This is a genomic window from Desemzia sp. AGC72 (assembly GCF_057334175.1).
On the sequence record NZ_JBHFIG010000020.1, the window covers coordinates 1 to 56,839 of the forward strand.

General features: G+C 36.9%; 58 protein-coding genes, 6 tRNA genes, 1 rRNA gene, 2 pseudogenes and 2 riboswitches (1 of these 69 cut by a window edge). Of the genes and pseudogenes, 43 read left to right on the forward strand and 24 right to left on the reverse strand.

Features of this window, described 5'->3' with window-relative positions; all coding sequences use genetic code 11:
- Positions 1-36: 36 nt before the first annotated feature.
- The 18 genes from ACE025_RS08365 to ACE025_RS08450 all read left to right on the forward strand — a co-directional run bounded on the left by ACE025_RS08365 (position 37) and on the right by ACE025_RS08450 (position 10,428).
- Positions 37-109, forward strand: a tRNA-Thr gene (locus ACE025_RS08365).
- A 239-nt stretch (positions 110-348) separates the two neighbouring features.
- Positions 349-900 (forward strand): YtxH domain-containing protein, encoded by a 552-nt coding sequence (locus ACE025_RS08370; RefSeq protein WP_485939246.1) that lies wholly within the window; start codon positions 349-351, stop codon positions 898-900.
- Positions 901-1,034: 134 nt separating this feature from the next.
- A riboswitch (TPP riboswitch) is annotated at positions 1,035-1,133 on the forward strand.
- Positions 1,134-1,187: 54 nt separating this feature from the next.
- Positions 1,188-1,286, forward strand: a riboswitch (TPP riboswitch).
- 140 nt (positions 1,287-1,426) lie between these two features.
- Positions 1,427-2,173, forward strand: a complete 747-nt coding sequence (thiM, locus tag ACE025_RS08375) for a hydroxyethylthiazole kinase (protein WP_485939247.1) — start codon at positions 1,427-1,429, stop codon at positions 2,171-2,173.
- A complete protein-coding gene (thiD, locus tag ACE025_RS08380; RefSeq protein WP_485939248.1) occupies positions 2,170-2,985 on the forward strand; it encodes a bifunctional hydroxymethylpyrimidine kinase/phosphomethylpyrimidine kinase in 816 nt (271 codons plus the stop codon). Before thiM ends, thiD begins: the two co-directional genes overlap by 4 nt.
- Positions 2,975-3,601, forward strand: a complete 627-nt coding sequence (gene thiE, locus ACE025_RS08385) for a thiamine phosphate synthase (RefSeq protein ID WP_485939249.1) — start codon at positions 2,975-2,977, stop codon at positions 3,599-3,601. The genes thiD and thiE overlap by 11 nt, the downstream gene beginning before the upstream one ends.
- A gap of 99 nt (positions 3,602-3,700) precedes the next feature.
- Entirely contained in the window at positions 3,701-3,979 is a 279-nt protein-coding gene (locus ACE025_RS08390; RefSeq protein ID WP_485939250.1) for a GNAT family N-acetyltransferase, read from the forward strand.
- A gap of 220 nt (positions 3,980-4,199) precedes the next feature.
- Positions 4,200-4,271 (forward strand) — tRNA-Glu (locus ACE025_RS08395).
- Between the two features lie 26 nt (positions 4,272-4,297).
- Positions 4,298-4,370, forward strand: a tRNA-Thr gene (locus tag ACE025_RS08400).
- A 234-nt stretch (positions 4,371-4,604) separates the two neighbouring features.
- The gene (locus tag ACE025_RS08405) at positions 4,605-5,051 is read left to right on the forward strand and encodes a DUF4385 domain-containing protein (RefSeq protein WP_485939251.1); all 447 of its coding nucleotides are present in this window, start codon (positions 4,605-4,607) and stop codon (positions 5,049-5,051) included.
- 36 nt (positions 5,052-5,087) lie between these two features.
- The gene (gene aac(6'), locus ACE025_RS08410) at positions 5,088-5,534 is read left to right on the forward strand and encodes an aminoglycoside 6'-N-acetyltransferase (RefSeq protein ID WP_485939252.1); all 447 of its coding nucleotides are present in this window, start codon (positions 5,088-5,090) and stop codon (positions 5,532-5,534) included.
- A 261-nt stretch (positions 5,535-5,795) separates the two neighbouring features.
- Positions 5,796-5,879: transfer RNA gene (locus tag ACE025_RS08415), tRNA-Tyr, on the forward strand.
- 4 nt (positions 5,880-5,883) lie between these two features.
- Positions 5,884-5,955 (forward strand) — tRNA-Gln (locus ACE025_RS08420).
- 15 nt (positions 5,956-5,970) lie between these two features.
- Positions 5,971-6,086: ribosomal RNA gene (gene rrf, locus ACE025_RS08425) — 5S ribosomal RNA — on the forward strand.
- Positions 6,087-6,099: 13 nt separating this feature from the next.
- Positions 6,100-6,172, forward strand: a tRNA-Lys gene (locus tag ACE025_RS08430).
- 181 nt (positions 6,173-6,353) lie between these two features.
- Positions 6,354-7,196 (forward strand): diadenylate cyclase CdaA, encoded by an 843-nt coding sequence (gene cdaA / locus ACE025_RS08435; protein ID WP_485939253.1) that lies wholly within the window; start codon positions 6,354-6,356, stop codon positions 7,194-7,196.
- Positions 7,193-8,362 (forward strand): CdaR family protein, encoded by a 1,170-nt coding sequence (locus tag ACE025_RS08440; RefSeq protein ID WP_485939254.1) that lies wholly within the window; start codon positions 7,193-7,195, stop codon positions 8,360-8,362. Before cdaA ends, ACE025_RS08440 begins: the two co-directional genes overlap by 4 nt.
- 89 nt (positions 8,363-8,451) lie before the next feature.
- Entirely contained in the window at positions 8,452-9,804 is a 1,353-nt protein-coding gene (gene glmM, locus ACE025_RS08445) for a phosphoglucosamine mutase (RefSeq protein WP_485939255.1), read from the forward strand.
- A gap of 78 nt (positions 9,805-9,882) precedes the next feature.
- A complete protein-coding gene (locus ACE025_RS08450; protein WP_485939256.1) occupies positions 9,883-10,428 on the forward strand; it encodes a dihydrofolate reductase family protein in 546 nt (181 codons plus the stop codon).
- A 54-nt stretch (positions 10,429-10,482) separates the two neighbouring features.
- Here the strand turns inward: ACE025_RS08450 and ACE025_RS08455 are convergent, their stop codons facing one another.
- Together ACE025_RS08455 and ACE025_RS08460 are read right to left on the reverse strand one after the other, a co-directional pair.
- Positions 10,483-11,613 (reverse strand): NADH-dependent flavin oxidoreductase, encoded by a 1,131-nt coding sequence (locus ACE025_RS08455; RefSeq protein ID WP_485939257.1) that lies wholly within the window; start codon positions 11,611-11,613, stop codon positions 10,483-10,485.
- Between the two features lie 149 nt (positions 11,614-11,762).
- Entirely contained in the window at positions 11,763-13,748 is a 1,986-nt protein-coding gene (locus tag ACE025_RS08460; protein WP_485939258.1) for a S9 family peptidase, read from the reverse strand.
- A gap of 250 nt (positions 13,749-13,998) precedes the next feature.
- Between ACE025_RS08460 and ACE025_RS08465 the strand changes: the two genes are divergently transcribed.
- The 3 genes from ACE025_RS08465 (at position 13,999) to ACE025_RS08475 (ending at position 17,585) form a co-directional block, all read left to right on the forward strand.
- Positions 13,999-14,955, forward strand: coding sequence for a 2-hydroxyacid dehydrogenase (locus ACE025_RS08465; RefSeq protein ID WP_485939259.1), 957 nt, complete (start codon positions 13,999-14,001; stop codon positions 14,953-14,955).
- Positions 14,956-15,060: 105 nt separating this feature from the next.
- Entirely contained in the window at positions 15,061-15,951 is an 891-nt protein-coding gene (locus tag ACE025_RS08470; RefSeq protein ID WP_485939337.1) for an ABC transporter ATP-binding protein, read from the forward strand.
- Between the two features lie 29 nt (positions 15,952-15,980).
- A complete protein-coding gene (locus ACE025_RS08475; protein WP_485939260.1) occupies positions 15,981-17,585 on the forward strand; it encodes an ABC transporter permease in 1,605 nt (534 codons plus the stop codon).
- 121 nt (positions 17,586-17,706) lie between these two features.
- Here ACE025_RS08475 and ACE025_RS08480 read toward each other — a convergent pair whose 3' ends face one another.
- The 3 genes from ACE025_RS08480 to ACE025_RS08490 form a co-directional block, all read right to left on the reverse strand.
- Positions 17,707-18,408 (reverse strand): zinc metallopeptidase, encoded by a 702-nt coding sequence (locus ACE025_RS08480; protein WP_485939261.1) that lies wholly within the window; start codon positions 18,406-18,408, stop codon positions 17,707-17,709.
- A gap of 290 nt (positions 18,409-18,698) precedes the next feature.
- Positions 18,699-19,346 (reverse strand): PAQR family membrane homeostasis protein TrhA, encoded by a 648-nt coding sequence (gene trhA, locus ACE025_RS08485; protein ID WP_485939262.1) that lies wholly within the window; start codon positions 19,344-19,346, stop codon positions 18,699-18,701.
- Positions 19,347-19,780: 434 nt separating this feature from the next.
- Positions 19,781-20,047: a hypothetical protein gene (locus ACE025_RS08490; RefSeq protein ID WP_485939263.1), complete on the reverse strand. Its 267-nt coding sequence runs from the start codon at positions 20,045-20,047 to the stop codon at positions 19,781-19,783.
- Between the two features lie 403 nt (positions 20,048-20,450).
- On the opposite strand from ACE025_RS08490, the gene ACE025_RS08495 reads away from it, so the two are divergent.
- Both ACE025_RS08495 and ACE025_RS08500 read left to right on the forward strand, forming a co-directional pair.
- Positions 20,451-21,347, forward strand: coding sequence for a helix-turn-helix domain-containing protein (locus tag ACE025_RS08495; protein WP_485939264.1), 897 nt, complete (start codon positions 20,451-20,453; stop codon positions 21,345-21,347).
- Positions 21,348-21,462: 115 nt separating this feature from the next.
- Entirely contained in the window at positions 21,463-21,663 is a 201-nt protein-coding gene (locus tag ACE025_RS08500; RefSeq protein WP_485939265.1) for a hypothetical protein, read from the forward strand.
- Between the two features lie 37 nt (positions 21,664-21,700).
- On the opposite strand, the gene ACE025_RS08505 is transcribed toward ACE025_RS08500, so the two are convergent.
- The 3 genes from ACE025_RS08505 to ACE025_RS08515 all read right to left on the reverse strand — a co-directional run bounded on the left by ACE025_RS08505 (position 21,701) and on the right by ACE025_RS08515 (position 23,959).
- Positions 21,701-22,573 (reverse strand): SDR family oxidoreductase, encoded by an 873-nt coding sequence (locus ACE025_RS08505; protein ID WP_485939266.1) that lies wholly within the window; start codon positions 22,571-22,573, stop codon positions 21,701-21,703.
- Positions 22,574-22,686: 113 nt separating this feature from the next.
- On the reverse strand, positions 22,687-23,007 hold the full coding sequence (locus ACE025_RS08510) for a putative heavy metal-binding protein (protein WP_485939267.1): 321 nt from the start codon (positions 23,005-23,007) through the stop codon (positions 22,687-22,689).
- Positions 23,008-23,086: 79 nt separating this feature from the next.
- Positions 23,087-23,959 carry a glucose 1-dehydrogenase gene (locus tag ACE025_RS08515; protein WP_485939268.1) on the reverse strand — a complete coding sequence of 291 codons (873 nt, stop codon included), beginning with the start codon at positions 23,957-23,959 and terminating at the stop codon, positions 23,087-23,089.
- 160 nt (positions 23,960-24,119) lie between these two features.
- On the opposite strand from ACE025_RS08515, the pseudogene ACE025_RS08520 reads away from it, so the two are divergent.
- The 5 genes and pseudogenes from ACE025_RS08520 to ACE025_RS08540 all read left to right on the forward strand — a co-directional run.
- Positions 24,120-24,437: pseudogene (locus ACE025_RS08520) on the forward strand (YrhK family protein); the annotation flags it as partial.
- Between the two features lie 176 nt (positions 24,438-24,613).
- Positions 24,614-26,401 carry a DUF4153 domain-containing protein gene (locus ACE025_RS08525; RefSeq protein ID WP_485939269.1) on the forward strand — a complete coding sequence of 596 codons (1,788 nt, stop codon included), beginning with the start codon at positions 24,614-24,616 and terminating at the stop codon, positions 26,399-26,401.
- Between the two features lie 15 nt (positions 26,402-26,416).
- Entirely contained in the window at positions 26,417-26,992 is a 576-nt protein-coding gene (locus ACE025_RS08530; RefSeq protein WP_485939270.1) for an SOS response-associated peptidase, read from the forward strand.
- Positions 26,993-27,182: 190 nt separating this feature from the next.
- Positions 27,183-28,607 (forward strand): MATE family efflux transporter, encoded by a 1,425-nt coding sequence (locus ACE025_RS08535; RefSeq protein ID WP_485939271.1) that lies wholly within the window; start codon positions 27,183-27,185, stop codon positions 28,605-28,607.
- Positions 28,608-28,790: 183 nt separating this feature from the next.
- Positions 28,791-29,273: an LURP-one-related/scramblase family protein gene (locus ACE025_RS08540; RefSeq protein WP_485939272.1), complete on the forward strand. Its 483-nt coding sequence runs from the start codon at positions 28,791-28,793 to the stop codon at positions 29,271-29,273.
- A gap of 885 nt (positions 29,274-30,158) precedes the next feature.
- Here ACE025_RS08540 and ACE025_RS08545 read toward each other — a convergent pair.
- Positions 30,159-30,305 carry a hypothetical protein gene (locus ACE025_RS08545; RefSeq protein ID WP_485939273.1) on the reverse strand — a complete coding sequence of 49 codons (147 nt, stop codon included), beginning with the start codon at positions 30,303-30,305 and terminating at the stop codon, positions 30,159-30,161.
- 206 nt (positions 30,306-30,511) lie between these two features.
- Positions 30,512-30,691 (reverse strand): hypothetical protein, encoded by a 180-nt coding sequence (locus tag ACE025_RS08550; protein WP_485939274.1) that lies wholly within the window; start codon positions 30,689-30,691, stop codon positions 30,512-30,514.
- A 370-nt stretch (positions 30,692-31,061) separates the two neighbouring features.
- Here ACE025_RS08550 and ACE025_RS08555 point away from each other — a divergent pair, with 370 nt between their 5' ends.
- Positions 31,062-31,349, forward strand: a complete 288-nt coding sequence (locus ACE025_RS08555; protein ID WP_485939275.1) for a hypothetical protein — start codon at positions 31,062-31,064, stop codon at positions 31,347-31,349.
- A 261-nt stretch (positions 31,350-31,610) separates the two neighbouring features.
- Here the strand turns inward: ACE025_RS08555 and ACE025_RS08560 are convergent, their stop codons facing one another.
- From ACE025_RS08560 to ACE025_RS08570, 3 genes are all read right to left on the reverse strand, one after another.
- Complete coding sequence (locus tag ACE025_RS08560) at positions 31,611-32,444, reverse strand: histidinol-phosphatase HisJ family protein (protein WP_485939276.1); 834 nt, start codon at positions 32,442-32,444, stop codon at positions 31,611-31,613.
- A 248-nt stretch (positions 32,445-32,692) separates the two neighbouring features.
- Positions 32,693-33,457 (reverse strand): hypothetical protein, encoded by a 765-nt coding sequence (locus tag ACE025_RS08565; RefSeq protein WP_485939277.1) that lies wholly within the window; start codon positions 33,455-33,457, stop codon positions 32,693-32,695.
- Between the two features lie 33 nt (positions 33,458-33,490).
- A complete protein-coding gene (locus ACE025_RS08570) occupies positions 33,491-33,847 on the reverse strand; it encodes a DUF6176 family protein (RefSeq protein WP_485939278.1) in 357 nt (118 codons plus the stop codon).
- A gap of 181 nt (positions 33,848-34,028) precedes the next feature.
- On the opposite strand from ACE025_RS08570, the gene ACE025_RS08575 reads away from it, so the two are divergent.
- The 4 genes from ACE025_RS08575 to ACE025_RS08590 are packed head-to-tail and all read left to right on the forward strand — an operon-like array spanning position 34,029 to position 38,812.
- On the forward strand, positions 34,029-35,198 hold the full coding sequence (locus tag ACE025_RS08575; protein ID WP_485939338.1) for a galactokinase: 1,170 nt from the start codon (positions 34,029-34,031) through the stop codon (positions 35,196-35,198).
- 26 nt (positions 35,199-35,224) lie between these two features.
- A complete protein-coding gene (gene galT / locus ACE025_RS08580; protein WP_485939279.1) occupies positions 35,225-36,703 on the forward strand; it encodes a UDP-glucose--hexose-1-phosphate uridylyltransferase in 1,479 nt (492 codons plus the stop codon).
- A 24-nt stretch (positions 36,704-36,727) separates the two neighbouring features.
- Positions 36,728-37,789 carry an aldose epimerase family protein gene (locus tag ACE025_RS08585; RefSeq protein WP_485939280.1) on the forward strand — a complete coding sequence of 354 codons (1,062 nt, stop codon included), beginning with the start codon at positions 36,728-36,730 and terminating at the stop codon, positions 37,787-37,789.
- A 21-nt stretch (positions 37,790-37,810) separates the two neighbouring features.
- Complete coding sequence (locus ACE025_RS08590) at positions 37,811-38,812, forward strand: LacI family DNA-binding transcriptional regulator (RefSeq protein ID WP_485939281.1); 1,002 nt, start codon at positions 37,811-37,813, stop codon at positions 38,810-38,812.
- Positions 38,813-39,025: 213 nt separating this feature from the next.
- Here the strand turns inward: ACE025_RS08590 and ACE025_RS08595 are convergent, their stop codons facing one another.
- Both ACE025_RS08595 and ACE025_RS08600 read right to left on the reverse strand, forming a co-directional pair.
- The gene (locus ACE025_RS08595) at positions 39,026-39,775 is read right to left on the reverse strand and encodes an NAD-dependent epimerase/dehydratase family protein (RefSeq protein ID WP_485939282.1); all 750 of its coding nucleotides are present in this window, start codon (positions 39,773-39,775) and stop codon (positions 39,026-39,028) included.
- Positions 39,776-39,882: 107 nt separating this feature from the next.
- The gene (locus tag ACE025_RS08600; protein WP_485939283.1) at positions 39,883-40,086 is read right to left on the reverse strand and encodes a CsbD family protein; all 204 of its coding nucleotides are present in this window, start codon (positions 40,084-40,086) and stop codon (positions 39,883-39,885) included.
- 225 nt (positions 40,087-40,311) lie between these two features.
- Between ACE025_RS08600 and tsaB the strand changes: the two genes are divergently transcribed.
- From tsaB to ACE025_RS08625, 5 genes are all read left to right on the forward strand, one after another.
- Positions 40,312-41,034, forward strand: a complete 723-nt coding sequence (tsaB, locus tag ACE025_RS08605; RefSeq protein ID WP_485939284.1) for a tRNA (adenosine(37)-N6)-threonylcarbamoyltransferase complex dimerization subunit type 1 TsaB — start codon at positions 40,312-40,314, stop codon at positions 41,032-41,034.
- Complete coding sequence (rimI, locus tag ACE025_RS08610) at positions 41,018-41,629, forward strand: ribosomal protein S18-alanine N-acetyltransferase (protein ID WP_485939285.1); 612 nt, start codon at positions 41,018-41,020, stop codon at positions 41,627-41,629. Before tsaB ends, rimI (ACE025_RS08610) begins: the two co-directional genes overlap by 17 nt.
- On the forward strand, positions 41,616-42,098 hold the full coding sequence (rimI, locus tag ACE025_RS08615) for a ribosomal protein S18-alanine N-acetyltransferase (RefSeq protein ID WP_485939286.1): 483 nt from the start codon (positions 41,616-41,618) through the stop codon (positions 42,096-42,098). The genes rimI (ACE025_RS08610) and rimI (ACE025_RS08615) overlap by 14 nt, the downstream gene beginning before the upstream one ends.
- A 38-nt stretch (positions 42,099-42,136) precedes the next feature.
- Positions 42,137-43,150: a tRNA (adenosine(37)-N6)-threonylcarbamoyltransferase complex transferase subunit TsaD gene (tsaD, locus tag ACE025_RS08620; RefSeq protein ID WP_485939287.1), complete on the forward strand. Its 1,014-nt coding sequence runs from the start codon at positions 42,137-42,139 to the stop codon at positions 43,148-43,150.
- A 235-nt stretch (positions 43,151-43,385) separates the two neighbouring features.
- Positions 43,386-44,459, forward strand: coding sequence for a BMP family lipoprotein (locus ACE025_RS08625; RefSeq protein ID WP_485939288.1), 1,074 nt, complete (start codon positions 43,386-43,388; stop codon positions 44,457-44,459).
- 81 nt (positions 44,460-44,540) lie between these two features.
- Here the strand turns inward: ACE025_RS08625 and ACE025_RS08630 are convergent, their stop codons facing one another.
- On the reverse strand, positions 44,541-46,496 hold the full coding sequence (locus ACE025_RS08630; protein WP_485939289.1) for an ABC-F family ATP-binding cassette domain-containing protein: 1,956 nt from the start codon (positions 46,494-46,496) through the stop codon (positions 44,541-44,543).
- A gap of 353 nt (positions 46,497-46,849) precedes the next feature.
- Here ACE025_RS08630 and ACE025_RS08635 point away from each other — a divergent pair, with 353 nt between their 5' ends.
- Positions 46,850-47,521, forward strand: coding sequence for a redox-sensing transcriptional repressor Rex (locus ACE025_RS08635; RefSeq protein WP_485939290.1), 672 nt, complete (start codon positions 46,850-46,852; stop codon positions 47,519-47,521).
- Positions 47,522-47,541: 20 nt separating this feature from the next.
- Here ACE025_RS08635 and ACE025_RS08640 read toward each other — a convergent pair whose 3' ends face one another.
- On the reverse strand, positions 47,542-47,745 hold the full coding sequence (locus ACE025_RS08640; protein WP_485939291.1) for a YdiK family protein: 204 nt from the start codon (positions 47,743-47,745) through the stop codon (positions 47,542-47,544).
- 30 nt (positions 47,746-47,775) lie between these two features.
- Positions 47,776-48,432, reverse strand: coding sequence for a CPBP family intramembrane glutamic endopeptidase (locus tag ACE025_RS08645; RefSeq protein WP_485939292.1), 657 nt, complete (start codon positions 48,430-48,432; stop codon positions 47,776-47,778).
- A gap of 325 nt (positions 48,433-48,757) precedes the next feature.
- On the opposite strand from ACE025_RS08645, the gene groES reads away from it, so the two are divergent.
- Entirely contained in the window at positions 48,758-49,042 is a 285-nt protein-coding gene (groES, locus tag ACE025_RS08650) for a co-chaperone GroES (RefSeq protein ID WP_284030165.1), read from the forward strand.
- 52 nt (positions 49,043-49,094) lie between these two features.
- Positions 49,095-50,714 carry a chaperonin GroEL gene (groL, locus tag ACE025_RS08655; protein WP_092480518.1) on the forward strand — a complete coding sequence of 540 codons (1,620 nt, stop codon included), beginning with the start codon at positions 49,095-49,097 and terminating at the stop codon, positions 50,712-50,714.
- A gap of 72 nt (positions 50,715-50,786) precedes the next feature.
- On the opposite strand, the gene ACE025_RS08660 is transcribed toward groL, so the two are convergent.
- Together ACE025_RS08660 and ACE025_RS08665 are read right to left on the reverse strand one after the other, a co-directional pair.
- The gene (locus ACE025_RS08660) at positions 50,787-50,999 is read right to left on the reverse strand and encodes a DUF378 domain-containing protein (RefSeq protein WP_092480519.1); all 213 of its coding nucleotides are present in this window, start codon (positions 50,997-50,999) and stop codon (positions 50,787-50,789) included.
- A gap of 424 nt (positions 51,000-51,423) precedes the next feature.
- Positions 51,424-52,605, reverse strand: a complete 1,182-nt coding sequence (locus ACE025_RS08665; RefSeq protein ID WP_485939293.1) for an acetyl-CoA C-acetyltransferase — start codon at positions 52,603-52,605, stop codon at positions 51,424-51,426.
- Between the two features lie 251 nt (positions 52,606-52,856).
- On the opposite strand from ACE025_RS08665, the gene ACE025_RS08670 reads away from it, so the two are divergent.
- A complete protein-coding gene (locus ACE025_RS08670; RefSeq protein WP_485939339.1) occupies positions 52,857-54,029 on the forward strand; it encodes a hydroxymethylglutaryl-CoA synthase in 1,173 nt (390 codons plus the stop codon).
- A 56-nt stretch (positions 54,030-54,085) separates the two neighbouring features.
- Here the strand turns inward: ACE025_RS08670 and ACE025_RS08675 are convergent, their stop codons facing one another.
- From ACE025_RS08675 to ACE025_RS08690, 4 genes are read right to left on the reverse strand one after another with little or no spacing between them, the layout of a single operon-like run.
- On the reverse strand, positions 54,086-54,304 hold the full coding sequence (locus ACE025_RS08675; protein WP_485939294.1) for a hypothetical protein: 219 nt from the start codon (positions 54,302-54,304) through the stop codon (positions 54,086-54,088).
- A gap of 21 nt (positions 54,305-54,325) precedes the next feature.
- Complete coding sequence (locus tag ACE025_RS08680) at positions 54,326-55,615, reverse strand: hydroxymethylglutaryl-CoA reductase, degradative (protein WP_485939295.1); 1,290 nt, start codon at positions 55,613-55,615, stop codon at positions 54,326-54,328.
- 35 nt (positions 55,616-55,650) lie between these two features.
- Entirely contained in the window at positions 55,651-56,301 is a 651-nt protein-coding gene (gene msrA / locus ACE025_RS08685; RefSeq protein WP_485939296.1) for a peptide-methionine (S)-S-oxide reductase MsrA, read from the reverse strand.
- Between the two features lie 36 nt (positions 56,302-56,337).
- Positions 56,338-56,541 (reverse strand): YwbE family protein, encoded by a 204-nt coding sequence (locus tag ACE025_RS08690; RefSeq protein ID WP_092480525.1) that lies wholly within the window; start codon positions 56,539-56,541, stop codon positions 56,338-56,340.
- Positions 56,542-56,693: 152 nt separating this feature from the next.
- On the opposite strand from ACE025_RS08690, the pseudogene ACE025_RS08695 reads away from it, so the two are divergent.
- Positions 56,694-56,839, forward strand: a pseudogene (locus ACE025_RS08695) (LacI family DNA-binding transcriptional regulator); its annotated part runs 862 nt beyond the window's last position; the annotation flags it as partial.

A 56,839-nucleotide genomic window follows, 5' to 3' on the forward strand; every position in this document is an offset into this window, starting at 1 on the left:
TTTTTTACATAAAATTACAGATCCACTTATAAAAGTGCCGCTTTAGCTCAGTCGGTAGAGCGCTTCCATGGTAAGGAAGAGGTCGCCGGTTCGAATCCGGCAAGTGGCTTTCTTAATACAAATGAGTCAAAAGCCATACAAATGCTGTATTACAGTTATTTGTATGGCTTTTTTTGTATGCAGTAAGACTTTTTAATAGTGGCTTTTTATAATAAGTAGATTTGTTTTTACTTCTTATAATGCGTATTGCTTTTGACATTCTCATTTATGTTATATGATGTTCTTATAGACGTTATCTCCTATAGAGGTTGAAAATCGGTATTATAATTCGAAAGGGGCACAAATAAAATGAAAGCATCAAAATTAATGAATACGGGTATGGATTACGCACAAGACGCATTTGAGATGGCCAAGGATCATATGCCATCCTCTCATCATTTAGCTAAGAAGAAAATGATGATGGATGCGAAATTAGCTAAAGGAGCTACAAAAGCAATGCCTGCTAAAGTTAAACATATGGAACTAGCTAAAATGATTGCTTTACCTTTAGCAGGTGCATTAGTGGCTTTATTATTTGCACCAAAATCGGGTAAAGAATTAAGAACAGATATAAAAAGCAAGTTTGTAGATGTAAAAGATACAGGAATGGAAAAAGGTAAAGAGTTAAGAGAAGCAGGAATGGAAAAAACTCAAGGATTAAAAGATAAATATAGTGCTGATGAAGAAACTTCATATGATCCTTCAGATAATTACGATGAATCTGTAGAAGCTCATGGAAATGTGAATGGAACAGCTGCAGAGCCAAAAGGTGATGAAACGATTCCAGCTGATAAGTTGGATGAAACATTAGATGACTTAGGGTATTCATCAGAAGACGAATTATTAAATGAAGATAAATAATTTTTTAGGATACTCCAGTTTGGTCAGCTGACTTGGCTAAACTGGAGTGTCTTTTTTATTTTATTCAAACAAGTATGGTATCCGTGCTGCTCATTGCATTTCACCTTTATGTGTAGTAGAGTTATAAGTAATTAAATGTTTTGCAGGGGGACACAGATGTGTTGAGAAGGTTAAAACCTGACCCTTTGAACCTGTTAGTTAACACTGACGTAGGGAGCACTGTTTACATATGAAATAAATATGTATTGAGCTCTCCATTTTTATGGGGGGCTTTTCTTTTGTAAAACGTTTGATTGCGGGGGGACACAAGTGTGTTGAGAAGGTTAAAACCTGACCCTTTGAACCTGTTAGTTAATACTGACGTAGGGAGCAATAGTGTTTTATACACTTTTTTTGGTCTCTACAACTATTGTAGAGACCCTTTTTTGCTTCTGTCAAAAAGGAGGATAAACAGTGATTATTTACCTGATTTGTAGAGAAGTACTTTAACAAAAAACGATATATTGAGAAAAAGGAGTAGTTGAGAATGTTATCTAAAATTAAACAAGCAGCGCCATTGATACATTGTATGACGAATTATGTGGTAGCTAATTTTTCAGCAAATGGATTACTTGCAGTAGGAGCATCCCCTATTATGGCTGATGAAATAAAGGAGGTTGCTGACGTAGTCTCTTCTGCTGAAGGATTACTGATTAATATTGGGACTGTAAATGATTGTACAATGAAATCTATGCTAGTTGCTGGTATAAAAGCAAATGAATTAGATATCCCAGTCGTACTTGATCCTGTAGGTGTGGGGGCTACAGATTATAGAAAGAAAGCGGTTCTTCGTTTATTAAAGGAAGTCAAATTCAGCTTGATCCGATGCAATGCTGGAGAGTTAGCAGCTATAGCGGGAGAAGAATGGCAAGTAAAAGGGGTTGATAGTGGTGAAGGTATTTTGAATCCCAGTACAATAGCACAAAAAGTCGCTTTAGAATATGAGTGTCTGATAGCAGTGACAGGAAAAACTGATTATGTAACAAATGGTGAGATTGAATACACCATTAATGGGGGAAATGAAACTGCAACACATACCACAGGAACGGGCTGCTTACTGAGTGCAATTTGTACGGCATCATTAGCCAGCAGTAATAAAGAAGAAGACTTGGAAGTCTTAGCTGCTACCCTAAAAGACTACAAATACGCAGCTGAACTCTGTACTGATAAAGCTGGTTCATTTGCAGTTGAGTTTATGAATAATTTACAAAAAATTGCAGAGGTGAGTATATGATTTCATTGACGATTGCAGGATCTGATTCAGGAGGAGGAGCTGGAATTCAAGCAGATATAAAAACTTTTCAAGAACTTGGCGTATTTGGAACGACAGTAATAACAGCTTTAACCGATCAAAACACATTAGGAGTTCATGGAGTTTTTAAAGTCGAATCAAGTTTTGTTCAACAACAGCTGTTAACAGTATTAGATGATTTTTCTGTCAAATCCATCAAAACGGGTATGCTGTTCTCTGCTGAAATTGTTGAGGCAACAGCTGCTGTTTTACAAGAACGAAATATTCCTTTGGTTCTTGATCCTGTGATGATTGCGAAAGGTGGGGAGAAACTTTTACAGAACTCAGCTATTAGAGCACTGGTTGAGCAGTTGCTGCCATTAACAACTGTTTGTACCCCTAATATACCTGAAGCGGAAGTTCTTACTGGGATATCAATTAAGAGTTCGAAAGATATGGAAAGAGCTGCTCGTATAATTTTACAAATGGGGGCACAGTGGGTAGTAATGAAAGGAGGACACACAGTGGAAAAAGATGCAGTCGACCGAGTGTATAGTCGCAAGAAAGATTTTAGGATGACGACTCCTAGAAAAAAGACCGTTCATACACATGGTACTGGTTGTACTTTTTCAGCAGCGATTGCCGCTAATTTAGCAAAAGGATATTCTATACCTGAGGCCATTATTGAAGCTAAAAAGTTTGTCCACTTGGCAATCAGCAACCCTCTTTTTATAGGGAAAGGTAAAGGACCGACAAATCATTTTGCTTTTAACCAACAAAAAGGAATTTGCGAGGTAGTAGTGAATGAAGAATGATTTTTTAGAAGTTTATTTTATTATGGGATCTAATGATTGTAAAAAGGAACCACTAAAAACACTACACGAAGCATTAGAAGCAGGGATAACCTGTTTTCAATTGCGTGAAAAAGGAGAAGGATCTTTAACAGGACAAGCGTATGAAAAGTTTGCTTCTGATTGTCAAAAGTTATGCGCAGCTTATCAAGTTCCTTTTATCATAAATGATGATGTCGATTTAGCACTGAAATTAAATACTGATGGCATTCATGTTGGTCAAAATGATTTAGCTATTTCTAGCTTTCGTGAACAAGCCAGAGGGAAAATTATAGGAGTTTCTGTTCATGATGCTGACGATATGAAAAAAGCTATAGGAGATGGTGCTGATTATGTAGGAATTGGTCCAATATACAAAACTCAGACTAAGAAAGATGCCCAGCCTCCAACAGGTTTGGCTGTTCTAGAAACCATACGAAAACAGTATAGAAAGTTCCCTATTGTGGCAATAGGAGGCATAACAGGAGATAATGCTGTTAGAGTTCGTTCAGCAGGTGCAAATGGAGTAGCTGTCATATCAACGATTTGCCATAGCAAAAATATAAAAACTACAGTAGAAAAATTGAGCAAAACTATTTGAAGTTAAAAACTGACCGATTGGAATAGAAACAAGAAAACTGGAAGGGCTCCTTGAGAAGTGCTAAAATAGATTCAAATGATAAAAGGAGTGGTAGATACCATGGACTTCGAAAAAGGGGAAAATCGTTTTTATAAAAATGATGAGGCTGGAAATTTAATTGCTGAAATCACTTATGTACCTTCTGGGGAAGATAAAGTATTGGTCGACCATACTTTTGTAGATCCTAGCCTAAGAGGCCAAGGAGTAGCAGAACAATTAGTAGATCGTACTGTTCAAGAAATGAAAAATGAAGGTAAAAAGATTGTTCCAGTTTGTCCCTATGTGGTAACTTTATTTGAACGCAAGCCAGAAAAATATCAAGATATTATAGCTGACTAAATTTTATTAGAAAACTAGAATTTATTCATTTTGTTGGGAATTCAATTCCAATAGAATGGACTAATTTCTAGTTTTTTTGTTGTTAAATATGCAAAAAAGCAAAATTAATGAATAATTATTAGAATAAAATTAAAAATAGCGGAAAAAGACAATCTTCTATTTACAATGGATACAATATTTTATATAATTCTTTTTGTGCTTAATAAGTACAAGTCTTTAAGGCCCGTTGGTCAAGCGGTTAAGACACCGCCCTTTCACGGCGGTAACACGGGTTCGAATCCCGTACGGGTCATTTTAGTTTCAGGAATAATCGCGTTCGCCGGCTTAGCTCAGTTGGTAGAGCATCGCACTCGTAACGCGGAGGTCACAGGTTCAAATCCTGCAGCCGGCATCATACGAAAAAAACAGGTTTACAAAGGTTTCTATAAACTTTTTGTAAACCTGTTTTTTCTTTTTAGATACTTTTACGAACTACCATTTGGATCCATATTCTAATAAAACATAAAAATTGATTGGTATGAACAAGTAGAGTAAGGTTGAATATGATGGTAAGTATTTATTGTAGTAGGAGAAAAAATAAAGAAATTAGAATTCTGTTCAATTAATCTTTTAAAGAGGTGATGAAATGTCGTTCGATTACGAACTTGATTTTGATGAGATTAATTTCCGCAAGCAACCTGAGTTATATAGAGTAGGAAGAGGAGAACAAGGCGTACTGTTGGTAGAGCCGTACAAAAGTGAGATACTTCCTCATTGGCGATTTAAAACTCCGGAAATCGCTGCAGAATCGTCTGAAAAAATTTACCAAATGTATTTGAAATATAAAGAAGACAAGGACTTTGTCGGGATGGATATGGCTAGAAAATTCCTTCAAATGGGCTATACCAGATCTAGACGCTACGCAAACTATAAAGGCGGAAGAAAATATAAGGAAAACGGCGAAATTAAGGAACGAACGATTGATGAAGAAAAAGCAAAGTCAGCTGCTATTTTTGAAAAGAAATGGAAGATCGTCAGAGAAGATGAAGATTACCTCAAGTTGAAAAAAGAGCATCAAAAAAAGCATGGTTAATCAAGTGAGATGACAAAATACTGAGGATGTTGAAGAATGACAACGATTCAAGAAATGAAACTTTCTGATATTTCTGATGTTGCTGAAATGGGGCAATTGTTGTTCAAAGAAAATGAGTCTGTTGTTTTAGTAAAAGAATTCGAACACATGTTGGAAAGTAAAAAAAACAGCATAATAGTGGCTAAAGAAAATAAAGAGATTGCAGGTTTCATCCATGTATCTTTAAGGTATGAATATGTTGAAGGAACCACTTCAGCACCTGTAGCTTATGTAGAAGGTATTTATGTGAAACCAGATTTTCGTCAGCGCCAATTAGCGCGCAAGCTGATCTTGTCAGGAGAAGAATGGGCTAAAGGTAAGGGCTGCACGCAAATAGCTTCAGATGTAGAATTCGACAATTCTCTTAGTCAAGAGGTTCATCAGAAAGTTGGTTTTAAAGAAGTAAATCGTCTGATTTGTTATGTGAAACCTTTAGTGTTGTAAGCGAATGGAAGGAGTAGAAGCTTCAGCCATTCAGTTGTTTCTTAGAGCAATAAGGGGTTAAATTAAAAATTCATCCAACCAACTAATAATGTCAAAAAGCAGCAATCAAATTGCATTTAGGTTGCCTTTTAGCCGAGTGAATTATTCAGGATTATGAATAATAAAACAAAAAAACATTTTCTCTCTTGACAGAATGGTGTGTTTAATTGTATTATATTCTTGTTGCTGATTTTTGAATATGTTTTCTGCAATGATTTTATTGGAGGGGTAGCGAAGTGGCTAAACGCGGCGGACTGTAAATCCGCTCCTTCGGGTTCGGCAGTTCGAATCTGCCCCCCTCCACCATTTATGGGCTATAGCCAAGCGGTAAGGCAAGGGACTTTGACTCCCTCATGCGTTGGTTCGAATCCAGCTAGCCCAGTTAAATTAAACCATGTGTGGTTTTGATGGCAAGAAGGTCACACCTGTTCCCATGCCGAACACAGTAGTTAAGCTTCTTAGCGCCAAAGGTAGTGAAGGGTTTCCCTTTGTGAGATTAGGACGAAGCCATGCTGGTTTAATTTATGAGTCATTAGCTCAGTTGGTAGAGCATCTGACTTTTAATCAGAGGGTCGCAGGTTCGAATCCTGCATGACTCATTAGAGCAGACTAGAAACAGTATTCTTGTTTCTAGTCTTTTTTTGTATTTTTTGACCTGAGGAAAGAAGAGTTAGAAAACGATAAAAAGAGCTCTTAACGTATCATCAAATAACGTCATTCAAACTAAACTGTGCTATAATATGGACTGAGTGACAATTTTACACTTTTGGAGGTGTCCACATGTCAATAGATTGGTCACTACTTTTTACATGGCGTTCGTTAATCAACATCATAGATGTTTTGATCGTTGCATTTTTTATCTACCAATTAATTATTGTTGTCAGAGGAACAAGAGCTGTTCAGTTATTGAAAGGGATTGCTATTATTGTTTTGATAAAGGTTGGGAGTTATTTCTTCCAGCTGCAAACAGTAGAATGGATTGTCGATTTAGTGATCCAATGGGCCGTATTAGCCTTGATCATTATTTTCCAACCAGAAATGCGCAGAGGATTAGAACATTTAGGTAGAGGTTCTTTATTTAATCGCAAGAAAAAGAAAAAGAACCCTGGAGAAGACCTTGTATCAAGTATACTAAAGTCTGTACAATATATGAGTAAACGACGCATAGGAGCATTAATTGCGATTGAAATGGAAACAAGTTTAGAAGAATATGTCAACACGGGTATTTCGATGGGTGCAGATATTTCTGGAGAATTACTGATCAATACATTTATACCAAATACTCCATTGCATGATGGAGCAGTAATCATCCAAGATTATAAAATCGCTTCAGCCGCTAGTTATTTGCCGCTTTCTGAGAGTTCATTGATTTCTAAAGAGTTAGGAACTCGTCATAGAGCTGCGATTGGTCTAAGCGAAGTATCGGATGCTTTAACCGTTGTTGTTTCCGAAGAAACTGGGGGAGTCAGTATTACCCAAAGTGGAAATCTATACCGAGATCTTTCTAGAGAAGATTTTGAGGTTTTCCTAACCAAAGCGCTGGTGTCGGAAGAAGAAGAACAAACGGTCAACCCTATTCAAACTTTCTTCAACGGTTTTAAAAAGGGGGCTTCTAAAAAATGATGGAAAAAATAATGAATTCTCCTTGGTTTTTACGGATTGTAGCGCTAGGATTTGCCGCATTATTATTTACTTATGTGAATAACGAAAATAGTAAACAGATCAATGCAAATAACCGTTCAGGCGGTGCAACAGTCAATAGTACGGAAATGATCACAGACTTGCCTGTTTTAGTCAATATTGACCAAGAAAAATATTTCGTGACGGGTATACCGGATTCAGTTTCTGTTTTGCTGGAGGGGTCGACAGCTATTTTGTTGAACACATTGACAACAGAGAGTTTTGATATTGTTACTCCTGATTTGAATGAGTTGGGTGAAGGAACGTACACCATAGAGTTGCTGCCTTCAGGCTTATCCGATGGTTTGAACTATAGGATCTACCCAGCTGAAGTGAAGATCACTATACAAGAACGAGTCAGCGAAAATTATGATGTATCTGTGTTGTTTAACGAAGATTCATTAGCCAGAGGATATGAAGCTGGTGAACCTATTGTAGACTCAGAAACTGTTCTGATAGAAGGAGCAGCAGATACATTGGAAAAAATTGCTAATGTACAAGTAAATGTTTCTGCGGAGGAAAATACAAATTCCGATATTACTCAAACTTTACCGGTCATTGTAACTGATGCAGCTGGGAACCAGCTCGATGTAGATGTAACGCCAAGTGAAGTGTCTGTTACCATTCCGGTGACATCAAACAGCAGAGACATTCCGATGTCATTGCAACAATCAGGCACTCCGGAATCTGGGTACAGCTATGAATTAGCATTTGCCGAGGGAGAAGACACTACAGCTAGCGTTGTAGCAGAAGAAGCGGTTCTGGATGCTTTGAAAGAAATTCAAGTGCCTGTTGATGTGACAGGTGTAACAGAAAGTTCCACTGTGGAAGTGACTGTTCCTGTTCCTGATGGAGTTGGTTCGATATTGCCCGAGACCATTGAAGTGGACATTACAGTTTCAGAGAAAGAAGAAACGGGCGGCTCTGAGCCGAACAGAACTGAAGAACCCCAAACTAATGAGTCCAGTTCTGCTCCTGAAAGCAGTGAAGAAACGAGCAGTCAAGAGTCTGAGGAGCAAGAATCTTCACAAAGCTCCAGCAGTAGCAGCAGTTCGGAATCTTCTGAGGAAAGTAGCAGTGAGAATTCAGAAGAAAACAATAATGAGTAATCATTAAAATGAAACAGAGAAATATCTAAATTTAAATAAAGATAAACGAATAAGCAATCTATTCAATTATTGAAAAGGAGCTTTTTGAAATGGGAAAATATTTTGGTACAGATGGAGTAAGAGGGGTAGCAAACTCAGAACTTACACCAGAACTAGCTTTTAAATTAGGAAGATTTGGGGGTTATGTATTATCACAACACACTGAAGGAGACGAACAACCACGTGTATTAGTTGGTAGAGATACACGTATGTCAGGTCAATTGCTGGAATATGCTTTGATCTCAGGTTTGTTATCTGTAGGAATCGAAGTTCTAAAATTAGGCGTTATCTCTACACCGGGGGTAGCTTACTTAACTCGAGTTCAAGGAGCTGCTGCTGGAGTTATGATCTCTGCTTCACACAATCCGGCACCAGATAACGGAATCAAATTCTTTGGATCGGATGGTTTTAAACTATCCGATGAGCAAGAAGAAGAAATTGAAGCATTATTGGATCAAGAAGACAATTTGCCTCGCCCTAGTGCAGCTGGTTTAGGAAGCGTAGAAGACTACAAAGAAGGTTCTCAAAAATACACTCAGTTCTTGCAACAAACGATCTCTGGCGATTTGAGCGGACTACAAGTTTGCTTAGATGGTGCAAACGGAGCGACAAGTCCATTGATCAATCGTCTATTCGCGGATCTAGATGCTGAATTTGATGTAATGGGCGTTTCTCCGGATGGAGTCAATATCAATGAAGGTGTTGGATCTACTCATCCAGAAAAATTAGCAGAAATGGTTGTCGAACAAGGAGCTGACGCTGGTTTAGCTTTTGATGGAGATGGCGACCGTATTATAGCTGTTGACGAATTAGGAAATATCGTTGATGGAGATAAAATTATGTATATTTGCGGGAAACATTTGAAAGATAAAGGTCACTTGAAAAAAGATACAATCGTTTCTACAGTCATGAGTAACTTAGGATTCCATAAAGCCGTAGAAGCTGCAGGAATGAAAGCATTAAAAACACAAGTGGGAGACCGCTATGTAGTGGAAGAAATGCGTAAAAATGATTACAATCTAGGTGGAGAACAATCAGGGCACATGGTGTTCTTAGATTTCCATACTACAGGTGATGGACTTCTTTCAGCTGTTCAATTATTGAATGTTATGAAAGAAACAGGTAAAAAATTATCTGAATTAGCTGAGGAAGTTACAGAATATCCTCAAAAATTAGTCAACGTAAGAGTTAGCGATAAGCACGGAGCTATGGATGTTCCGGCAATCAAAAAGGTAATTGAAGAAGTTGAAGCAGAAATGGCAGGAAATGGTCGTATTTTAGTTCGTCCTAGCGGAACTGAACCATTATTACGTGTTATGGCTGAAGCTCCAACGGAAGAACAAGTTAACAACTACGTAGACCGTATAGTAGATGTAGTGAAAGAAGAAATTGGTTTAGACTAAACAATACCATAAAAAGCAGAAAACTGATCAGACAGTTTTCTGCTTTTTCTTTTTACTGATAATTAAGGAGGAGTGCAAATGGATCAAGAACGAAAAGTAGTCTTGTTTATTGCTTGTAGTTTGGACGGTTATATTGCAACTAAACAAGATGGATTAGAGTGGTTATTTAGTGTTGATGGTCAAGAAGAGAGTACAGGTGTCGTGGAAGAGTTTGAACAAACGATTGATACGATCATTATGGGAAGGAAAACTTATGATTGGGTACTGAACGAATTAGATGGGGAATATCCTTATGAAGATAAAGAGAATTATATTTTTTCAAGAACTATACCTCAAGTACTGTCCAGAGGAATAACATTTACAGACAGGAATCCAGCAGAATTGATTCAAGGTTTGAAAAATCAAACTGGAAAGAATATTTGGTTGATGGGCGGCGGTGAATTGATAGCAGATTTTCTAGAAGCTGAGTTAATCGATGAAATGGTTATTACCATCGCGCCTATCCTGTTAGGAAAAGGTATCCCTCTATTTAAAGAAGGAAATTACGAAATTGAGTGGGAATTAAGGAATGTTCGGCAGATCGTTCAATTTGCTGAACTCACTTTTGAAAGAAAATCCCTATAAGAAAAGCAGTTTTTATCAGGGTTCAATCTGATGAAAACTGCTTTTTAAAAAGGTTTAATCGTTAGTCGTTTCAAAAGGAAGCCAACCTGGAACAAGTTGGATATATTCCCACATAGCGTCCGGAATAACTAATTCATTCTGGTCAGAATAAGAGATGGTTTTACGAATAGCCTCTTCGTTTCCCGACATCACTTTCTCAGTCCAGTCTGGTTCTACGATCAATTCGCGTCCTAAAGCTACAATAGGAATGCCTATATCCAAAACAGCTGTGGCATCTTCTGGCGTTTTAACAGATCCCACGCCGATTAATGGAATAGAGTCGCCTATTTTTTCATGGATCAATTGTAAGACAGGTGTTTTATCGTTTTTATCGCGCATTGAACTTTGGAAAGCAGATCCTGTAGAGATGTGGATGTAATCTAATCCTGTATCTTTTAATTTATCCAAGAAAGCCAATGTATCTTGTAAAGTTATGCCAGGCTCTTCAAGTTCTTCCGGAGAGATACGATACCCAAAGATAAACGGTTTTTCAGCATAGATTTGGATGGCTTTTTTTGCTGCAGCAATAACTTCCAATGGGAAATTCATTCGCTTTTCAAGAGTTCCGCCCCAGTGATCCGTACGGCGATTTGAATGAGGAGAGAAGAATTGCTGGATCAAATAAGTATTCGCACCGTGAAGTTCGACACCGTCAAAACCAGCCTGGATAGCTCGACGAGTGGCTTCGCCAAAAGCTTCAACTAATTCACGAACTTCTGAGTCTGGTAATTCTCTAGGTTCTTCTGCCCCTTTCCTGAGAGCAGGAACAGCACTGGCGCTTACAGGTTGTACCCCTTTTAAAGAAGCACGATCGCCCATACGGCCGACATGAAAAATTTGCAAAATGGCTTTTGAACCTGTACTTTGGATAGATTCAGCTAACTTAGACAAACTTTCAATCCGATTATCTGATGCTGCGCTAAGTGAGCCCGCAAATCTTCCGTCTTCACGAACTTGCGCACAAGAAGTGATGACAGCACCTAGTCCTTTAGCACGGCGTTTAAAATAAGCCAGTTCATCTGAAGTGACCATTCCATTGACAAAAGAAGACTGGGTAGTCATAGGTGCCATCACGATCCGGTTCTCGATCGTAGCTCCTGAAGCAAATGTAAAAGGTTCAAATAAAGGTTGATAAGACTCTTTCATTTTGATTAATCCTCCTATAAGTAAAAACGTGATATGAGTGACAGTAAAAAGTATACCCAAAAAGCTTACAAAATTATAATATATTGAATTCAGGATATCAAAAAAGCCAAATAAATAAAGATTTATCGGCTTCTTTGATGATCGCTAGTTTAATGTGATTCGAACCAGTCAGAGACAGCTTTCAAACGGTCGATACGCAGGTTTGGCAATCCATTACGAGATAAACCGTGGCTGGATTTAGGGAAAGTCATGAACTGAGTTTCCACACCTTGCCGCTTCATAGCGATATAAAATTGTTCTCCTTGTTCTTTTGGACAGCGCAAATCTTCATCGCTGTGTAAGATCAAGATAGGTGTTTTAGCTTTTTTGGCATAGGCTAAAGGAGACATTTCCCATAACCTAGTGACATTGGATAAATCATTCTGCAGTTGGAACTGCACAAAGAAAGGTCCGACATCGCTGGTTCCATAAAAACTGATCCAGTTTGATATAGAGCGTTGTGTGACAGCTGCTTTGAAGCGGTCTGTATGTCCTACGATCCAGTTAGTCATAAATCCACCGTAACTTCCCCCAGCAATATACAAGTTATCAGCATCTATCTCAGGATGAGCAGCTAACACAGCATCTGTACCTAACATCAAATCCTCGTAATCTTTATTTCCATAGTCGCCTAGGATAGAAGCCACGAATTCTTGTCCATATCCATTGCCACCGCGCGGGTTCAACAAAATGACTCCATAGCCTTTCGCGGCTAAAGATTGCATTTCATGGAAGAACGTTTCGCCATAACTGACTTGCGGGCCTCCGTGGATGTATAAGACTGCTGGATGAGACGATGTCGTATCGTCAGGAGCTAAATACCAACCTTGGATATCCCAATCATCAGCGCCTTTATACCAAAACATTTCTGATTTCGTGATCGTATATTCTTTTTCGAAGGCTTCATTTGGATTATATAAATCAGCCAATTTACCGGTAGTCAAATCAATCAGACCTAATGAACTTGGACGAGTTGGTGTAGAATAAGTCACTGCAAATTGAGTAGAGTCAGAAAAAACACTACCATCTGTCAAATGAAGAGGCTGGTCAAAAACAACAGCAATGTCTCCTCTTCGATTCCCTTTATATAATTTGATTTTCCCATGTTCAGTAGTTGAAAACAGGTATTCTTCATGGTTTAACCAAACTGGGTCGATGCCTTTCGTTTGTTGCTGGAAATCTCCTACTAGTGCATCACCTAATTCAATATCTTGATTGGGAGTTAAACAAGTTAGCGTACTGGCTGTTACGTCATACCCATAGAGTTTATTTTGAGAAACGAAAGCATATTCAAAATCATTCCCAACCAACAATAAATAATCTTCTTCAGGAGACATAGCACCAAAACCAAAGCTTCCTTTGGGAATAGAAGTAGTCAGTGACCGACTTTCTTCAGAAGTTACATCATACCAGTAAACCGTTTGTCCATATGCCCATTCATCGTCTGGAAGCAGTTCATCTGCATAAATCAAATAGCTTTCGTCTTTAGAGACATAATTTAAAGCAACAGGTTCTTTACGAGTCATTAAAGAGGTATGAGTTTTAGTTGCAACGTCAACCTTTTTAATATGGTAGTCTCTCTCAGCAGGAAGAATACCCGCTCCGTCTAATTTATAAGTTAATTTAGTTATAGTAGTTGCTTTAGGTAATTTATCCTCTTCATCAGTAGAAGATTTTTTTTGTGAGTTGTCGAGTTTTTCTTCTACTGTCAAATCGGTAGATGTTTGATAATAAATACTAGACCCATTTGACGTCCAATGATAATTAGAGACTCCTTCTTTTTCATCTGTCAACTGAACCGAAGTGCCGCCGTCTAAAGGCATGATCATGAGCTGCATTTTTTTATCTTTTGTTCCGTTGGATAAAAAAGACAGCCATTTATTGTTTGGAGAAATTTCAATGGCAGTATTAACAGTACCGTTGTCTCCCCAATCACGGCGCTGTTTTGTGTGAGTATTCATACTTTTAATTGCCGTATGATATGTATTTTCTGTTTTATCAATTTGAGTCTCTAAATAAAAAACTGTATCTTTCCATGTAACGGGTTGAGAAACATTTTTCAATTCATATAGACTTTCGGTGGTTATTTTTTTCATTACTCTCCTCCTGAAAATAAAATTTTAAGTGTGCTCAGTTGCATTATTAATTATTTCTAATTTTTCACTTACTTTCTTATCATTATTATGCTTCTTATTAGGAAGTAATTCAAGTAGAAATAAAAAGAAGTTTAAAATAAGGGAAGAGAGCTGATTTCACATTTCCAGTCAGTTATTGGTACAATAAGAAGTGAGATAAGCATATTCCTAACGGATGTAAATGCAAGGACAAAGAGAAAGGAAGAAATACATGCTGGTAAAATTACTTGAACCTTTAAGAGTTCCTAAAGAGTTGATCAATGAATTGGCGCAACCCATTAAAGATAGAGGACATGATTTTGTTTATTATGAAGAAAAGACAACGGATGCTGATGAATTAGCTGAACGAAGCATGGATGCAGACATCGTCATGATAGCTAACAACCCTTATCCAGAAGAAGCTATCAAAAAAGCTGAACAAGTGAAATTGATCAATGTAGCTTTTACAGGTGTGGATCATGTAGCAGGAGAAGCAGCCAAAGAAAAAGGGATAAAGATTGCTAATGCGGCTGGCTATTCTGATCAATCAGTTGCAGAATTGGTTATTGGACTGACCCTTGATCTGTATCGTTCTATTTCCCAAGGAAACCAAGACATTCGTAAGAAGAATTTTCCTGGTTTGATTCAAGGAAATGAAATCAAAGGGAAGACTGTAGGGATCTTAGGGACCGGCAATATAGGGTTGATGACAGCGCGTTTATTTAAGGCTTTCGGTGCGAACCTTATTGGGTACAGTCGTACTGAAAAAGAAGCTGCAAAAGAGCTGGGAATAGAATATGTTTCCTTAGACGAATTAATGAAACAAAGCGACATCATTTCCATTCATTTACCGTTGAATAAACAGACTAAGGGCTTCTTGTCAAAAGAAGAGTTGGCAAAAATGAAATCTTCTGCGATTTTGATCAATTGCTCGCGTGGTCCAATAATAGACAACGAAGCATTAGCAGAGTTGTTGAATAACGGAGAAATCGCTGGAGCAGGAATCGACGTATTTGATATGGAGCCGCCTATTCCAAGTGAATACCCATTGTTGAACGCGAAGAATGCCGTTTTAACGCCGCATGTTGCTTACTTGACAGATGAAGCTATGATAGAAAGAGCAAAAATTGCTTTTGAGAATACGATTGCGTTCCTTGATGGGGAGCCTAGAAATATCGTTCAAGAATAAGTGGTTGTATGAATCCCCATTGACTTTTTTCTCAATGGGGATTTTTTGTATTATTTTAAAAATGAGCAACAGTAAGATATCTCTATTACTATTATGGGGGCGGTAATAATGAGTTTAGTAGAAATTAAAGGGCTAACGAAAAAATTCAATAATTTTACTGCACTGGATAAAATCGATTTAACTATAAATGAAGGGGAAATCTACGGGTTTATTGGTCCGAATGGTGCTGGAAAAACAACAATGATCAGGGTGTTGTTGGGACTATTAAAAGCTACTGAGGGAGAAGTTGCGATTTTTGGCAAAGACGCTTGGAAAGATGCTGTCATGATCCATAAACGAATCGCTTATATTTCTAGTGAAGCTAATCTATGGCCCAATTTGACAGGTGGACAAGTAATTGATTTGTTTATGGAAATGCATGGCAATAGTAATGAAACTAAAAGAGATGAATTGATACAACGTTTCAAATTAGATCCGACAAAAAAGTGTCGTGCATATTCTAAAGGCAATCGTCAAAAAATACCCCTTATTGCAGCGTTTACTTCAAACGCAGATTTATATATTCTAGATGAACCCACATCTGGTTTGGACCCGTTGATGGAGCAGATTTTCCAAGATATCATTTTAGAACTTAAGCAACAAGGGAAAAGCATATTGCTATCCAGTCATATTTTATCCGAAGTTGAAAAGTTGTGTGACCGAGTCGCCATTATTCGAGAAGGTAAAATCATAGAGACGGGGAATCTTTCAGAACTGAAACATTTAACTAGATCGAAACTCACTGTTGAAACGCAAAAGCCTCTAGTAGGGCTAAAAGAAATGAACGGTGTTCGAGATATTAATCAAAAGGGAAATAACTGGGAATTTCAAGTTGACAGTGAAAAAATGCCGGAAGTAATCAGGCACGTCAGTCAATTTGGTGTTTTAAAATTAGAAAGCTCTGCTCCTACGTTAGAAGATTTATTCATCCGTCATTATAAGCAGAAATCTTTTTAAGAAATTAGTCAGGATAGAGGTGAGCAGTTATGACAGAGCAGTTGTTTAAAGGAACTCGAACAGCAACTAAAATACTTCTGCACCAAAATGGTTTCAAGCTAGGTTTATGGTTACTTGGAATAATAGGGATATCGTTAGTTGTAGCTGGTGTATACCCTACTGTTTACACTAATCCAGATGATCTTGCAGGATTTGCCATTACAATGGAGAATCCTGCAATGAACGCTATGTTAGGACCGAATTATCCAATCGGAAAATATACTATTGGAGCTGCTTTTGCAAATGAAATGTTATTATTTACAGCTATTGCAGTGGCAGTCATGAACTGTTTGTTTGTGAGTTCAAGTACCCGTGATGATGAGGAATCAGGGCGTTTAGAATACATCCGAGCTTTGCCAGTGGGACGTTTATCGTATTTAGCAGCTTCTGGAGTAATCGTGTTACTAGCAAATGGCTTGTTGTTTCTTTCGGTATCTTTTGGTTTGACAATTATTTCTGCATCTGGAATGAGTTTAGAGGCATCTATTCTATATGGAGCGTTGCTAGGATCATGCGGACTGTTCTTTGCTGGTCTAACAGTACTCATTGCACAATTAGCGGATACAGCAAGAAGTACAACTATAGTGTCTATTGGGATGCTTATCCTTTTATATATCATCCGAGCGATTGGAGATGTTGGAAATGAAATGTTGGCTTTATTCTCTCCTTTGGGATGGGTAGTTCGTACACAGGTATTTGTGACAAACAGGTGGTGGCCGGTTGTTAGTTTGATTTTTGGAGCAGGAGTGTTATTGACAGCTGCTCTTTATTTAAACAGCAAAAGAGACATCAATACTGGTCTTATACCAAGTTATAGGGGCAAAGATAAAGCGTCAGATTTTTTGAAAACACCGTTAGGATTAATATGGCACTTGGAGAAAATGCCTTTGATAGGATGGACCGTAATGCTGTTTTTAATGAGTGCAGCATTTGGAGCTATTCTAGGAGATTTGGAAATCTATTTTTCAGATATGGAATTTATTGAAGGTTTTTTATCAAAAGAAGCAGGTACAGCTTTAATAGAACAATTTATTGTCTTATTAATGGAAATTTTATCCATTTTCACTGCAATAGCTGTTGTCTCTATACTATTAAAGTTAAAAAGAGAAGAAAAACAGCAACGTATCGAACACTATTATAGCCGTTCAGTATCGCGAAACAAAATACTGTTTAGTTATTATATTGTCTCCTTGGTATTTTCTTTTGTAATACAATTCGTGATTGCTTTGGGCCTATATTTGACAGCAAATCTATCTTTAACAAGTGGTCTTGAGTGGTATGTTCCATTCGAAAGTGCGTTTGTATATATTCCAGCAATCTGGTTTATACTGGCTTTAGCAACTGTTCTATTAGGAGCATGGCTGAAAGGAACCATTTTCGTTTGGATATATATTGTATTTACTCTGACAGTCGTCTATTTAGGAGGCCTGATTGATTTTCCAGAATGGTTGAATAAATTGTCTGTTTTTTATTTTATCCCGCAAGTACCGATTGAAACAGTCAATTGGACAGAGTTCGGTATTTTGATTGGATTAGCTGCTCTATTAACGATTCTGGGGTTTATTGGATATAATAGACGGGACTTTAAAAGCTAGTGACCGGATTTTGCATGAGGAGGACTTGATGTTAGAAGCAGGTTTTTAAAAATAAAAAATAGAGGGAGTCTCTATTCTATTGAGACTCCCTCTATTATAAAAAGCTATTGGATTTTAACTTCTAGTCGTTTCGTCTTCCTCCGCCAAATAAAAGGACCAAACGAAGTACTTGTAAGAAAGAAGCGACAGCAGCAGCTACATAAGTTAAAGCAGCAGCACGCAGCACATGTCTAGCTTGATCCAATTCTTCAGGAGTTAGAAGCTGTTGCTGATCCAAAATAGCGATCGCGCGATTTGAAGCATCGAACTCTACTGGTAAAGTCACTAATTGGAAAATCAATGTCAAAGAGAAAAATAGAATCCCTAAATTGATCAACGATTGATTTCCGCCAAAAATCACACCGGCTAAAATCAGCGGGAATGAAATACCCTGCCCAAAATTAGCTACAGGCACTAAAGTACTTCTCAAACGTAATGGGAAATAGTTTTCGTGATCTTGTATCGCATGACCGGCTTCATGGGCAGCTACACCAATGGCTGCAACAGAAGTTGAGTTATACGTTGCATCAGATAAACGCAAGATGTTATTTTGAGAATCATAGTGGTCAGTCAAATCTCCAGGCACTCTATCAAGAACGACATTTCTCAAACCTGAATTGTCTAAAATCGACCGCGAAACTTCCCAAGCAGTGAATCCTCTGTTATTTCTAGTATCCGCATACTTACTGTAAGTGCTGCGAACGTAAGTGCTTGCTATACCTGAAATCACTAATCCAATTAAAATAAAGATCATTGTTGGATCATAAAAAAAGTAAAATGGCATAATATTCTCCTTTCAGTTGGCTTTTTTATTCCCTTAAAGCGACAAGTATCTTAGTTTTATCATATCATGAAATAAAAGAAAAAGATTCCGGTAAGTCTATGATGATGAGTTCGGGAATAAAAGTTATTACCATCATTTTAACAGATAAATGTGAATTTTTTGCAACTTCCAGCGTTTTATATTAATTGTTATTAAAATAATTCGATTAATATAATAGAAGGAACAAAAAAGTTCTATAACTAAGGAAAAGTCTCATTAGTTATAGAACCGAATTATTTGCTTTTGTTATGTTAGACATAAAATAAAATAGACAGAAACATTAATCCAGTACCGAGTAAAACAAACAAATGCCACACCACATGCATGTATTTAACGTTTCGCAAGCTGTAAAAGATAGTTCCTACAATGTAAGCTGCACCGCCGGCAACCAATAAATATAAACCATTTGTACCTAAACCTTCGTATAGAGGTTTAAAAGTAATGGTACAAATTAAGCCCATTCCGATATAAACCATGGTAGAAACATTCGGGAATTTTTCTACAGCTACACTTTTAAAAATGATGCCTGCCAGAGCAACAGTCCAGATAATACTAAACATCACCCAGCCAAGTGTCCCGCCAATCGTCACCAAACAGTAAGGAGTATAAGTTCCAGCAATCAATACATAAATACTGCTGTGATCCAAGATTTTAAATAGTCTTCTAACACGTGTGAAACTCAAACTATGGTATAAGGTGGAACACAAGTAAAGAAGAATCAGGCTAGTACCATAAACAATGTAAGAGCCAAACTCTATTCTAGAACCGCTTTGAGAACCTTTCATAAGTAATAAAACAAGTCCTGCTACACTTAATAAAACGCCGATGCCGTGAGTGACTGCATTAAGCACCTCATTCCAGATCAAATACTTTTTTGTAAACGTGGGTGTTTTAACCAACCTAAATACCTCCTTAAAAGACTAAAATGTTACAGAGCACTATAAACCCTTTAGTAAGATTATAGTAAATGTTCCGTACTCGTTCAACAAATTCAGCTTACCACATAATCTCGGATATGTCATCATCTAGTTTCGAAAACTAGATTAAAATTAAAATAAATCTTTACTCTTGAAGCAGGTAAGCAAATAGATTTTGTCGATTATGTGATCAGCTCATTAAAATGCCAAGAATGAAACGGTGCTTTACAGGATATTGGTTTTCATTAGATGGATTACATAGTACACTAAAAGAAAAGTTGACTGATTATCAGCATAAAAAAATAACGGAAATACCTCTTGAACAATGATTGCACTGTTCTAAAGTATTCCCGAATATTGAAATTTGCACATGAGTTATACGCTTCTTTCTATAAGATTTTGTCAGAGCGATTGTTCTACAAATTCATATCTAAGGAAATTTGTTTTAAGGTGATGGAGCGACCGTTGTCTTTGCGAACAAAAAGCAGTTTTTGGACGTTCATGGTGTATAAATCATTTAATGTTAAATGATTTTTTCTCAAAATCATTTCTAGCGGAATATCCAATTCGTCATCGGCGTTCAAAATGAAATCTTCTTGGTCGATTTCCAGCTCTATTTCGGTATCATTTTTGACTAAAATATAAACGTACTGGACATTTAATGCTTTTTCAATGTGGTCCATTATAGCTCACTCCCATAATACATAAAGGTTGGATTTATTTAAAAGAACCTTTTTTTCATTTATGAAATAAAGTTATTTTTGATAAGAGAGTGTCATTTATGAAAGGCACAAAAGAGGAGGAGATTAGGATAAATAACTTATCTGTTATCTTAAAAGGGGTAAAGACTCCTCTTTTGCATCTCTTTACTTCAAACGACTAGAAAAGAACGGGTAATAAAGCGTATGTTCCATACACAACAGGCGGAGCACCAGCAGTAACGAGAATACCTAAAATTGTAAAAAGATTTTTTTTGACAAATTTTTTCATAATATCACCTGACCTTTCTTTATTTACGTTTAGTGTACTATAAAAAAAATCAAAAAGTAAAATTGTGTCATATAAGAGAAAGTGAGGAAAAAGCCTATGGAACAAAAATATGGCTATGTATTAAGAAGACTGCGTGAAGAAAAAGGCTACTCTTTAAGACAAGTGTCTAATGGCATTTTATCGACTTCCTTTTTATCGAAATTTGAACGTGGGGAATCGAACATTTCTTTGAGTCATTTTATCAAAATTATTGAACGAATGAACATTTCTCTAGATGAATTTGTTTTTGCAGCTAATGAATACAAACCTAGTGAGTTGGACCGATTGATGGCTGATATTGCAACAGCGTACCAACGAAATAACACTTCAAAATTAACGCTCATAAAAAATAAAGAGTATGAAAAGTGGGAAGAATACGGACTAAACGCTTATTTGTGTAACTCGATCATGGCAGAAGCTAAGTTATTGGATTTGGAAAAAAAAGAAATCGATAAGAAAAAAAGAGAATATTTAGCTAATTACTTATTCAATATAGAGCTGTGGGGAAATTACGAATTAGTCATTTACGCTAATTCTTTGACTATATTTCCGCCGGCTACCATTATTGCGTTATCTAAGGAAGTAGTTAAAAAGACGTCTATGTATAAGCTTGTTCATAAAAATTTTCTACAGACATTAGCTATTTTAATAAATACAAGTATTGTTTGCTTAGAAAACAACTTATTGAATGACGCTCTATACTTTATTTTGACATTAGAAAACATGCATATGTCCGAAAATCTATTTTACGAACGTACACTACTGGTGTTCTTAAAAGGAATGTATGAAATCAAAAAAGGCAACATACTTGATGGGGAAGTTCTATGTCGAAAAGCAATCGACATTATGTACACCATAGGATCTGAAGACTTGGCAATGAGTCATGAAAAATATGTCAACGATATGATTATGCTGAAAAAAGAAGAATTATCCATTCAAGATTCCACTATATGACACGAAAAAATTTGAGGGATAGTCATAGTGTTTAAGATGATAGGACATAAAGCAAAAAGGTAAATACAATTGTTTCAAAGGGAGTCATTCAAAGAAGAGGAGAAGGAGAAATAGCATGTGGTTTATTGTAGGTTTTTTATTATTAGCTGTAGCAGTGCTGGTGTATTTTAATGAAGGCGGGCCTGCCACGATTGAAATATTTGGGATGATCGGTTTATTCACTTTATTTATGTATCTTGAACTATGGCCATTAAGCGCTATTGTAGTCATTGTTTGGGTGTATCGGAAATATCTGAAAGCCAAAAGAAACCGTTAATACAAAGAGGTTGGGAATAATCCCAACCTCTTTGTATTTACTCTACAGTATTCAAATGATAGACGATTTCAGTCAGGGATTGTTTTAAAGAAATTGCAGGTCTTCCCATCAAGTGAGGTAAGTCCTCACTTTCGACATCTAGATCCCCTTTTCTGATAGATCGCTGGATATCTAAAGAAAATTCAGCCATAACATCGGGAGTTCCATTTGCAATTAATACTTCTTCATACGTTTTATCATCTACGTTTCGAACAATCACTCGTCTTCCTAGTATAGAGGTTAGTTCTCTAGCCATATCCGCATAACTTGAGGGAACACCTGAAAGTTCATAAGTTTTATTAGTATGTTTACCAGAAGCTAATACGGCGGCTGCAGCTTCGGCATAATCTACCCTGGGAACCCATCCGACTCTACCGCTTTCAGCTGCCGTCAGAACAGGTCCTCCAGCCAGTACATTTTTAATAATAGGGATCTCATTTTCTACATACCAGTTGTTGCGCAAGAAAACATAAGGAATGCCGCTTTTAATGATGGCTGATTCAGTTTGTCGATGAACTTCAGCAACAGGTAAAGAGCTTGATTCTGCTTTGGATATACTTGTATAAACGAGCAAACCTACACCTGTTTTTTCGGCAGCATAAATGACGTTAGAGTGTTGACGGAGGCGTGTTTCATCGTCACCTTGAGAAGAAATCAACAATAAACGATCGACACCTTTAAAAGCATTCTCTAATGAGCTTGGATCTTCATAATCCGCTTGAAGTACTGTGATTCCTTTTTCTTTAAAATGTTCTGCTTTTTCAGGGTCTCTGACAGATACCGCTAATTGTTCAGGTGGAACGCGCTCCAGTAAAGCTTGAACGACTTTTGATCCTAACATTCCTGTTGCACCCGTAATTAAGATTTTCATGCTGATTCCTCCACAAAAATTTATTTTTTATGTTGTCTAAATCAATTATTTAAGACAGGAATGAAAAAGAACTCAATGAACAATTCATCAAGCTCTAAATACGTATGAAAAAATTAGTTTAGTTTAACAGCTGTCCCACTGCAAGTGACCATAATCATGCCATTATCCGCTCCCAGTGTTTCGTAGTCCATTTTCACACCAACAACAGCATCTGCACCCATTTGTGCAGCGCGGGTCATCATTTCATCTAAAGCATTTTCACGAGCTTGCAGAATTTCATCTTCATATCCTTGTGAACGGCCACCAAAAAAGTTTCTCATTCCGGCTCCGAGATCTTTTAGAAAATTGATCCCTGAAATCACTTCGCCAAATACGATACCTTCATAAGAAGCAATCGTTCTGCCTTCTACACTTCCAGTTGTTGTTACGATCATATTAACGCCTCCAAAAATTAGTAGTGGTATATGTATAGAGTATACCACTACTAAAATAAAAGAAAAACAGTCGACTAAATTATCCGTTTACAACTGTACCGCCGTTCACATGGATCACTTGCCCAGTGACGTAGCTGGAATCAGAGCTTGCCAAGTAAACATAAGCTGGAGCCAATTCATATGCCTCTCCTGCTCGTTTCATGGGTACTGATGCGCCAAATTCTTCTTTATCAGTAGATCCGGTAGTCGCTGGAATCAACGGAGTCCAGATTGGACCAGGTGCTACACCATTGACTCGAATATTTTTATCTAAAAATTCTTGATTCTGTGCTAAAGACCTTGTAAATGTAACAATAGCCCCTTTAGTTGACGAGTAATCTAATAAAGAAGGGCTGCCTTGGTAAGCAGTCACAGATGTTGAATTGATGACGGCCCCATTGTCGTTTAAATATGGGAGAGCTGCTTTTGCAAAGTAAAACATAGAGAAGATATTGGTTCTAAAAGTACGATGCAGCTGTTCATCTGTAATATCTAATATTGATTCTTGGGCAAGTTGTTGGGCAGCATTATTTACTAAAATATCAATGCTTCCAAATTCTGCTACCGTTTTTTCTACCACTTCTTTCACGAAATTCGAATCTCCGACATCACCAGTGAACCAGAGTACAGGACTGTTCAGCTCTTCGATCCGGTTTCTGACTGCAGCGGCGTCTTCATGTTTTTCAACATCTACTAAAGCTAACTTAGCGCCTTCTTTAGCGTAAGCAATAGCCACCGCTGCACCAATCCCACTATCTGCACCCGTAATGATTGCAACTTTTCCTTCTAACTTTCCAGCTGCCTTGTAATCGGGACTTTCATGTAAAGGCTCAGGAGCCATTTTTTTGTTCTTGTCTTCTTGAAGATAATTTTCTTTAGGAGCCTGAGTATTGAGAGTTTTTTCATCTGCCATCAAAAATACACCATCCTTAGTAAAGTTATTTTCAAGAATAGAGTAGCAACCAGTTTTAAAAATTACAATTAATAAGACTTCAAGTATCAGATAATTGGTTTATGAAACTAAAAAAAGTATACTCAAATTAAGAATCAGATTTATTATAGGAGGGTCACTTTTGCCTAAAATAGAACGTAAAACACATAAAGTAGAAAATGATACGGAAGAGGATATTGAATTAAAATCTGGTCGATTCAGAATTTATTTCCAAAATAGATATACATTAATTTCGCTATTAAATGATTTACTTGTTGGACTCGTTTATATATTAGGAAGTATCAGTTCCCTAATAGGACTACCTGGTATTTATGGCACCTATTTTTATTTGGCTGGTGGAGTGTTCCTGATTTTACGACCATTGATCAAGATTATTCACAACATTTATATTTACAAAGACGCAGAAGAAAGAAGAGAAGAAGAGCGGAAAGAAAAAGCAAAAGAAAAGCAGAAAGAAGATGAAGGAGGAGAACAAGAAAGCCAACAAGAAGATCAAGAGTATAATCAAGAGTATTACGGCGATGATAATAATGAAGAATACGAAAAAGATGACGAATCAGATTCGTAACACCAACTCAGCAAAAGTTGGATCAGCCGTTGAGAGGATGGAACGATATGAAATGGAGGCAATTTTTTAAAGGACGCATGCAGAGTTTGACTACAGCAGTCAGCAGATTCCCATTAACTGTACTGTTCTTAGCGCTAGCAACAGTTATCAACACTTTCAATATCCAAACAGAAAATGTGAAATATGTTGAATGGATGTTAGCATGTTTTATGGGAGCTTTAGCAGCGTCTGTAGCACAATTGATTTATGAACAGTTTTTTAGAGAAAAAGAAAAAATACGGTATGCCTTATTCGTTCCCGCTATTCTTTTTGCACTCTTATTTTATTTTATGATTGATATAGAATCGGATTTGTTTTCGTTGGAAGTCGTTGTTCGAACAACGGCACTAGCGTTTGCTTTGCTGATTGCTTTTATCTGGATTCCAAGTATAAAGAGCCGCTTGTCTTTTAGCGATTCTTTTACAGCTGCTTTCAAATCGTTCTTCACGACCATTATTTTCTCAGTCGTTTTAGGAGCCGGTATCCTGTCTATATTATCTGCTGTTAATGTTTTGTTGATCAATTTGGACTATCGGTTTTTCTTGCATGCGTCAAACATAGTGGCACTTTTATTTGCACCTATTTTATTTTTATCGTATATTCCCGTTTATTTTCCGCAAAACAGATCAGAATCGGTACAAATGAAACAGTCAGATGAAGTAGAAGAGGCCATTAGTGTTCCAAAGATATTAGAAGTTTTGTTGACGTATATCGTCATTCCTTTAACGATGATTTTCACGATTATCTTGGCATTATATATTTTAATGAATATAGGAAGAGACTTCTGGATCAACAATTTACTGGAACCAATGTTGGTAAGTTATGCGATCGTAGTTATTTTAGTGATGCTGTTGATTGTTCGACTAGACAACAAAGTAGTTGTTTATTTCAGGTTGATTTTCCCAAAAATTTTGTTTTTGATCGTTCTACTTCAAACTGTTGCTTCAGTGATCCAAATCAGCGAAAAAGGTTTAACGATAGGGCGATATTACGTCATCTTATTCGGGATATTCGCTATTATAGCCAGCATCATTTTTAGTATTTGGCCAAAGCAAAAAAATGGATTGATTGCTGTAGTACTGATCGTTTTTTCTTTGATATCTATTACGCCTCCTGTAGACGCATTTACAGTCAGCAAAAATGGTCAGATAGCATTTTTAGAAGCTACGTTGAGAAATAACAATATGTTGACGGGGAATGAACTTCAACCGCGAAACGATTTGCCGGAGAATGAACAAAGGAAAATAGTGGAGACGGTGAATGATCTGGAAAAAAATGGAAATATAAAAGAAGTACCCTTCTTACCTGACGATTATCAGACTTCAACAGATTTTGAATCTGCTTTTGGATTTGATCCATACAATGATGGAACAATCATAGAGGAGTATAGTTATTATTATTTTGAATGGACAGAAGAAACGATGGTAAATGTTTCAGATTACCAGCAAATGATAAAGGTGCAATTCGACACGTTAAATACTTCTCCAAATGAAGCGGTCCAAACCATTGAAATAGAAGGGGAAACCTATCAACTAGAGACACAAGAAGCAGAGGATGATCTTATCTTGTCCTTGAATGATGAAGAAAATGGAGAGATTATACGAACGAATTTAACACAGGCGCTGGAAGAAATTGAACCTGCTTCAGACTTCAATCAAGTTGATTTAACATTTGAACAAGCTTTTATTGAGAACGAAAACAATGCTGCTATAGTAGATACCTTAGTCTTGCAACTGAATAATAACGATGATGAAGGATATTCCGGTGAGTTGTTTATATTTGTCAGTATCAAATAAAAGGAGTAGATAATCGTGTGCGGAAGATACTCTTTGGAAGTTAGTAAGGAATGTTTAACTGAACGGTATAACTTGAAAAAAACAGCAGTTGATTATCAAGAAAAAGAAGAAATCTTTCCTGCAACTGCTGCTCCTGTTATTTTACCGGATACAGGTCTTGCTTTTTTAGAATGGGGATTCACACCTCATTTTGCTAAACGTCCGCTCATAAATGCTCGGGCTGAAACGATATTAGAGAAACCCACTTTCAGTAAAGCTTTTAAAACGGAGCGCTGCTTAATTCCGGCCACAGCATTTTTTGAGTGGGAAAAAGTAGAAGGAAAGAAAATCAAACGAAGAATAATGGTAACAAACCAATCGATTTTCTCAATAGCAGGAATATGTGATTATTTCTTAGATGAAGAGGGAAGAGAGCAATTGAAGTATTCTCTTATTACGATTGAAGCAAATGATCAAATGAAAAAAATCCACCATCGAATGCCTGTAATTCTTAACCCAGAAGATGAGTTAGATTATTTAAGTAGGGAACAAGAGCCTGAAAAAATTCGTCAACTATTAAAACCGAGTGAATTAAAACTGGTGATTGTGTAAAAAAGCAGAGAAATCTGCTTTTTTTATTTATTTGAATATTCAGAATATTGCGGTTATATCACCTTGAAATCACGGCAATATAGGTGTAAGGTTATAGATAAGACTTTATTCGTGTAATTAAAAATAATTAGAGAGGAGTAAAAACAAACAGATAAGAGATAACGGATATAAATATAAGGAGCGAAATTTTGTGAAGAAAACAGAAATCCGGAATCGTTTGATCCGGGAATCAAAAGGGAAATTCGGCGTAGCAGTAAAGAAATTGGTGAAAGATCCCATCAAGTTAGATATTCTTACGATTGCATGGCCGGTATTGATGGAGTTAGTATTGAGTTCGGTTTTCGGTATGATTGATATGATGATGTTAGGAAATATACCCAATAATGATTATGCAGCAGCTGCAGTATCTTCTGTAGGACTGACGAACCAACCGCTATTCTTGGCACTTTCTGTAGTACAAGCGTTGAATGTCGGCGGAACGGCTATGATTGCTCGTTATTATGGTGCTGGAGAAAAAAGACGGATGGAAAATGTATTGAAACATGTCATGCTGTTCGGTCTCTTTTTTTCTATTCCCATTTCTGCTTTTGGTTTATTGAATGCAGAAAATATTATGTCCTTTATGGGCGGGGAAGCACACGCCATAGAAATAGGCGCTAGTTATTTTAGAGTTATTTGTATTAGTTACTTATTCCAGTCTTTTAATATTAGTATTACTGGAGCTTTAAGAGGTATCGGGCAGACACAGATTCCGATGCGCATCAATGTTTTAGTTAACTTTTTAAATGTTTTAGGGAACGCAGTCTTGATTTATGGATTGCTGGGCGCTCCTGCACTGGGAGTTGTAGGTGCAGCAACTTCAACGGCAACGGCCAACTTGATCGCTAGTGTATTATTAGTCCGCTTCTTGATGAAAGGTAACAGCGAATTGCCGTTTTCTTTCAAACGCAAGTTTAAATTTGATACAGGCACATTAAAAAATCTGGTTCGTATTGGTATGCCGTCTGCAATCGAGCAATTGATCTTAAGAGCAGGAGTCATTTTATTCATTCAAATCGTATCTAGTCTGGGAACGGTTATTTTTGCGGCCCATCAAATCGGTATGAACTTATTGAGTTTATCCTTTACCACTGGTCAAGCCTTTGGTATTTCCTCTTCTTCATTGGTCGGGCGTTCGCTTGGGAAAAAAGATACTCAGTTAGCTGCTGAATATGCTAAGAAAACAAGTATGATGGGAGCTATAACAGGTATCCTTGTAGGAACAGTATTATTTATTGGATCAGAGTTTTTTGTCAGCCTCTATTCTAATGACCCGCAAATCATTCATAATGCTTCTACTGCTTTAAAAATCATCGCAGTTGTTCAACCTTTCCAAACGCATCAATTGATCGTTGCTGGATCTTTACGTGGTGCCGGAGATACTATGTTCCCGTTGATTTCTACTTTTGTTGGCGTATTGATCGTTCGTGTGATTTCTGCTTACTTTTTCGTTTTTGTACTAAATTTAGGATTAGTCGGAGCTTGGATGGGAATCGTTTTAGACCAGTTCCTACGTTGGCTTTTAGTTGGTGCGCGCTTTAAAGCGGGTAAATGGAAAAGTATCATCATTCATTAACAAACGAGTAAAAGACAAAAAGAGTGTGAAGACTCTTTTTGTCTTATTTTATTTCCCGGAAAATAATGAAGGAAGAACAGAGATTCTACTACCAAACTAACCGGTAAAACCATATTCATAGCCAAACAAAAGAGAGATGAGTATAATTTAGATAAGTTCTTAGATAAAGAAAGCAGGGATAACATGAAATTGTATATACGAGCAAAACGATTTTCTTTGAGAGAAACACTTATCGTACGAGACGAAAAAGATAATCCGATTTATGAGATCAAAAGCGAATGGTTGTCGTTTGGCCGCAAGGTACATATTTACGACCAAAATAATGAAGAAGCAGCTTCTATTGAAGAGAAAAAGTTAGGATTTAAACCGCAATACGGCATTTACCAATTGGATACTAAAGTAGCAGAAGTGAAAAAAGACGAGAAAAGGATGGGATCCGATTTTGAGATCAATAAAATCAATTGGCGGATAACAGGCAATGTAAAAGATAATGAATTTAAAATAAAAGAGAATTTACGTACAATTGCTGAACTCAAGAAAAAATGGTTTTCAGTTGGTGAATCATTTGTTCTTGAAGTAGGAGAAGAAGAAAATTCTGTTGTGGCATTGGCGATTGTGATAGCTATCTGGTGCTTAAAAGAAGACGAAGCTGAAGAAGAGAAATAGCAGGATAGGTAAAAGTTATAATTCTACACTAATAAGTAATTGAAAAGACTCACCATTGAAAAAACACATGATTTCGTTTATTGCTTTACGAAATCATGTGTTTAGTGCGCTGTGAAAAAGGAACCTTATAGAAGCATGAAATGTGATACATGACTTTATGTAATTTAAGGTATATAGGCAATTAGAATATGTAAATATCGGTTAGTTAAGAATTATATCCAACTATAAATGTCCAAAAAAGTATATAAAGTGAAATCAATGTAATTATTGTCCCTATAACTATATTAATGAAAGCTGAAGTTTTGCTTTGTTTTCGTACTTTAAATCCAGTGGTTATTAGCAAAATTCCGCCAATCAAAAAAATTGCTTCAATAAGTAATATAGGCCATTTAAATTTTATCATACTTTTGAAAATTTCCATAAGTCACCTTCCTTTCTCAAGTATAACTAAAAACTGATTTTATTAGATATAATGATAAAAAAGAATCTTAGTAAAAAAGATTTTAAATACATTATTTTAAATAATTCAATGGCTTATAATTAAACTTCATACCCTAAAAAATTTAATCTTTAGGGTATGAAGTTTATTTCTTCAATTAGATAACTTTTCAACCAATAATCATTGTAGTATCTAACTTTTTCAAGTCTCTTTCATGTTAATTTTTCAGTATTACTCCCTTGCTACTGCTATTTCTTGTAATATATAAATGCCTAATACCAGATCTGCCGGTAGTATTTAGTTTTATATTAGCAGTCTCTGTTTTTGTTCCTCCCCAATTACCATTGTAAATGAGTTGTACGGTTCCATTTTTACTACTGTGCTTTTTAATAGAAGTACCTTTGATTTTCCTGCTCTTCCAATTGTATTCCAAATCATATATTTTATTAATTTTTCAAAGGAGAACCTGTGAGATGTGTTTTGAAGGAATAAGTATCTGTTAAGCCTCTATATGTATATTTGTATGCATTACCAGCTGTTAATGCAGGGCTACCTGTTCTACCGCCTCCTGTTCGAGTAGCAAAGGTTGTCATTTCGGGCAACTCCTTAGATAGTTATCGTTGCTAAGGTTCCATCTTCTTCTTCAAATGATACTTCTTCATAATAATCTTTCTCTACGTTAAATTCTATTAGCTGTGTTTCTTCTGAATTTGTTTCTGATAATTCACCTTAAAGTTCACTAGCACTAACATTTTGACTATAGATAAGCAAACTGTACAATCCTGTAATAAGCATTAAACTAAATACCATCTTTTTCATCATACTTCATTTTTTCTAACTTATATATAAGCCGTAAAACTCTAGCAATAAACAACAGAATAAATATAGGCAATAAATGATATAGATTAACTAGTATTAGCATGACTATATCAAATAAACCACCCGCATAGTCATATTCTACAACCTCAACAATGTTCATTATTAAAATCCCCCTTTTAATTAAATGTCTGCATAAATTATTTTTTAAATATACTCATGACTTTATTGTAGTAAGTACATTATTATTGAGTATATTTAATTTGAGTTACTTGTTCATATATTTTAGGGGGTAACCATTACTTTATATAAAGTAATGGACTTTTTGTACCCCTTCCCTCCTTTATTATTTAAATTAAAGATATAATAAAAAGTATGCTATAAATAGCAACCAATAGTTTACATTGGGCAACTAATGGTTTACATTTGTTATTTATAAAGTTTTTATCTGATTTCATGCATTGATAAGTCATAAACTTAGTATAGGCTAATTATGATACTGAATAAAAATCAAAAAAATTGGAGGACTAATTATGTTTCTAGTATTAGGAATTACTGCTATAGTAGCAACTGTCTTAAATCTTTATTTCTATAAAGCAGGCAAAGATTACAGACTAGCGATGGCAATGGGATTGTCATTCACAGCATTGACGCTTGTTGCAGGGCACAGCATGATATCCGATTGGGTAAAGGAAAAAGATTTGGCTGCTTTATTAGATGTAGTGCCTACTATGACAACAGTCCTATGGGTTTTAACGGTTATATCAATCTTATTAAATATAATCCCAATACTGTTAGAACAAAAAACTAATAAAAACTAATAAACTGTCTGATAAGACTCTGCTTGAAACAGACAGTTACCAAGCGTTAATCTGATTAAGTTTATAAGTGACTATTAATGAATCAAGCAGAGAATAACGATTTGACGAAAAAATTGAAATTGAAGAAACATTTTTAAAAGGTATTACACTAGTTTAAGTAAATTCATGTATCAGTAGTTTTTCTGATGGAATAAAATCGGTTTGAAATTATATTTACCATGCTGTCCCTCGAATATCAAATGTTCCAACAGCTAGTTGTTTTTATAATATATGAAAAATAGGTTCCATTTTATCAAAAGTACAAAAATGAGTATAGCCGATGTTTTTTAACACTTTTTTAGCTTCTTTAATGTTATAACCTAAATGTTCTGGCTTATGACTGTCACTACCGATCGTAATGATTTTACCACCAAGTTCGTGATACAGTTTTAGGATTTCTATAGAAGGTGTCAATCCGTTAATTCTATAACGACTAGAGGACGTATTTATTTCTATTCCTTTATTATTTGCTATGACTACTTTTAATATTTCTGTTATTTTATCTTTATTATACTCAAACATATCGATTTCTTTATCTAAATAACGTCTCACTAAGTCCATATGGGCCAATACACTATAATTATCATATATCGTGACCAATTGATACATTTCATCATAATATCTATCATAACTTTCTTTATGTGTACGTCCTTTTTGAAATTCTCCTGTCCAAAATTCTTTGTTTTCGATTTGATGTACCGACAATAAAATGAAATCATAATCTTGAGACCGGTAAAGTTTCTCAAACTGATGAATAGTATGGACTTGCATGCCAAATTCCAAACCCTTTTTTATGTTTATTTCTTTTTCATATTTCTTAGCGAGTTTATCTAGCTCTGCAAAATATAAATTGTAATGGACATTTTTAACTTCTTTATTCTTACCTGTTTGGAATATTTCATTTGGTTTCCAATCGGGCTTAACCCCGTAATCAACATGATCTGTAAAACAAATTTCTTCTAACCCCAACTTGATAGCATCTTTTACGACATCTTCCATTAAATACCATGAATCATCGCTGTAGTCACTATGCACATGATAATCTACATAAATCATCAAAAAAACCTCCTTCAATCACCCAATTTTCATTTGTCATTCTTTATGATACTCATACATTAATTTTTTCGTATTTCTATTTTTCTGGTAACTTTAGATGGATTGCCACTGACAGTTTCAAGTATAGTAAGCTGATTTCATGATTCAAGTTAAAATGAGTGTTTGAAAAGTCTTGGAGCATGGTAATCAGTGATTACTACCATCAAAATATAGCCCATATACAATGTAAAAACAAAGAGGTCAGGAAACTAGTTTTCCCTGTCCTCTTTGAAGTAGTCTTCTAGGTTGAAGTAATGAAGCAACGAACCCTTCTTGCCTTCGTTGTACCAATTGTGGTAGTGCTGAAATACAGCCGAAACATCCCCATTTTCTCTATCTACCAACTCTTTGACCGCCAAGTAGCTTCTCCAGTAATCATACATGATGCTGGTTAAATTACCCTCATATGACTTGCTGCCGAATTCGCTCAAGGAGTGTTTGCCATATTTATCAGCAAACGTTGTAACTAAAGCCCGTTCAATAGTGCTGATCTCATCAAATGCCAGTTCATCCAACAATAACTTTCTCGGTAGATAAAAGCACATTCCTTCTTCAAACCAAATTTCATTTTCCCAATTTCCAGTATCGAAATCCTCCATAAAAAAGTCGATATGGTGGGTTAGCTCATGCGCTAAAATCTCCATCATCTGAGATTCTGTATTCCGTTCATAATAATTTCTTATAATGGGCAAGTCTCGATCATCCAACTGTTTAAAAAAGATTTCTTTCCATTCATCAACAAGAGGTGACATGTAAATCAAGTCTTTTCTAGTGAAAGCAGGAATAGGAGTAGTAGAAAAGATAGAGGTTGCCAATTCTTCTGGTGTCCAGATGACTGCCTTTGGACTTTCGTTCAATTCAAAGTCTGCGCGCAGAATCAATTGGTAATGTACCAATTTTTGAAAAAGAGCATGAGCTAGATCTTTGTGAGGTGTAGCTTGGTCTAAATCTTCAAAAGCAAAAATTTCTTTCATACAACGGCTCCTTTTTAATCACCTTTTTTGAAGTCAGTCTTGCATCTCGTTTTTTACTTTATCTTGAATCATCACAACTTTTGTTTTGAGAAGGTGTTCTCCATAACTGGGGTCGATACACTCGCTCCAATAAGCTAAATATTTTTGATCAACATGGGAATCTGAAAAAACGACATCACTAGCTGCCATTCCTTGATAAGAAACCCAATACAAGTACATCGTCTCATCGACGAATTCTTCAAAAATCGATTCCACATACATTTTTTCTCCAGGTAAGGTTTGAAGAACTTCTTCTAAATGATCATTTAAAAAAGACATCCATTCTTGAGCTACTGATTCTTTCCCTTTTTTGACCCGAAAACGTTCTAATTCTACTTGCACTTGTTCCATGACTTCCTCCTTATATTGAAGTTTAAATTAAATTTAGTATAACAAATAAACAAAAATCTCTATAGATTTTTAATCAAAAAAGAAATTTTAAATATTTAGTAAACTTTACTTGTAATTGTTTACTAAATGAAATAAACTATAACCATAAAATGAAAACGTTTTAAAAGGAGGAGAATGGATGATGGAATTAACGACTTTAAAAGAAACTTTTGCAAAATTGTATGGTGAAAAAGAGATTCAAACGTTTTTTGCTCCAGGGAGAATCAACTTGATTGGGGAGCACACAGATTACAATGGAGGCAATGTATTTCCTTGCGCGATTACTTTAGGTACATATGGGCTGATTGGTAAAAGAGGGGACAGTACAGTTAACTTATATTCTGAAAACTTTCCGAATATTGGTGTGATTTCATTTGATATAAAAGAGCTGCAGTATAAAAAAGAAGACAACTGGGCGAATTACCCTAAAGGCGTTATCAAATATTTAACTGAAGCAGGACACACAATTGACAGCGGATTTGATATGGTGATTTATGGAAATATCCCGAATGGAGCAGGACTATCTTCATCCGCATCAATCGAGTTATTGATGGGAGTAGCCTTAGAAAAATTGTTTGGTTTAACGGTAGAACGTTTAGATTTGATTCAAATCGGTAAAAAAGTAGAAAACGAATTTATTGGAGTCAATTCTGGGATCATGGATCAATTTGCTGTAGGAATGGGTCAGAAAGATAAAGCAATTTTACTAGACACGAACACATTAGAATATGAGCTGGTTCCTATTAAACTGACCAACCATGTTATTGTCATCATGAATTCAAATAAACGACGTGAACTAGCGGATTCTAAATACAATGAACGACGCAGCGAGTGTGAGCAAGCGTTAAGCGAATTGCAAAAGGAACTTGAAATAAAATCGTTAGGCGACCTTGATGAAGCGACATTTGATGCGCATACTCATTTAATCTCTAATGAGGTGTTAGTGAAACGTGCTAAACATGCCGTGTATGAAAACCAACGGACATTAAAAGCGACAAAAGCTTTAAAAGAAGGCGACTTAGAAACATTTGGTCAATTGATGAATGAGTCTCACTTGTCTACTCAGGATGACTATGAAGTTACAGGAATGGAATTAGATACATTAGTGCATACTGCATGGGAGCAACCAGGAGTTATTGGGGCCAGAATGACAGGTGCTGGATTCGGCGGTTGCGCAATAGCTATTGTGGAAAAAGATCAAACAGAAATATTTATTCAACAAGTTGGAGCCACGTATGCAGACAAAGTTGGGTATAACGCTGAATTTTATATTGCTGAGATCAGCGATGGCGCAAAGAGATTAGAAAAATAAATGACAGATGAGAAAGGAGAGCTAAAGTGATTGATCAAGCCATAACTGATTTTATTGAAATCGGAATCCGAAAGCTGACGATAGACCCTTTAGACCGAATCTATAAAACCAATCAATTATTAACTTTACTGCACAAAAAAGAGTTTGATACGAACATTGCACACAGCACTCCCTTGCCAAACGTATTAGACATTTTGGATGAGTTGGTGGATTACGCTGTCAGCATGAATGTTATTGAAAATTTGTCTACACAAAGAGACATTATGGAAGCGAAAATTATGAATCTAGTGACGCCGCTCCCTTCAAAAGTAAATGAAATTTTTTGGGACTTGTACCAACAAGATCCAAAAGAAGCTACCGATTATTTTTATACATTAAGTCAATCCAACGATTACATCAAAACGAGAAGTATTGCTAAAAATAGTCATTTTTTTAAACATACTGCATACGGCGATTTAGAAATTACAATCAACTTGTCTAAACCTGAAAAAGATGTAAAAGAAATAGCTCAAGCCAAAAATACCGTAAGTTCCAGTTACCCCTCATGTCTATTATGTATAGAGAATGAAGGATATGAAGGGCATTTGCTGCATCCGGGCAGAACAAATCATCGTCTGATTCGGATGTCTATCCGTCACGAAACATGGGGATTCCAGTATTCCCCTTATTCTTATTACAACGAGCATGCTATTTTCTTATCACAAGAACATCGTCCTATGTTTGTTAAAGAGGAAGCTTATCGGAAACTATTGAATATTGTAGAAATATTGCCGCATTATTTTGTAGGATCTAATGCAGGATTGCCAATTGTAGGCGGGTCTATTCTAACGCATGATCATTACCAAGGCGGACGGCATGTTTTTCCTATGGAGAAAGCTGAAGTTATTGCACCTTTTACAATGGAGCGGTATCCTGAAGTAGAAGCAGGAATTGTAAAATGGCCTATGTCAGTTATTCGTTTGCGGAGTAAAGATTCTGAAGAATTGGTAGAAGCAGGTTCTTATATTTTAAAGAAGTGGGAACAACATAGTGATGAATCAGTAGATATTTTATCTCATACAGGTGAAACACCGCATAATGCTATCACACCAATTGCTAGACAAAAAAAGGGAGTCTACGAATTAGATTTGGTTTTGAGAAATAACCGGACATCAACAGAATTTCCAGATGGGATATTTCACCCACATCCAGATGTGCAGCACATCAAAAAAGAAAATATAGGATTGATTGAAGTAATGGGATTGGCGATCCTTCCGCCAAGATTGAAACCAGAATTAAAAGAAGTTCAAAACTATTTATTAGATGAGCCTAACTCGATAGCAAATTATCATAAGGAATGGGCTGATCAGTTGAAGAAAACAACTAATATCACTCCTGAAAATGTGAAAGATGTGATTCAAGAAGGTGTCGGTTCCGTCTTTTTACGAGTATTGGAAGATGCGGGAGTGTATAAAGCAACGTCAGAAGGAAAAGAAGGATTTAAACGATTTATAAGAACGTTGTAAGCTAGAATTACAGGGGGAATGAGTATGGAATTTGAAAAAAAAATGTTCGGAGAACTATCTGGGGAAACGGTCTACGAATATACGCTGACAAATAGTCAAGGGGTGTCATTATCAGCCTTGAATCTAGGAGGAATTGTTACTTCTATCCAGACTCCTGATGTAGCTGGACATTTTTCCAACATCACTTTAGGATTTGATAACGTAGAAGATTATCTAACGTATCGGCCATTTTATGGAGCTTTGGTTGGAAGAGTTGCGGGCAGAATAGCTAAAGGACAGTTCAGGTTAGAGGGTAAGGAGTACCAATTGCAAGTAAATGAAGGCGAAAACCATCATCATGGAGGCAACCCAGCTTTTGAGTCTCATATTTGGGACGTTTCTATAGAAGAGGGAGAAGCATCAGCTCATTTAATATTCAAGTATTTTAGTCCTGCTGGAGAAAACGGCTATCCTGGCAATTTAATTGTCACCGTCACATACACTCTTTCTGAAGCTAATGAATGGAAGATTTCTTATCATGCTGAAACAGATGAGCCAACGTTGTTTAACCCAATCAATCACGTGTATTTTAATTTAAGCGGAGATCATACAAAAACAATTAAAGAACACACCTTGCAAGTCAATAGTGATCTTGTCGGCGAATTGAAAGAAGATGGTATTCCAACTGGCAAGTTGCTGCCTGTGAATGATACTGATTTTGATTTGAGAGAACCGGTCAAATTAAGTGAAGGGATCGCTAGTCAGCATCCTCAATTAGCCGATAAAAAAGGATTTGACCATCCTTACTTCTTAGCACACAGAGGTTCTGAGCCGGATGCTGTTTTGTGTGACCCTGAATCTGGAAGAAAAGTGAGTGTGACGACAGATTGTGATGCATTAGTCGTGTATACCCATAATGGTGTAAATGGCGAATATGAGATCAATGGCGAGAGAGTTGAGCCTTATGCAGGAGTAGCGTTAGAAACTCAAACTATGCCGGATGCTATCAATCAAGATAACTTCGGGAATATTATTTTATATCCTGGGGAAATTTTTCACTCTGAAACGATTTATCAGTTTGAACAAGCAAAAGGTTGTTTAGAATAAAGAAAGAAAAGTGGTGATGAAATGGCGACGATTAAGGAAATCGCTGAAAAAGCAGGCGTATCCAGTGCGACGGTCTCACGTGTATTGAATTATGATGAAACGTTATCGGTCAGCGAGGAAACTAAAAAGCGCATTTTTGAAACAGCAGAAAAACTAAACTATTCTAAATTTCAAAAAAATAAAAAAGCTAAGCAAGGAAAAGTTGCTATCGTTCAATGGTACACTGAAAAAGAAGAGCTGAATGATTTATATTACTTATCTATTCGGCTGGGTGTAGAAAAAAGAGCCGAAGAAGAAGGATATGAAATCATTCGTTTATTCCAAGACTCAACAGCAAAGTTGACGACTGACATAGAAGGTATTATCGCTATTGGAAAATTTAGTGAACAAGAAGTTTCTAAATTGAGCAAGTGGACAAAGAATATTTGTTTTGTAGACTCTAACCAACTGGCTCATAAACTGGATTCAGTGGAAGTAGATTTTGAACAAGCTGTAACAGAAGTGGTCAATTATTTCATTCAGCAAAACCATGAGAAAATAGGCTTTATCGGTGGACAAGAAAGTTATGCAGATCATTCTGCAAAGATTACGGATAAACGGCAGATTATTTTTGAGCAATTGCTGAAAGAAAAAGGGTTTTATCACGAGGAGTATATCTTTTTAGCAGATTCGTATCATGTTAGTGCTGGTGAAGAAACGATGCAAAAAGCTATTCATCAGTTGAAAGAAAATCTTCCGACAGCTTTTTTTGTAGCTAACGATGCTTTGGCGATAGGAAGTTTAAGAACCTTACAAGGAAATGGGATTTCTGTTCCTAATGATGTTTGCATTATGGGATTTAATGATGCCAGTGTGGCGAAATATGTCTTCCCGGCTTTGAGTACTGTCAGAGTTGAGACCGAATTGATGGGAGAAACAGCTTTTGAATTGTTATTGGATCGAATATCCACTGATCGAACAGTTGCTAAAAAAGTGACACTTTCAACAGATCTCGTTATTCGAGAAAGTACCATTAGACAATAAATAGTTAAAACTCCGACAGCACATCATCGTGTGGTCGGAGTTTATTTTTGTGAAGCGTATGTCGAGCTAACCGTCGCACTTCATGGTCTGCTCTTAGACGCGTTGCGTTCGGCAGCTCGCCTATCGCTTTCAAAAAAAGAAACTGAGGGAAAAAGCACCCTTAGTTTCTTTTTTGTGAAGCGTACGTCGAGCTAACCGCCGAACTCCACGCTCTTATTTGATGAGGCCTGCTTTTTTGAAAGCGTCGTCTTTTGGTTGGTAGCCTATTGCTACTCTGGCTTGGTCGATGTCTAAGCGTGGGAATGTATTGTTTGAGATTCCGTTTACGACGAGAGCGGGTTCTTTTAATTCTGCATTTAAGCAACAGTCGATTAAGTGGCACATATCATCATTAGATAAGTACATAGCTAAACCGTTTACGTCTGTATTCGGATCGAATTCGCTGTCGTCTCCTTTGTAGTCTCCAATGCGCAAGCCAATAGATTCTACACCTTTTTCAAAAGCAAAATAGGAAGCTAGGGCTTCTGCATAGACTTTTGATACACCATATAAATCAGCAGGTCTGGGAACGTCAGAAATTTTTACTTGTACATTTTTAGGGTAACCGTCAGACGCATGAATAGAGCTGGCATAAATGACACGCTTTAACGTGTCGCTTTTAGAAGCAGCTTCGAACAAGTTATAAGGAAGTTTGTAGTTTAGATCCAGCAAGCTTTCATAGAATCCGGCTGTTGCATCAGCTTGACCAGCTAATTGGATAATATAATCTACACCGTCTAATAAACCATCCCAACTATCTTGCTCAACTAAATCTAATTCTCTGACATCTGTTCCTTCTAACAAAGATTGAGCTGAATCATCAAATGAACGATTGACTAAAATCAAATCGTGATTGGGTTTCAAATGCTTAACTAAATTTTCACCGATATTTCCTGTAGCTCCAGTAATCAGAATTTTTGACATACTCTATACCTCCTATTATTGGTTGATTTGCTTTTCTATCCAAAAAAGGCAGACTAAAAAGTTTCTTTTAGCCTTGCCTTTTCAAGAAATGCCATCATAAAAAATTCTTAATGGTTATGATCTTTCCGATCCATGTCATCTTTGAATTCTCCGACTTTTTTCTTAACTCCACCTTTAGCTTTTTGAGTTTTTCCTTCTGCTTGTTTTGATTTGTCGTCTGTCATATCTCCGTAAGTATCTTTCATTCCACCTACAGCTTTATCTTTTAAACCTTCTGCTTTATCTTTCCATCCATCTTTCTTGTCTGCCATGCTATTTTCCTCCTCTTAGTTAATAGTAAAAACTAGTTGAAGCTAGTGTGAAAAACTAAAAATGAATATCTCTTATACAGTAAAAGCATATCTTTTGAAGAGATTAAACGCAACTAAAAAGCCTTATGTCATCTTTAAGATAGAAAATGGACAGTTGCTTAATATTCCAGTGTATTTGTGCTAAAATAATTTCATAGAGATGACGGAAATGAGGAAAATAAATTCATGAAAATATTGGCCATTGATACCTCTAATCAAGCAATGAGCATTGCTGTTTTAGAAAATGAAAAAATACTGGGTGAGTTAACGACTAATATAAAGAGGAACCACAGTGAAAGTTTAATGCCGGCTATCGACGGATTAATGAAAGACTTGAAGATAGAGATTCAAGAAATTGACCGGATAGTGGCAGCTAAGGGACCAGGATCATATACGGGTCTGAGGATTGGCGTCACTACTGCAAAAACATTAGCATGGACATTGCAAAAAGAGCTGGTAGGGATATCCAGTTTAGAAGTGCTGGCGGCAAATGCAACTTCCATTGGTCCATATATTATTCCTGTTATGGATGCTCGAAGAGGAAATATCTATACTGGACTGTATAAATGGATCGATGGCAAATTAACTGCAGTTGAACCCGACACTCATATTTCGGCAGACAAATGGGCCGAATATTTAAGCAAAAAAGATGGAGAATTTGTACTAGTGGGTGAGGATCACCTTAAACATAGTGAAACGTTCAAAGCACAATTAACTAACCGCGTCAGTGCTGCGTTACCCTACCAACATCTTCCGAAAGCCAGTGTGTTGGGTATACTAGGATTGTCTAGAAAAACTGAAGAAGTTCATACTTTTACACCGGACTATTTAAAATTAGCTGAAGCTGAAGAAAATTGGCGTAAGGAGCATCCTGATTTAGTGGGGGAAAGTTATGTTGAAAAAATTTAGAGATTGGTTAATCAATGGATCAACTACCATACCTATTTTAGAAAACGAACCACATTTGAAGCTGTCACAGCGCACAAAACTCAGTCAGACTCACTTAGTACTTGGTGACGGAAATGTTTTGGAACTAGCTGTAGGCAGAGACAAAGATGTAGAAACGTTGTTGGCAGTCCAAAAGGCTTGTTACAATGGAGAAATGCCATGGAACGCGGCAGCATTGCACCACGAACTCAAGCGCAATACAAATGCTCTTTACATTGTGATCAAACGGTTTTCAGAACCAATTGGTTTTATAGGAGCATGGCTAGTTGAAAAAGAAGCGCACATCACTAATGTGGCAGTAGTTCCTTCATTTCAGAAAAAGGGTATAGCCTCATGGATGATAAGGGAATTGGAAAGAATATCTACTCTCGAAGGAATGGATATATTGAGTTTAGAGGTCAGGGTTTCGAATGAAAAAGCACAACGGCTGTATCGTGAGTTAGGTTTTAAAGATGGAAGAATAAAGAAATATTATTATTCAAGCGACCACGAAGATGCTCTTGAAATGAGCAAAAAGCTAGAGAGAAATGAGGGGGCTGGATTTGAAGAAATCTAGTGATCGAGAGCAGTTAAATGGCATCCAGTTTTCTTTCCTTTTAGGAGAAGGTCTTGAACCCGAAAAATTATTTCGCTTAGCAGAAGAAAATTACCCAACAAAGTCTCCGTGGAGTATCAATGCATTTGCTGAGGATATCAAATCAGCACACGCTTATTACGGATTGGCTATAAATAATGAGAAATGTATCGGTTATATGGGGTATCATCTTATATTTGATGAAGCAGAAATCACTAATTTCGTTATTGAAAAAGATTTTCAACAGTTAGGGATAGCAACTCGATTACTCCAAGCTGGTTTAGACCAATTGAAGAAAGAAGGATGCACAAAAGTTTTTCTAGAGGTTAGAGAAAACAATCAACCAGCCCTACACTTGTATGAAAAAAACGGGTTTGTTCGATTAGGTATAAGAAAAAACTATTATCACGAACCAAAAGAGAATGCAGTAATCATGCAATTGATTTTATAATATAGAGGTTTAAATAGAAAAGAGTGAATAGGAATAAAATGGAAAAAAAGTGGATTTTAGCCATTGAATCAAGCTGCGATGAAACAAGTGCAGCCGTAATCGAAAATGGAGAGGTTATTTTATCGAATATCGTAGCCTCTCAAATAAAAAGTCATATGCGTTTTGGAGGTGTAGTACCTGAAATCGCAAGTCGCCATCATGTAGAACAAATCACCTTAATTATTGAAGAAGCGATGAAGGAAGCAGGTATCACGTACAGCGATTTGTCTGCCGTAGCAGTAACAGAAGGTCCCGGATTAGTCGGCGCACTGCTGATTGGCGTGAACGCAGCTAAATCTATTGCCTATGCACACAACTTGCCATTGATTGCTGTCAATCATATGGCAGGACACATTTATTCTAATAAATTTGTTCATCCAATGAAGTTCCCGTTGTTGGCATTAGTGGTTAGTGGAGGGCACACTGAATTGGTTTATATGGCAGAAGATGGTTCTTACGAGATTATCGGAGAGACACGAGACGACGCAGCTGGAGAAGCTTACGACAAAATTGGTCGAGTGTTGGGGCTGCCTTATCCTGGAGGTAAAATCATTGATGAAATGGCACATAAAGGAAAAGATGTATACAATTTTCCGCGTGCCATGTTAAAAGAAGATAATTATGACTTTAGTTTTAGTGGACTAAAAAGTTCATTTATCAATAAAGTGCATAATGCTGAACAAAAATGTGAAGAATTGGATGCAAATGATTTAGCAGCCAGTTTTCAAGCAAGTGTAGTAGAAGTGTTGGTCACAAAAACACTTAGAGCCGTTAAAGAGTATAAAGTAAATCAACTGCTGTTAGCAGGCGGAGTTGCTGCTAACAAAGGGTTAAGAGAAGCAATTTCTCAAGCAATGGCAACTGAAGTTCCAGAAGTCGACTTGGTTATTCCTCCACTGTCTTTATGTGGGGATAACGCTGCCATGATAGGTGCAGCAGGATTTGTCGAATACAATAAACAGCAGTTTGCCGGATACGACTTGAATGCTAAACCAGCTTTATTATTGAGCTGAGGGAATAAGAAAGTAAAAAGTGAAAGATAACAGGAGACAACTCTTGATATCTTTCGCTTTTTTCATATGTTTAACCAATAAAGGTAAATCTATTTCTTTTTTTCTAACTTAAACACGAACTATTTATTAGATTATAATTAGAATAGTAAGTTTTTCGGTTTTATTCTTTTGACTTTCGGGTATGATGAAACTATTAAAGAAACCAATATATTATTCGACATGGAGGAATAGGACAGTGGAGAAATCAAGAATCAAAGGATTAATATCGTTAAGTTTGGTGACTGGATTAGTACTTGCGGCTTGTGGAGCTAAAACCGAAGCAACTGACAACTCTTCAAGCAAATCTGAAAAGACGAACGATTATTCTGTAGTGATGGTTACAGATAATGGTGGTGTAGATGATGGATCATTTAACCAAGCTGCTTGGGAAGGAATGGTCGAGTGGGGAAAAGAACATGGCGGAGTTGAAGGAGAAAACTACACTTATATTGCCTCTGATGGAGATTCAGAATACATACCTAACTTAAATCAGGCCATCATGAATGATTTTGATATTGTTTTCGGTGTTGGTTTCAAGCTGAAACAATCAATGATGGAAATTTCCGGTGATAATCCAGAACAACAATTTGTAATCATTGATGATAGTATTGAAGGAAGTGACAATGTAGCTTCTGTTCTTTTTAAAGACCAAGAAAATGCCTTTTTAGCAGGTGTTGCGGCAGCTTTATCCACTGAAACTGGAAAAATCGGATTTGTCGCTGGACAGCAAAGCGAAGTGTTAGATCGGTTTGAAGCCGGGTTCTTAATGGGAGCTTACACTGCAAATCCAGATGTTGAAGTCATAGTAGAATATGTTGAGTCTTTTTCTGACACTTCAAAAGCGAGACAAATCGCTGCGGGAATGTACTCTAATGGAGTTGATATTGTTTATCAAGGGGCTGGGGATGCTGGGAATGGTGTGTTCTCTGAAGCTCGAGATCGTATGAATGTTGAACCAGACAAGAAAATATGGGTCATCGGCAGCGATCGCGACCAAACAGAAGAAGGTAAATACAATGATGGAAATTTGACATTAACTTCAAGTATTAAAGGATTAGGGCAAGCAATCAAATCTGTCGCTAATCAAACGATGCAAGGAGATTTTCCTGGCGGAGAAATCACTAAATTAGGACTGAAAGAAGAAGCTGTTTATATGACAAGAGGACAATTAAGTGAAGATGTATGGACAGCAATGGAAGAGTACAAAAAGCAAATCATCAAAGGAGAGATCGATATTCCGATCAATCCAGATGAAGTAACGGCACCATAACATATAAAAAAAGCCGCTCCTATTCGAAAATAGGAGCGGCTTTTTATCGTGATTTTATATCAAAGAAAGCAAGAGGATCAACTACAGATTTTCTAGTTCGAGAGTATTGGATTCCCATTCTTCCATCAGTTCTTCATATTGATCAGTTAGGAGTTGCAATCGATCATTTATCTCTTGAACTTTCATATGGTCTTCATAAACATCCGGTTTGGTAAGTTCAGATTCCAATTCTTCAATTGCCTGTTCCAATTCAGCAGTTTCATTTTCAATGCCTTCTATCCTACGTGTCAACTGACGGATCATTTTTTGATTTTCTTTATTGATCACTCGGTTTTCTGAAGGCTTATTTAAACTAACTTCTTCATTTTGGAAGGGTTGTTTAGCTTGAGCATCTTCTTGGGCTAATCGCTTCAATTCCTCTTGTTCAGCTTTTTTCTCCAAATAATAATCGTAATCGCCTAAATAAACAGTACTGCCTTCTGGAGAAAGTTCAATGACCTTAGTGGCTATCCGGTTGATAAAGTAGCGGTCATGGGAAACAAACAAGAGAGTTCCATCAAAATCAATCAGCGCATTTTCTAAAACTTCTTTACTATCAATGTCTAAATGGTTTGTAGGCTCATCAAGAATCAAAAAATTATCTTTTTCCATAGACAACTTAGCTAAAGCCAATCGAGCTTTCTCTCCCCCGCTTAAAGAAGAAACGGATTTTTCCACATCTTCTCCAGAGAATAAAAAGCTTCCCAAAATAGAGCGGATATCTTTTTCAGGAGTTGTTGGGTGTTCATCCCACAGTTCGGCTAAAACAGATTTGGTAGAATGCAGTTCAGCTTGCTCTTGGTCATAATAACCCACTTCGACATTCGTGCCAAATTTAGTTTCACCTTTAATCAAGGGTAACTCGTTCAATAATGATTTCAAAAGAGTTGATTTTCCTACTCCATTTGGTCCGACTAAGGCAATAGAATCATATTTGCGAACGTCCAAATTGATCGGTTCGGATAAGATAGTGTCTTCATATCCAATTGCCCCATTTTCGACTGTCATGACAACATTTCCGCTCTCAATAGAAGGTTGGAATCTGAACGTAGCTGACTTTTCGTCACCTTGAGGTTTATCTAGACGGTCAATCTTTTCTAACTGCTTACGGCGACTTTGAGCTCGTTTAGTAGTAGAAGCTCTGACTAAGTTACGATTGACAAAATCCTCTAATTTAGCGATCTCTTTTTGTTGTTTCTCAAATTCTTTCCATTCTTTTTCTAATTGAGCAGCTTTCAAATCTAGAAACTTACTGTAGTTTCCTTTGTAATGAGTGATTTTTTGGCGACTCAGATCGTACACTTCATTGACGACTTTATCCAAAAAATAACGGTCATGAGAAACGATCAAAAGGGCGCCAGTATAAGTCTGTAAATAATTCTCCAGCCAGTTTAATGTTTCGATATCTAAATGGTTGGTCGGCTCATCTAAAATCAACAAATCTTTTTTCTGCAGCAATAGTTTGGCTAAGGCCAATCGCGTTTTTTGACCTCCGGAAAGTTGATTGATGGACTTGGTATAGTCAGCTTCAAAAAAACGGAAACCATGTAAGACAGAACGGATCTCGGCTTCATACCCATATCCGTTTTGTTCTTTGAAATCATGTTGCATTTGGTCATATTGTTTCAGCGTCTCTTGATAGCGTTCTTCATCCGCCAATAAATCGGCATCACCTAAAAGTTGCTCAACATGGCGCATCTTTTTCTCTAACTGAATTACGCTTTCGAAAACTTCCAGCATTTCATCCCAAATGGACTGAGCAGAATCTAAGCCGGTATTTTGAGCTAAATACCCAATGGTTACTTGCTTGCCTTTTGATATTTTTCCGGCATCCGGCTGCTCAATATCCGCAATCATTTTCAATAAAGTTGATTTTCCCGCTCCATTCCTTCCAACGAGGGCAACGCGTGAGTGGTCTTGTATTTCTAAATAAATATTTTCAAATAACACATCTGCTCCAAAATAACGAGCTACATGTTGGGCTTGTAATAGAATCATTTTGTAGTCCTCATTTCTTATCTCTATCCTTAGTTTAGCATATTCTTTCTCTAAGGGGGAGAGGTGTGGAGGGGGTAAAAGGTAATCAATTATGATTTAAAAAGATATTTTTTGACTATTTAATTTTAAATTTCAATGTCTTGTGAATGTTGAATTCACAAGGATGCTTGTGAATTTTGTCGGCACAAAAAATAAGAACAGTAAAATTAGTCATTTAAGATGCTTAAAAAGTCTAGTATTTTAACGAAAAGATGTTATAATCTTATTATGTGAAACTCCGAAATTTGTGAAAAGGATAATTTGTTTCTGAATATTGTGAATTTTTAAATCTTAGAAAGTGAGTGGACTGAATAATGAATTCAACAAATAAAATACCTAAAGCTACGGCGAAAAGGTTGCCTATTTATTATAGATATTTAAGATATTTACACGAAGATGGGAAAGACCGCGTTTCTTCAACGGAATTAAGTGAAGCTGTTAAAGTAGATAGTGCGACTATTCGTCGTGATTTTTCTTATTTTGGTGCTCTAGGAAAAAGAGGATATGGTTATGATGTAGAAGATCTGATGCACTTCTTTAGTAAAACATTGAAGCAAGATCGTTTAACAAACGTAGCATTGATCGGTGTAGGGAATTTAGGACACGCTTTATTAAACTACAATTTTCACCAAAATAATAATATGCGGATCAGTGCGGCTTTTGATATCAATAAAGAAATTGTTGGTACGATTCAATCTGGAGTTCCGGTGTATCCTATGGAAGACATGGTCCAACAATTGAAAATGCAGCAGATCGATGTAGTGATGTTGACGGTTCCGACTTCAGCAGCACAAGAAGCGGCAAACAACTTAGTCGAAGCTGAAGTTAAAGGAATATTGAATTTTACACCTATCCGTATCTCAGTACCTGATCATGTACGCGTACAAAATGTGGATCTAGCAAATGAGTTACAAACACTGATTTACTTCATTGATCATTACAAAACTGAAACAGATGATAAAGACAGCTTATTACCTTTAGACTAAACAAAAAGCAACAAACCTGATTAAGGTTTGTTGCCTTTTTTTAATTTCAAATAAATTTGAAGAATACGAGTTGCTCGCACGAAATCTCTGGTTGCAAATAAAACAAATATTATGGAGAAGAATCCCCATCCGAATTCCCCAACATAATCAACTGCGAACCAAGTGAAAACAGCTGCGAGGATGTAGTTGAATATGATTTGGAACATAAAATCACTTTTTTTCATTAAAATCAAAAGTTCCTTTCTAAAATACCCTTAATAAAGTAACAAGTTAGCTACGGTAACGGTAGCGTTCATTAAAGCATGTGCGATGATTGGTGCAGCGATTGATTTTGTTTTCCAGTATAAATAACAAAAAACAAATCCCATTACTGAATACAGTAAGTAATGACCGTCAAAGTGAATAAAAGCAAAAATCAATGAGCTGATGACAGCTGCGCCAATTCCTCCTGTAAGATCAAATAAGTAACCGAATATAGCTTTTCTAAAGACAAATTCTTCCATAATCGGTCCAAAAATGGCTATTAAAAGTAGGAAAATAGGGTACTTATTGACAACTTCAACTAATCCGGCAGTATTTTGAGATCCAATAGGGATATTCAGTAAGAAAGTTTCAATGAAAATCGCTAAGTATTGCCCCATGTAAGCTAAAAACATACCAGCGATTCCCCATAAAATAATGTTCCTTTTTGAAGCGCTCGGAGTATTTTCTAAGCTGTTATTAAACTTATAGCGATGATTGACAACGAACATTGCTATAGCACCAACAATAAAAGCAATGATTTGGCTGTAAATCGATACATCTAAAATTAGGTTCTGGGGTATAAAAAAGATTAAAAATACAGGTAAAAGTTGGGCGAGAACATAAATAAGAATGATCTTGGCATAAGGAGATTTCACTAATTTGTTCATAATAAAAACCTTCTTTAATCTAGTTATTTACAGGAGAGTTGAGATGTAAGACACTATAATATACGTCATCTCTTATTTCTGCTGCATAATTTTACTGTTTACTTTTAGCTGGTAAAAGTTGATCAATAAATAGTATAACACAAGAATAATGACTCTAAAGGACTTTTTGACTCCTTTTGCAGGAATATTATGATTTATGACAGAAATGTCTTTTCAAAAGAAAAAATACTTGCAAAATTTAGATAGTTTGTTATGATGAAGAAGTGAGTTAGCACTCTTTGAGATAGAGTGCTAAACAATCGAAACTACAATTGGAGGGATTTACGTGTTAAGACCTTTAGGAGATCGTGTCATCATTGAAGTGAAAAAAGAGGAAGAAACAACAGCTAGTGGAATCGTTTTAGCTGGAACAGCAAAAGAAAAACCACAAACTGGAACAGTAGTTGCTGTTGGAGCTGGCCGAGTACTGGATAATGGAACCAAAGCTGAGCTTTCTGTAGCTGTTGGGGATACAGTATTTTTCGAAAAATATGCTGGATCAGAAGTAAAGTATGATGGTACAGAATATTTAGTGATCAAAGAGAGCGACATTATCGCAATCGTAGACTAATCATAAAGACATTTACACGATAAAAAAATCAATCTGATGAGGTGAAGGAATAATGGCTAAAGATATTAAATTTTCTGAAGACGCACGTGCAGCATTGTTGCGCGGGGTAGATAAATTAGCAGATACAGTTAAAGTAACACTTGGACCTAAAGGAAGAAACGTTGTCTTAGACAAATCTTACGGTTCACCGTTGATCACAAACGATGGAGTAACAATCGCCAAAGAAATCGAATTAGAAGACCGTTTTGAAAACATGGGAGCCCAATTAGTTTCTGAAGTAGCTTCAAAAACTAACGATACAGCGGGTGACGGTACTACTACAGCAACTGTTTTAACTCAAGCGATCGTTCGTGAAGGATTAAAAAACGTTACGGCTGGAGCTAACCCCGTGGGTATTCGTACTGGTATAGAATTGGCAACTAAAGTAGCCGTTAAAGAATTACTGGCAAATTCTCGTAAAGTAGAAACAAAAGAATCTATTTCACAAATTGCTGCGATTTCTTCTGGAGATGCAGAAATCGGTAAATTATTAGCAGATGCAATGGAAAAAGTGGGTAACGACGGAGTTATCACTATCGAAGAATCTAAAGGTATTGAGACTGAACTAGATGTTGTGGAAGGTATGCAATTTGATCGTGGATACTTGTCACAATATATGGTAACTGACAATGATAAAATGGAAGCTAACTTAGAAAATCCATACATCTTGATCACAGACAAAAAAATCTCTAATATCCAAGATATTCTTCCATTATTGGAACAAATCTTGCAACAAGGTCGTCCATTATTGATTATTGCTGAAGACGTAGATGGTGAAGCATTGCCAACTCTAGTCTTGAACAAATTACGCGGTACGTTTAATGTAGCGGCAGTAAAAGCTCCTGGATTCGGAGATCGTCGTAAAGCTATGTTAGAAGATATTGCTATCTTAACTGGCGGTACAGTGATTACAGAAGATCTAGGATTTGAATTGAAAGATACTACAGTTGACCAATTAGGTCACGCAAGCAAAGTAGCTATCACTAAAGACACAACCACTATTGTTGAAGGTGCTGGGTCAACTGAAACAATCAGTCAACGTGTTGCTTTATTGAGAGCACAAGCTGAAGAAACAACTTCAGAGTTTGACAAAGAAAAATTACAAGAACGTATTGCTAAATTAGCTGGTGGAGTTGCAGTAATCCGTGTTGGTGCTGCTACAGAAACTGAGTTGAAAGAGCGTAAATTACGTATTGAAGATGCTTTGAATGCTGCTCGTGCAGCTGTTGAAGAAGGAATTATTGCAGGTGGTGGTACTGCATACATCAACGTTCAAAGCAAAGTAGCAGAAATCGAAGCTACTGGAGACGTTGCTACAGGTGTGAAAATCGTGGTGCGTGCTTTAGAAGAACCAATTCGTCAGATCGCTGCAAACGCTGGTCTTGAAGGATCAGTAATTGTTGAAAAAATGAAAACTGCTGAACCAGGTGTTGGATACAACGCTGCAACAGATGAATGGGTAAACATGATTGAGGCTGGAATCACAGACCCAACTAAAGTTACTCGCTCAGCTCTTCAAAATGCTGCAAGTGTTGCTGCATTGTTATTGACTACAGAAGCCGTAGTCGCAACTCATCCAGAACCAGCTGCTCCAGCTGGCCCAGGGATGGATCCAAGCATGGGCATGATGTAATTTCATTAAAGAACGTAGAAAAAGCATGAGACAGAAATGTCTCATGCTTTTTTTGTTTGACTATTCTACGGACTAATGTCTGTTGTCGTTTCTTGAAAGTAGTCCAAAGAATTTAAGGCAATAGATTGCACATAGACCAACGATAATGTAAACAATCTTAGATAAAAGTGCATCTTGTCCGCCAAAAAGAGTGGCAACTAAATCAAATTCAAAGAGACCAACTAAGAGCCAGTTCAAACCACCAACAATCAGAAGAGCTAATGCAACACTGTCTAGAGCTTTCATCCTGTATCCCTCCTTATGATTTAACATAGTTGAATCACTATTAAAATAACAAGGATTGTAGGGAATGTCTATTAATATGATTCAGCCGAAAAATTAATATAAGGTGTAAGAAGTTGGCTCCTGCTCCAAGTTAAATGCTGTAGCAGTTTTGCTCTGTTTATTGGTCTAAACGCTTTACTCCACGCTCTCTAGACGAGTTGTACAAACTAAGTTTTCTGTAGTTTCATTCTCCTCTTTTATCGGGAAAAACCGCTCGATTAAAGGGGGGAAATGAACCTCACGAAAGCCTAAACAGTTTGTTCCGTTCGCTCTTTTTAAACGCGTTGCGTAAAGCAGCCTCCCTATGTTTTCACACCTTCTTTATTTGTTGAGAAAATCACCCAACTAAAAAGAAGGCGATGAAACCTACGGGAGGCTAAACGCTTTACTCCACGCTCTCAATAATCATTGCGATGCCTATTCCTCCGCCTACGCATAGGGTGGCTAGGCCTCGTTTTTTTTGATTTTTCTTCATTGCGTGCAATAGAGTGACTAGGATGCGGGAGCCTGATGCTCCTATTGGGTGACCTAGAGCAATTGCGCCGCCGTTGATGTTTACTTTTTCAACAGGTAATTCTAAGTCTCGAACTAAGGCAATACTTTGGGATGCAAAAGCTTCGTTGAATTCAAAAAGATCAATGTCATCTTTGGTGAAGTTCGTTTTTTCAAATACTTTTTGTACTGCACCGTATGGAGCATAACCCATGATTTCAGGATCGCTGCCTACTTCTGCGTAACCTTTGATAGTTGCTAAATAAGGAATTTGACGTTTTTCAGCTTCGCTTTTAGACATTAATAGGACTGCTGCTGCTCCATCGTTGATTCCGGAAGCATTCCCAGCAGTTACAGAGCCGTTAGGTTTAAAAGCTGGGCGCAGTTTTTGTAATTTTTCGATGGTAGTTTCTTTTCGAATGTATTCATCTTGAGTCACTACTTGAGATTGACGTTTAACCTGAATAGTGACAGGTACGATTTCTTCGTCAAATAGGCCGTTTTCTTGAGCTGTTGCTGCTTTCATTTGAGAGTGAAAAGCAAATTCATCTTGTTCTTCTCGACTCACATGATATCTTTCGGCCACATTTTCAGCGGTTACTCCCATGTGATGATGATTAAAAGCATCTGTTAAACCATCATGAACTAAGCTGTCTACAGCTTGGATATCGCCCATTTTACTGCCAAATCGTTGATCTTTTAATAAATAAGGTGCTTGAGACATGTTTTCTGTTCCACCGGCTAAAACGACTTTTGCATCCCCAACTTGAATAGCTTGGCTGGCAAGGATAACAGATTTTAGACCTGATCCGCAGACCTCATTGATCGTCATAGCAGGAACAGTATTGGGGATTCCTGTATGGATGGAAATTTGACGAGCTGGATTTTGTCCTAAGCCGGCTTGAAGGACATTCCCAAAGATAACTGTATCGACTTCTTCTGGTTGGATAAGTGAACGATTTAATACCTCAGTAGCAGCTATAGTGCCTAATTCTACTGCAGATGTATTTTTATAAACGCCTCCTAAAGAACCAATGGGAGTGCGTACTGTACTCACGATAACAACTTCTTCCATGATTGATTTCCTCCATATCTACGTATTTATCTTTCCTTAATACTTGAAAATAAGTTATGATTAATTCTATTCTACGATAAATTCGATAAGATACTGTATAAGTTTTTGTTAAAAATGCTTTCTTGCTAAAAATTAAAGTTATTATTAAGTTTATAGGCTGTCAGTTGTGTTTTTATTTAAGATGATTTATGGTTGAAATGGATTTAAAGTACGGAAATTGATATGACATGACGAATAAAGGAGAAATCAACTTGAATATAGGGATAGATAAAATTGGTTTTTACACACCTCATACATTTATTGATATGGTTAAGCTAGCTGAAGCTAGAGGAGTGGATCCAGCAAAATACACAATTGGTATTGGACAAGAAAAGATGGCTGTCTCTCCTGTAACTCAAGATGCAGTGACGTTAGCAGCTAATGCAGCACTGAGAATATTAGATGAAGAAGATTTGGAAAAAATCGATTTAGTAGTTTTTGGAACAGAATCAGGAATAGACAGCTCTAAAGCAGCTGCAGTTTATGTTCATGACTTATTGGGCATACAATCGCGTGCTCGTTCTATTGAAATCAAACAAGCCTGTTATGGAGCAACTGCCGGGATCCAATTAGCTAAAGGACACATTGCTTTGCATCCAGAAAGCCGAGTCTTGGTCTTGGGATCTGATATTTCCAGATATGGATTGAATACTCCAGGAGAAGTTACTCAAGGAGCTGGCGCTGTAGCGATGGTCATCAGTGCTGATCCGCGTATTTTAAGTTTAGGAGATCAAAGTGCCTATTTAACCAATGATGTTATGGATTTTTGGAGACCGACTTATTCGGATACGGCTTATGTAGATGGAAAGTTCTCAAATGAACAATACATCTCCTTTTTCTTAAATACATGGGAGCAATTCAAAGCACAAACCAATTTATCTATAAAGGATTTCGAAGCTATGTGCTTCCATTTGCCCTATACAAAAATGGGAATGAAAGCTATGCGTGAAATCTTTGTGGAAGGAACTTCAGAAGATGAAGAGCGATTAACCAGACATTATAAAAACAGTACGTTGTATAATAAAACAGTAGGGAACATTTACACTGGGTCGTTATATTTAAGCTTAATATCGTTGTTGGAACAGGATGAAACGTTAAAACCAGGCGATAGAATAGGATTGTTCAGCTACGGTTCTGGAGCAGTGGGAGAGTTTTTCACTGGAACACTTCAGCCAGAATACAAAGAAGCATTAGCTGAGGCTGAGCACGAGAAATTATTCGCAGAAAGAGAAGAAGTCTCTATCGAAGAATACGAAGAAATATTCAGCGAAGTCTTACCAGTTGATGGTTCAAATCTTCAATTAACTATCGAAAATGACCCAGCAATGATTTGCGTGGCTGGAATTGAAGAACATAAGAGAATATATGTAAATAAAAATAGATAATCAATAGAGAAAGGCTATCTCACTACAAAAGTGAGATAGCCTTTCTTGCATTTATCTTACATAACATCCATGTAAATGAACCCGAGACCGTGGTCAACGATAGATACTGAATTTAAATCTTTTTTAAAAAGGACTTTATCCCCAATAGTAAAACTATCTCTTTCATCATCTTTCAAGATTGGGATAAGGACCTGTAATTCTCGACAATCAATAGTGTACACTTCCATAAAATAATCATTATACGCAATATCTATTTCGACTCTATGATCATCCATGTATGAAGCCTCCTGTTTTATCTATTGTCTGTACTTTTCCAGAAGTTTTTCAGCAGTCGCTAAATTCATATTGTCAGCTTGCTTCAGTTGGTCGGACAACCAATCGATTTCTTCACCAACTGCACCTGCGCTGATAGCTAAAGAACGAGACTGCAAGCCCATGTGGCCTTTTTGGATACCTTCTGTCACAAGAGCTTTAATGGCTGCGAGGTTCTGAGCCAAACCAACGGATACAATGATTGCTTCCAGTTCAGCTGCATTCTCATAATGTAAAATAGTTTTGGTCATTTTTGCTGCAGGATGGAATGAGATAGAGCCTCCAACTGCACCAACGGGTAAAGGTATGGTTAAACTGCCAAGTAAATCGCCGTTATCTGCTTTCTCCCAAGTAGACAACGAGCGATATTGACCACTTTTCGACGCATAAGCATGAATCCCAGCTGAGACAGCACGCCAATCGTTTCCAGAAGCCATAACGACGCTGTCGATTCCATTCATGATGCCTTTGTTATGAGTCACTGCTCGATACGGATCTACATAAGCGAATTGATAAGCATCGATAATGCGATCACGAACTTCTTCACCGCTGAAATCTCCTTTATGCAATAATCTAGCGGGAATACGACAAGTCGCAGTAGCCAAACATTCTGTAGCGTAATTAGACAAAATTCCCATTAAGGCAGGAGCTTGGATCAATTCTTCCACATACGGCAAAATACCTTCCATCATAGTGTTCAAAATGTTGGCGCCCATGGCTTCCAATGTTTTAACATGCACATGAAGAATCAAAAATTCTGGCATTTTTTCAACTGGGTCAGCTTCAATATGACGGACATCTAGTCGAATGGCGCCGCCTCCGCGTTTGACAATAGAAGGATGTGCTTCATTAGCTTTTTGTAAAATAGCGTGTTCGTGTTGATGCAACTTTTGCATCATTGTAGCAGCGTTAGGAGGATTTTTGACAGCTATTTGACCAATCATGACTCGGTCAGTGACAGCAGTTTGAAATCCGCCTGCTTGTTTGACGATTTTTGCAGCTGAACTTGCAGCCGCAATCACAGAAGGTTCTTCTATTGCCATAGGAACAGCATAATCTTTTCCATCAATCAAGAAATTCAATGCTGCTCCATAAGGCAGTTCGTAAGCAGATAATTGGTTTTCGATCATATTATCCGCCATGTCATCGGTCAAATGCAAACCAGTAATCAGCATCTCCTTATCGTTTGCAGATAAGATACCGGCTTTTTCTAAGGCGTCGATTCTCTCGACTCGGCTTTTAGTGTAAAATTTTGATAGATATGAGTGATCCATATGAGTCTCCTTTTGCACATTCATTCTTCATTTCATTACCAACGGAGATTATTGATGGTCTGTAACAATAACTCCAGTTGAGCAGGTTCTAAACCCCAGTCGGTTATTTCTTGCTTGATATCCGATAAACTGGCGGGCTCTCTGACAAAACCATTCAAGCGAGCAGCGATAGTAGAGTGGAGGAACGATTTTTCATCCGGAAACAATTCTCGAACAGCTCCGCGAGCTTTTTTGAATCGCCGTAAAAAATATTTTTGATGATGATCTTCGGCCGGATAAAACATATCGTATTCTTGTAATTCCGTTTGAAGTTCTTTTCCATCTCTTTTTTCTACTTCAGCTTTGACTTTTTGAGCAACGGAAAGTTGTTTTTCGTTACGGTAAAATAGAATGGAAATGTATTGTCTTTCTTTGTAAAAACGGTCTTTCGTGGCGTCATGATTTTCCCAGAACAATCGAACTAAGTCTTCATAAGAAACCAAGTCTGGATCAAATAGGATATCTATTGTTTCAGAATAATCACCGATGGCGCGATATGTAGGCTGTTCGGTGGTTCCGCCCGCATATCCCACTTCTGTTTGAATCACTCCTGGAAGACTTCCGAACAAAGTATCCGGTCCCCAAAAACACCCCATACTAAAGGTAGCTTTTTCACTAATCGAAGCGTGTTTATTAAAGTTATTCATTTTCTGCACCTCAAATCTTGTCTTACTGATATAAAGTTAATTGGATTCAATTACGTGTTGTACACGACCAACTTGATCTCCTTCTTGAAGCATGACTTTGATGCCATGAGGATGATTCTGACTATTGGTCAATATGCGTTTGACATGCCCGCGAGTTAATTTGCCTGTACGTTGGTCTTTCTTTAATACAATATCTACTTCAGCACCAATTTGTATGTTGCTACGTTTTTTTCCATCCATTATTTCTCATTCTCCTTTATACCAGCTTTTACATTACATTATACATGAATTTCAAGTTTTAAGTCTTATTTCAAAAAATCAAAATACCTATTCCTTAAAATCTATGGTAATATTGGCGATGAAAATACCCTTCTAACAAGAGAACTAAGGTAAGGTGTGAAAAAATGGTAACCATTAATGATATTGCTCAAAAAGCGGGAGTAGCAAAAAGTACAGTATCTCGATATTTAAACGGAGGATCAGTAAGCCAAAAGACGAGAGATAAAATAGATAAAATAGTTAATGAAACAGGTTATTC

What these genes read in the sequence shown, in the direction of transcription:
- ACE025_RS08480 (WP_485939261.1), bottom strand. Translation starts at nt 18,408, where the DNA reads ATGCCATTTTACTTTTTTTATGATCCAACAATGATCTTTATTTTAATT.
- ACE025_RS08595 (WP_485939282.1), bottom strand. Translation starts at nt 39,775, where the DNA reads ATGTCAAAAATTCTGATTACTGGAGCTACAGGAAATATCGGTGAAAAT.
- ACE025_RS08560 (WP_485939276.1), bottom strand. Translation starts at nt 32,444, where the DNA reads ATGATTTATGTAGATTATCATGTGCATAGTGACTACAGCGATGATTCA.
- rimI (WP_485939285.1), top strand. Translation starts at nt 41,018, where the DNA reads ATGTTGAAAAAATTTAGAGATTGGTTAATCAATGGATCAACTACCATA.
- ACE025_RS08440 (WP_485939254.1), top strand. Translation starts at nt 7,193, where the DNA reads ATGATGGAAAAAATAATGAATTCTCCTTGGTTTTTACGGATTGTAGCG.
- ACE025_RS08665 (WP_485939293.1), bottom strand. Translation starts at nt 52,605, where the DNA reads ATGGAAGAAGTTGTTATCGTGAGTACAGTACGCACTCCCATTGGTTCT.
- ACE025_RS08540 (WP_485939272.1), top strand. Translation starts at nt 28,791, where the DNA reads ATGAAATTGTATATACGAGCAAAACGATTTTCTTTGAGAGAAACACTT.
- ACE025_RS08495 (WP_485939264.1), top strand. Translation starts at nt 20,451, where the DNA reads ATGGAACAAAAATATGGCTATGTATTAAGAAGACTGCGTGAAGAAAAA.
- ACE025_RS08555 (WP_485939275.1), top strand. Translation starts at nt 31,062, where the DNA reads ATGTTTCTAGTATTAGGAATTACTGCTATAGTAGCAACTGTCTTAAAT.
- ACE025_RS08630 (WP_485939289.1), bottom strand. Translation starts at nt 46,496, where the DNA reads ATGATTCTATTACAAGCCCAACATGTAGCTCGTTATTTTGGAGCAGAT.
- ACE025_RS08405 (WP_485939251.1), top strand. Translation starts at nt 4,605, where the DNA reads ATGTCGTTCGATTACGAACTTGATTTTGATGAGATTAATTTCCGCAAG.
- ACE025_RS08575 (WP_485939338.1), top strand. Translation starts at nt 34,029, where the DNA reads ATGGAATTAACGACTTTAAAAGAAACTTTTGCAAAATTGTATGGTGAA.
- ACE025_RS08645 (WP_485939292.1), bottom strand. Translation starts at nt 48,432, where the DNA reads ATGAACAAATTAGTGAAATCTCCTTATGCCAAGATCATTCTTATTTAT.
- ACE025_RS08690 (WP_092480525.1), bottom strand. Translation starts at nt 56,541, where the DNA reads ATGGATGGAAAAAAACGTAGCAACATACAAATTGGTGCTGAAGTAGAT.
- ACE025_RS08525 (WP_485939269.1), top strand. Translation starts at nt 24,614, where the DNA reads ATGAAATGGAGGCAATTTTTTAAAGGACGCATGCAGAGTTTGACTACA.
- ACE025_RS08475 (WP_485939260.1), top strand. Translation starts at nt 15,981, where the DNA reads ATGACAGAGCAGTTGTTTAAAGGAACTCGAACAGCAACTAAAATACTT.
- ACE025_RS08370 (WP_485939246.1), top strand. Translation starts at nt 349, where the DNA reads ATGAAAGCATCAAAATTAATGAATACGGGTATGGATTACGCACAAGAC.
- ACE025_RS08680 (WP_485939295.1), bottom strand. Translation starts at nt 55,615, where the DNA reads ATGGATCACTCATATCTATCAAAATTTTACACTAAAAGCCGAGTCGAG.
- ACE025_RS08565 (WP_485939277.1), bottom strand. Translation starts at nt 33,457, where the DNA reads ATGAAAGAAATTTTTGCTTTTGAAGATTTAGACCAAGCTACACCTCAC.
- ACE025_RS08660 (WP_092480519.1), bottom strand. Translation starts at nt 50,999, where the DNA reads ATGAAAGCTCTAGACAGTGTTGCATTAGCTCTTCTGATTGTTGGTGGT.
- ACE025_RS08550 (WP_485939274.1), bottom strand. Translation starts at nt 30,691, where the DNA reads ATGAACATTGTTGAGGTTGTAGAATATGACTATGCGGGTGGTTTATTT.
- ACE025_RS08505 (WP_485939266.1), bottom strand. Translation starts at nt 22,573, where the DNA reads ATGAAAATCTTAATTACGGGTGCAACAGGAATGTTAGGATCAAAAGTC.
- ACE025_RS08600 (WP_485939283.1), bottom strand. Translation starts at nt 40,086, where the DNA reads ATGGCAGACAAGAAAGATGGATGGAAAGATAAAGCAGAAGGTTTAAAA.
- ACE025_RS08460 (WP_485939258.1), bottom strand. Translation starts at nt 13,748, where the DNA reads ATGAAAAAAATAACCACCGAAAGTCTATATGAATTGAAAAATGTTTCT.
- msrA (WP_485939296.1), bottom strand. Translation starts at nt 56,301, where the DNA reads ATGAATAACTTTAATAAACACGCTTCGATTAGTGAAAAAGCTACCTTT.
- ACE025_RS08585 (WP_485939280.1), top strand. Translation starts at nt 36,728, where the DNA reads ATGGAATTTGAAAAAAAAATGTTCGGAGAACTATCTGGGGAAACGGTC.
- ACE025_RS08635 (WP_485939290.1), top strand. Translation starts at nt 46,850, where the DNA reads ATGAATTCAACAAATAAAATACCTAAAGCTACGGCGAAAAGGTTGCCT.
- ACE025_RS08450 (WP_485939256.1), top strand. Translation starts at nt 9,883, where the DNA reads ATGGATCAAGAACGAAAAGTAGTCTTGTTTATTGCTTGTAGTTTGGAC.
- ACE025_RS08490 (WP_485939263.1), bottom strand. Translation starts at nt 20,047, where the DNA reads ATGGACCACATTGAAAAAGCATTAAATGTCCAGTACGTTTATATTTTA.
- thiD (WP_485939248.1), top strand. Translation starts at nt 2,170, where the DNA reads ATGATTTCATTGACGATTGCAGGATCTGATTCAGGAGGAGGAGCTGGA.
- ACE025_RS08500 (WP_485939265.1), top strand. Translation starts at nt 21,463, where the DNA reads ATGTGGTTTATTGTAGGTTTTTTATTATTAGCTGTAGCAGTGCTGGTG.
- ACE025_RS08545 (WP_485939273.1), bottom strand. Translation starts at nt 30,305, where the DNA reads ATGACAACCTTTGCTACTCGAACAGGAGGCGGTAGAACAGGTAGCCCT.
- ACE025_RS08455 (WP_485939257.1), bottom strand. Translation starts at nt 11,613, where the DNA reads ATGAAAGAGTCTTATCAACCTTTATTTGAACCTTTTACATTTGCTTCA.
- ACE025_RS08640 (WP_485939291.1), bottom strand. Translation starts at nt 47,745, where the DNA reads ATGAAAAAAAGTGATTTTATGTTCCAAATCATATTCAACTACATCCTC.
- glmM (WP_485939255.1), top strand. Translation starts at nt 8,452, where the DNA reads ATGGGAAAATATTTTGGTACAGATGGAGTAAGAGGGGTAGCAAACTCA.
- thiM (WP_485939247.1), top strand. Translation starts at nt 1,427, where the DNA reads ATGTTATCTAAAATTAAACAAGCAGCGCCATTGATACATTGTATGACG.
- ACE025_RS08510 (WP_485939267.1), bottom strand. Translation starts at nt 23,007, where the DNA reads ATGATCGTAACAACAACTGGAAGTGTAGAAGGCAGAACGATTGCTTCT.
- cdaA (WP_485939253.1), top strand. Translation starts at nt 6,354, where the DNA reads ATGTCAATAGATTGGTCACTACTTTTTACATGGCGTTCGTTAATCAAC.
- tsaB (WP_485939284.1), top strand. Translation starts at nt 40,312, where the DNA reads ATGAAAATATTGGCCATTGATACCTCTAATCAAGCAATGAGCATTGCT.
- ACE025_RS08675 (WP_485939294.1), bottom strand. Translation starts at nt 54,304, where the DNA reads ATGGATGATCATAGAGTCGAAATAGATATTGCGTATAATGATTATTTT.
- ACE025_RS08390 (WP_485939250.1), top strand. Translation starts at nt 3,701, where the DNA reads ATGGACTTCGAAAAAGGGGAAAATCGTTTTTATAAAAATGATGAGGCT.
- ACE025_RS08515 (WP_485939268.1), bottom strand. Translation starts at nt 23,959, where the DNA reads ATGGCAGATGAAAAAACTCTCAATACTCAGGCTCCTAAAGAAAATTAT.
- ACE025_RS08590 (WP_485939281.1), top strand. Translation starts at nt 37,811, where the DNA reads ATGGCGACGATTAAGGAAATCGCTGAAAAAGCAGGCGTATCCAGTGCG.
- thiE (WP_485939249.1), top strand. Translation starts at nt 2,975, where the DNA reads ATGAAGAATGATTTTTTAGAAGTTTATTTTATTATGGGATCTAATGAT.
- tsaD (WP_485939287.1), top strand. Translation starts at nt 42,137, where the DNA reads ATGGAAAAAAAGTGGATTTTAGCCATTGAATCAAGCTGCGATGAAACA.
- ACE025_RS08465 (WP_485939259.1), top strand. Translation starts at nt 13,999, where the DNA reads ATGCTGGTAAAATTACTTGAACCTTTAAGAGTTCCTAAAGAGTTGATC.
- groL (WP_092480518.1), top strand. Translation starts at nt 49,095, where the DNA reads ATGGCTAAAGATATTAAATTTTCTGAAGACGCACGTGCAGCATTGTTG.
- ACE025_RS08570 (WP_485939278.1), bottom strand. Translation starts at nt 33,847, where the DNA reads ATGGAACAAGTGCAAGTAGAATTAGAACGTTTTCGGGTCAAAAAAGGG.